The sequence below is a fragment of the Natrinema sp. CBA1119 genome (assembly GCF_002572525.1).
Taxonomy (GTDB): Archaea; Halobacteriota; Halobacteria; order Halobacteriales; family Natrialbaceae; genus Natrinema.
The window spans coordinates 2,534,230-2,589,638 of the sequence record NZ_PDBS01000001.1 but is presented as its reverse complement, the minus strand read 5'-3'; the positions used below and the strand labels follow the sequence as shown (position 1 = coordinate 2,589,638).

Annotated in this window: 57 protein-coding genes and 1 pseudogene (2 of these 58 only partly in view); 39 read left to right on the top strand and 19 right to left on the bottom strand. The window is 64.8% G+C overall.

Features of this window, described 5'->3' with window-relative positions; translation table 11 throughout:
• The 3 genes from CP556_RS12815 to CP556_RS12805 all read left to right on the top strand — a co-directional run.
• Positions 1-562, top strand: the 3' portion of a protein-coding gene (locus CP556_RS12815; RefSeq protein ID WP_176548185.1) for a cytochrome P450. Its footprint begins 302 nt before the window's first position; the window shows 562 of its 864 coding nt (coding positions 303-864); its start codon lies off the left edge, out of view; its stop codon occupies positions 560-562.
• Between the two features lie 8 nt (positions 563-570).
• Entirely contained in the window at positions 571-879 is a 309-nt protein-coding gene (locus tag CP556_RS12810; protein ID WP_098725981.1) for a putative quinol monooxygenase, read from the top strand.
• 196 nt (positions 880-1,075) lie between these two features.
• Positions 1,076-1,765 carry an HAD-IIB family hydrolase gene (locus CP556_RS12805; protein WP_098725980.1) on the top strand — a complete coding sequence of 230 codons (690 nt, stop codon included), beginning with the start codon at positions 1,076-1,078 and terminating at the stop codon, positions 1,763-1,765.
• 13 nt (positions 1,766-1,778) lie between these two features.
• Here the strand turns inward: CP556_RS12805 and CP556_RS12800 are convergent, their stop codons facing one another.
• Together CP556_RS12800 and CP556_RS12795 are read right to left on the bottom strand one after the other, a co-directional pair.
• Entirely contained in the window at positions 1,779-2,780 is a 1,002-nt protein-coding gene (locus tag CP556_RS12800; protein WP_098725979.1) for a hypothetical protein, read from the bottom strand.
• Between the two features lie 164 nt (positions 2,781-2,944).
• Positions 2,945-3,307, bottom strand: a complete 363-nt coding sequence (locus tag CP556_RS12795; protein WP_098725978.1) for a hypothetical protein — start codon at positions 3,305-3,307, stop codon at positions 2,945-2,947.
• Between the two features lie 307 nt (positions 3,308-3,614).
• Here CP556_RS12795 and CP556_RS12790 point away from each other — a divergent pair, with 307 nt between their 5' ends.
• Positions 3,615-4,610 carry a phosphate signaling complex PhoU family protein gene (locus tag CP556_RS12790; protein WP_098725977.1) on the top strand — a complete coding sequence of 332 codons (996 nt, stop codon included), beginning with the start codon at positions 3,615-3,617 and terminating at the stop codon, positions 4,608-4,610.
• Positions 4,611-4,761: 151 nt separating this feature from the next.
• Complete coding sequence (locus CP556_RS12785; protein WP_098725976.1) at positions 4,762-6,159, top strand: arylsulfotransferase family protein; 1,398 nt, start codon at positions 4,762-4,764, stop codon at positions 6,157-6,159.
• 72 nt (positions 6,160-6,231) lie between these two features.
• Here CP556_RS12785 and CP556_RS12780 read toward each other — a convergent pair whose 3' ends face one another.
• The gene (locus tag CP556_RS12780; protein WP_098725975.1) at positions 6,232-6,570 is read right to left on the bottom strand and encodes a hypothetical protein; all 339 of its coding nucleotides are present in this window, start codon (positions 6,568-6,570) and stop codon (positions 6,232-6,234) included.
• Between the two features lie 218 nt (positions 6,571-6,788).
• Here CP556_RS12780 and CP556_RS12770 point away from each other — a divergent pair, with 218 nt between their 5' ends.
• From CP556_RS12770 to CP556_RS12755, 4 genes are all read left to right on the top strand, one after another.
• Positions 6,789-8,063, top strand: a complete 1,275-nt coding sequence (locus CP556_RS12770) for a Single-stranded DNA binding protein (protein ID WP_098725973.1) — start codon at positions 6,789-6,791, stop codon at positions 8,061-8,063.
• Positions 8,060-9,898, top strand: coding sequence for a hypothetical protein (locus tag CP556_RS12765; protein ID WP_098725972.1), 1,839 nt, complete (start codon positions 8,060-8,062; stop codon positions 9,896-9,898). The genes CP556_RS12770 and CP556_RS12765 overlap by 4 nt, the downstream gene beginning before the upstream one ends.
• Before the next feature lie 9 nt (positions 9,899-9,907).
• Positions 9,908-10,747: a metallophosphoesterase gene (locus CP556_RS12760; protein WP_098725971.1), complete on the top strand. Its 840-nt coding sequence runs from the start codon at positions 9,908-9,910 to the stop codon at positions 10,745-10,747.
• Between the two features lie 191 nt (positions 10,748-10,938).
• Positions 10,939-11,760, top strand: coding sequence for a hypothetical protein (locus CP556_RS12755; protein ID WP_098725970.1), 822 nt, complete (start codon positions 10,939-10,941; stop codon positions 11,758-11,760).
• Positions 11,761-11,894: 134 nt separating this feature from the next.
• On the opposite strand, the gene CP556_RS12750 is transcribed toward CP556_RS12755, so the two are convergent.
• Positions 11,895-12,209 carry a hypothetical protein gene (locus CP556_RS12750; protein ID WP_098725969.1) on the bottom strand — a complete coding sequence of 105 codons (315 nt, stop codon included), beginning with the start codon at positions 12,207-12,209 and terminating at the stop codon, positions 11,895-11,897.
• A 168-nt stretch (positions 12,210-12,377) separates the two neighbouring features.
• On the opposite strand from CP556_RS12750, the gene CP556_RS12745 reads away from it, so the two are divergent.
• On the top strand, positions 12,378-12,611 hold the full coding sequence (locus CP556_RS12745; protein WP_098725968.1) for a MarR family transcriptional regulator: 234 nt from the start codon (positions 12,378-12,380) through the stop codon (positions 12,609-12,611).
• A 123-nt stretch (positions 12,612-12,734) separates the two neighbouring features.
• Here the strand turns inward: CP556_RS12745 and glnA are convergent, their stop codons facing one another.
• A complete protein-coding gene (gene glnA, locus CP556_RS12740) occupies positions 12,735-14,087 on the bottom strand; it encodes a type I glutamate--ammonia ligase (RefSeq protein WP_098725967.1) in 1,353 nt (450 codons plus the stop codon).
• 418 nt (positions 14,088-14,505) lie between these two features.
• Positions 14,506-14,856 carry a DUF8106 domain-containing protein gene (locus CP556_RS12735; RefSeq protein WP_098725966.1) on the bottom strand — a complete coding sequence of 117 codons (351 nt, stop codon included), beginning with the start codon at positions 14,854-14,856 and terminating at the stop codon, positions 14,506-14,508.
• 207 nt (positions 14,857-15,063) lie between these two features.
• Between CP556_RS12735 and CP556_RS12730 the strand changes: the two genes are divergently transcribed.
• From CP556_RS12730 to CP556_RS12715, 3 genes are all read left to right on the top strand, one after another.
• On the top strand, positions 15,064-15,414 hold the full coding sequence (locus tag CP556_RS12730) for a thioredoxin family protein (protein ID WP_098727394.1): 351 nt from the start codon (positions 15,064-15,066) through the stop codon (positions 15,412-15,414).
• Positions 15,415-16,004: 590 nt separating this feature from the next.
• A complete protein-coding gene (locus CP556_RS12720) occupies positions 16,005-17,525 on the top strand; it encodes a ribonuclease H-like domain-containing protein (RefSeq protein ID WP_098725964.1) in 1,521 nt (506 codons plus the stop codon).
• Positions 17,526-17,527: 2 nt separating this feature from the next.
• Positions 17,528-20,059 carry a DEAD/DEAH box helicase gene (locus CP556_RS12715; protein ID WP_098725963.1) on the top strand — a complete coding sequence of 844 codons (2,532 nt, stop codon included), beginning with the start codon at positions 17,528-17,530 and terminating at the stop codon, positions 20,057-20,059.
• Positions 20,060-20,123: 64 nt separating this feature from the next.
• On the opposite strand, the gene CP556_RS12710 is transcribed toward CP556_RS12715, so the two are convergent.
• The 4 genes from CP556_RS12710 to CP556_RS12695 all read right to left on the bottom strand — a co-directional run bounded on the left by CP556_RS12710 (position 20,124) and on the right by CP556_RS12695 (position 22,977).
• Positions 20,124-20,507 (bottom strand): hypothetical protein, encoded by a 384-nt coding sequence (locus CP556_RS12710; RefSeq protein ID WP_098725962.1) that lies wholly within the window; start codon positions 20,505-20,507, stop codon positions 20,124-20,126.
• 156 nt (positions 20,508-20,663) lie between these two features.
• A complete protein-coding gene (locus CP556_RS12705) occupies positions 20,664-21,092 on the bottom strand; it encodes a hypothetical protein (RefSeq protein WP_098725961.1) in 429 nt (142 codons plus the stop codon).
• A gap of 255 nt (positions 21,093-21,347) precedes the next feature.
• Positions 21,348-21,572: a DUF8149 family protein gene (locus CP556_RS12700; protein WP_098725960.1), complete on the bottom strand. Its 225-nt coding sequence runs from the start codon at positions 21,570-21,572 to the stop codon at positions 21,348-21,350.
• A gap of 451 nt (positions 21,573-22,023) precedes the next feature.
• Complete coding sequence (locus tag CP556_RS12695) at positions 22,024-22,977, bottom strand: PGF-CTERM sorting domain-containing protein (protein ID WP_098725959.1); 954 nt, start codon at positions 22,975-22,977, stop codon at positions 22,024-22,026.
• 399 nt (positions 22,978-23,376) lie between these two features.
• Between CP556_RS12695 and CP556_RS12690 the strand changes: the two genes are divergently transcribed.
• Positions 23,377-24,774, top strand: coding sequence for an APC family permease (locus CP556_RS12690; RefSeq protein WP_098725958.1), 1,398 nt, complete (start codon positions 23,377-23,379; stop codon positions 24,772-24,774).
• A 12-nt stretch (positions 24,775-24,786) separates the two neighbouring features.
• Here CP556_RS12690 and CP556_RS12685 read toward each other — a convergent pair whose 3' ends face one another.
• Complete coding sequence (locus CP556_RS12685) at positions 24,787-25,278, bottom strand: Lrp/AsnC family transcriptional regulator (RefSeq protein ID WP_098725957.1); 492 nt, start codon at positions 25,276-25,278, stop codon at positions 24,787-24,789.
• Positions 25,279-25,487: 209 nt separating this feature from the next.
• Here CP556_RS12685 and CP556_RS12680 point away from each other — a divergent pair, with 209 nt between their 5' ends.
• Positions 25,488-26,822: an aspartate aminotransferase family protein gene (locus tag CP556_RS12680; RefSeq protein WP_098725956.1), complete on the top strand. Its 1,335-nt coding sequence runs from the start codon at positions 25,488-25,490 to the stop codon at positions 26,820-26,822.
• Positions 26,823-26,926: 104 nt separating this feature from the next.
• Here the strand turns inward: CP556_RS12680 and CP556_RS12675 are convergent, their stop codons facing one another.
• Positions 26,927-27,121 (bottom strand): hypothetical protein, encoded by a 195-nt coding sequence (locus tag CP556_RS12675; RefSeq protein WP_098725955.1) that lies wholly within the window; start codon positions 27,119-27,121, stop codon positions 26,927-26,929.
• Between the two features lie 363 nt (positions 27,122-27,484).
• Between CP556_RS12675 and CP556_RS12665 the strand changes: the two genes are divergently transcribed.
• On the top strand, positions 27,485-29,071 hold the full coding sequence (locus CP556_RS12665) for an AMP-binding protein (RefSeq protein ID WP_098725953.1): 1,587 nt from the start codon (positions 27,485-27,487) through the stop codon (positions 29,069-29,071).
• A gap of 30 nt (positions 29,072-29,101) precedes the next feature.
• On the opposite strand, the gene CP556_RS12660 is transcribed toward CP556_RS12665, so the two are convergent.
• Genes CP556_RS12660 through CP556_RS12640 form a run of 5 tightly spaced genes read right to left on the bottom strand, consistent with a single transcriptional unit; the run spans position 29,102 to position 34,619 of the window.
• Positions 29,102-30,487: an aminotransferase family protein gene (locus CP556_RS12660; RefSeq protein ID WP_098725952.1), complete on the bottom strand. Its 1,386-nt coding sequence runs from the start codon at positions 30,485-30,487 to the stop codon at positions 29,102-29,104.
• 27 nt (positions 30,488-30,514) lie between these two features.
• On the bottom strand, positions 30,515-31,465 hold the full coding sequence (locus CP556_RS12655; RefSeq protein ID WP_098725951.1) for a CoA-transferase subunit beta: 951 nt from the start codon (positions 31,463-31,465) through the stop codon (positions 30,515-30,517).
• Positions 31,458-32,441 (bottom strand): CoA transferase subunit A, encoded by a 984-nt coding sequence (locus CP556_RS12650; protein ID WP_098725950.1) that lies wholly within the window; start codon positions 32,439-32,441, stop codon positions 31,458-31,460. The genes CP556_RS12655 and CP556_RS12650 overlap by 8 nt, the downstream gene beginning before the upstream one ends.
• On the bottom strand, positions 32,438-33,319 hold the full coding sequence (locus tag CP556_RS12645; RefSeq protein WP_098725949.1) for a creatininase family protein: 882 nt from the start codon (positions 33,317-33,319) through the stop codon (positions 32,438-32,440). Before CP556_RS12645 ends, CP556_RS12650 begins: the two co-directional genes overlap by 4 nt.
• Positions 33,309-34,619 carry an ArgE/DapE family deacylase gene (locus CP556_RS12640; protein ID WP_098725948.1) on the bottom strand — a complete coding sequence of 437 codons (1,311 nt, stop codon included), beginning with the start codon at positions 34,617-34,619 and terminating at the stop codon, positions 33,309-33,311. Before CP556_RS12640 ends, CP556_RS12645 begins: the two co-directional genes overlap by 11 nt.
• 199 nt (positions 34,620-34,818) lie before the next feature.
• On the opposite strand from CP556_RS12640, the gene CP556_RS12635 reads away from it, so the two are divergent.
• The 5 genes from CP556_RS12635 to CP556_RS12615 are packed head-to-tail and all read left to right on the top strand — an operon-like array spanning position 34,819 to position 40,058.
• Positions 34,819-35,952 carry an ABC transporter substrate-binding protein gene (locus CP556_RS12635; RefSeq protein ID WP_098725947.1) on the top strand — a complete coding sequence of 378 codons (1,134 nt, stop codon included), beginning with the start codon at positions 34,819-34,821 and terminating at the stop codon, positions 35,950-35,952.
• A 37-nt stretch (positions 35,953-35,989) separates the two neighbouring features.
• Positions 35,990-37,102: an ABC transporter ATP-binding protein gene (locus CP556_RS12630; protein ID WP_098725946.1), complete on the top strand. Its 1,113-nt coding sequence runs from the start codon at positions 35,990-35,992 to the stop codon at positions 37,100-37,102.
• Complete coding sequence (locus CP556_RS12625) at positions 37,099-38,298, top strand: M24 family metallopeptidase (protein WP_098725945.1); 1,200 nt, start codon at positions 37,099-37,101, stop codon at positions 38,296-38,298. Before CP556_RS12630 ends, CP556_RS12625 begins: the two co-directional genes overlap by 4 nt.
• A 9-nt stretch (positions 38,299-38,307) precedes the next feature.
• Entirely contained in the window at positions 38,308-39,240 is a 933-nt protein-coding gene (locus CP556_RS12620; protein ID WP_098725944.1) for an ABC transporter permease, read from the top strand.
• Positions 39,237-40,058 carry an ABC transporter permease gene (locus CP556_RS12615; protein ID WP_098725943.1) on the top strand — a complete coding sequence of 274 codons (822 nt, stop codon included), beginning with the start codon at positions 39,237-39,239 and terminating at the stop codon, positions 40,056-40,058. Before CP556_RS12620 ends, CP556_RS12615 begins: the two co-directional genes overlap by 4 nt.
• 6 nt (positions 40,059-40,064) lie before the next feature.
• Here CP556_RS12615 and CP556_RS12610 read toward each other — a convergent pair whose 3' ends face one another.
• On the bottom strand, positions 40,065-40,589 hold the full coding sequence (locus tag CP556_RS12610) for a winged helix-turn-helix domain-containing protein (RefSeq protein ID WP_098725942.1): 525 nt from the start codon (positions 40,587-40,589) through the stop codon (positions 40,065-40,067).
• Positions 40,590-40,906: 317 nt separating this feature from the next.
• Here CP556_RS12610 and CP556_RS12605 point away from each other — a divergent pair, with 317 nt between their 5' ends.
• The 14 genes from CP556_RS12605 to CP556_RS12540 all read left to right on the top strand — a co-directional run bounded on the left by CP556_RS12605 (position 40,907) and on the right by CP556_RS12540 (position 51,649).
• Positions 40,907-41,263, top strand: coding sequence for a DUF5789 family protein (locus tag CP556_RS12605; protein ID WP_098725941.1), 357 nt, complete (start codon positions 40,907-40,909; stop codon positions 41,261-41,263).
• A gap of 297 nt (positions 41,264-41,560) precedes the next feature.
• Positions 41,561-42,172: a translation initiation factor IF-2 subunit beta gene (locus CP556_RS12600; protein WP_098725940.1), complete on the top strand. Its 612-nt coding sequence runs from the start codon at positions 41,561-41,563 to the stop codon at positions 42,170-42,172.
• A 191-nt stretch (positions 42,173-42,363) separates the two neighbouring features.
• Complete coding sequence (locus CP556_RS12595; protein ID WP_098725939.1) at positions 42,364-43,005, top strand: HAD family hydrolase; 642 nt, start codon at positions 42,364-42,366, stop codon at positions 43,003-43,005.
• Between the two features lie 39 nt (positions 43,006-43,044).
• The gene (gene cbiB, locus CP556_RS12590) at positions 43,045-44,121 is read left to right on the top strand and encodes an adenosylcobinamide-phosphate synthase CbiB (protein WP_098725938.1); all 1,077 of its coding nucleotides are present in this window, start codon (positions 43,045-43,047) and stop codon (positions 44,119-44,121) included.
• A complete protein-coding gene (gene cobS / locus CP556_RS12585) occupies positions 44,112-44,891 on the top strand; it encodes an adenosylcobinamide-GDP ribazoletransferase (RefSeq protein WP_098725937.1) in 780 nt (259 codons plus the stop codon). Before cbiB ends, cobS begins: the two co-directional genes overlap by 10 nt.
• Positions 44,891-45,478, top strand: a complete 588-nt coding sequence (locus CP556_RS12580) for an NTP transferase domain-containing protein (protein ID WP_098727393.1) — start codon at positions 44,891-44,893, stop codon at positions 45,476-45,478. Before cobS ends, CP556_RS12580 begins: the two co-directional genes overlap by 1 nt.
• A 2-nt stretch (positions 45,479-45,480) precedes the next feature.
• Positions 45,481-46,536 (top strand): nicotinate mononucleotide-dependent phosphoribosyltransferase CobT, encoded by a 1,056-nt coding sequence (cobT, locus tag CP556_RS12575; RefSeq protein WP_098725936.1) that lies wholly within the window; start codon positions 45,481-45,483, stop codon positions 46,534-46,536.
• Positions 46,526-47,584, top strand: a complete 1,059-nt coding sequence (locus CP556_RS12570; RefSeq protein ID WP_098725935.1) for a pyridoxal phosphate-dependent aminotransferase — start codon at positions 46,526-46,528, stop codon at positions 47,582-47,584. Before cobT ends, CP556_RS12570 begins: the two co-directional genes overlap by 11 nt.
• Complete coding sequence (locus tag CP556_RS12565) at positions 47,581-48,402, top strand: adenosylcobinamide amidohydrolase (protein WP_098725934.1); 822 nt, start codon at positions 47,581-47,583, stop codon at positions 48,400-48,402. The genes CP556_RS12570 and CP556_RS12565 overlap by 4 nt, the downstream gene beginning before the upstream one ends.
• 424 nt (positions 48,403-48,826) lie before the next feature.
• Positions 48,827-49,303 carry a DUF8009 family protein gene (locus CP556_RS12560; protein WP_098725933.1) on the top strand — a complete coding sequence of 159 codons (477 nt, stop codon included), beginning with the start codon at positions 48,827-48,829 and terminating at the stop codon, positions 49,301-49,303.
• 142 nt (positions 49,304-49,445) lie between these two features.
• Complete coding sequence (locus CP556_RS12555; RefSeq protein WP_098725932.1) at positions 49,446-49,682, top strand: hypothetical protein; 237 nt, start codon at positions 49,446-49,448, stop codon at positions 49,680-49,682.
• A gap of 123 nt (positions 49,683-49,805) precedes the next feature.
• Positions 49,806-50,549, top strand: coding sequence for a fumarylacetoacetate hydrolase family protein (locus tag CP556_RS12550; RefSeq protein ID WP_098725931.1), 744 nt, complete (start codon positions 49,806-49,808; stop codon positions 50,547-50,549).
• A gap of 160 nt (positions 50,550-50,709) precedes the next feature.
• Positions 50,710-51,222, top strand: coding sequence for a YkgJ family cysteine cluster protein (locus tag CP556_RS12545; RefSeq protein WP_098725930.1), 513 nt, complete (start codon positions 50,710-50,712; stop codon positions 51,220-51,222).
• Positions 51,223-51,364: 142 nt separating this feature from the next.
• Entirely contained in the window at positions 51,365-51,649 is a 285-nt protein-coding gene (locus CP556_RS12540) for a translation initiation factor eIF-1A (RefSeq protein WP_098725929.1), read from the top strand.
• Positions 51,650-51,845: 196 nt separating this feature from the next.
• Here CP556_RS12540 and CP556_RS12535 read toward each other — a convergent pair whose 3' ends face one another.
• Positions 51,846-52,037 carry a hypothetical protein gene (locus CP556_RS12535; RefSeq protein ID WP_098725928.1) on the bottom strand — a complete coding sequence of 64 codons (192 nt, stop codon included), beginning with the start codon at positions 52,035-52,037 and terminating at the stop codon, positions 51,846-51,848.
• A 149-nt stretch (positions 52,038-52,186) separates the two neighbouring features.
• Between CP556_RS12535 and CP556_RS12530 the strand changes: the two are divergent.
• The 4 genes and pseudogenes from CP556_RS12530 to cruF all read left to right on the top strand — a co-directional run.
• Positions 52,187-52,438 (top strand): annotated as a pseudogene (locus CP556_RS12530) (hypothetical protein); the annotation flags it as partial.
• Between the two features lie 153 nt (positions 52,439-52,591).
• The gene (locus CP556_RS12525; protein ID WP_098725927.1) at positions 52,592-54,073 is read left to right on the top strand and encodes a phytoene desaturase family protein; all 1,482 of its coding nucleotides are present in this window, start codon (positions 52,592-52,594) and stop codon (positions 54,071-54,073) included.
• A gap of 40 nt (positions 54,074-54,113) precedes the next feature.
• Positions 54,114-54,986 carry a prenyltransferase gene (locus CP556_RS12520; RefSeq protein WP_098725926.1) on the top strand — a complete coding sequence of 291 codons (873 nt, stop codon included), beginning with the start codon at positions 54,114-54,116 and terminating at the stop codon, positions 54,984-54,986.
• A gap of 145 nt (positions 54,987-55,131) precedes the next feature.
• Positions 55,132-55,409, top strand: partial view of a bisanhydrobacterioruberin hydratase gene (cruF, locus tag CP556_RS12515; protein ID WP_098727392.1) — the 5' portion only. It continues 565 nt past the right edge of the window; only the first 278 of its 843 coding nucleotides appear in the window; its start codon is at positions 55,132-55,134; its stop codon lies off the right edge, out of view.

Here is a 55,409-nt window from a genome sequence, read left to right as displayed (position 1 = left end):
GGACGATCTCATCTCCCGTCTCGTCGTGGAATCCGAATTGAGTGATGCGGAGATCGGCGCGAATTGTTTCGACTTCATCATGGCGGGACAGGGAACGATGTCCGAGTTTCTCTCAAACGCCCTCTCTCTCTTCGACCGTCACGGCCTGTTCGAACAGCTTATCCAGTACGAGATGGAGGTCGTGCTTGAGGAGGTGTTGCGGTACAGGAGTCCGTTGCAATCTCGGGTTCGCGAGACTACCGAATCCGTGACACTACACGGGATGGAGATCCCGGACGGCGAATCCGTCGTCCTCTGGATTGGCGCGGCGAACCGAGACCCGCAAAAGTATGACGATCCCGATACGTTCGTGCCTGACAGAGATCCCGACCATCTAGCGTTCGGCAGCGGGACACACGTCTGTATCGGCGCTCCGCTCGCGCGTCTTGAAGGACCGATAGTACTGCGTACAGTCGTCGACCGTGTCGATGATATTGAGATCCGTCACGACGAAGCGACACCGAAGCCCAAGGCGTCGAAACTCGGTTTTGAACGATTGCCCGTCTCTGTGACTCCGACGTGACTGAAATCATGCTAGTTGCCCACTCCGAAGTTCCGGTGAAACCGGCATCTCGAGAGACTGCGATGGAACTGCTCGAAACGATGGCGGTCAGGTCGCGTGCGGAAGCCGGTGTGATCGACTACCGAGTCACAGTTGACCTCGAGGATCCCAATACGTTCAGGATCATAGAACAGTACGAGGACGAAGCTGCCTTCGAATCACATGAATCGAGCACCCACCTCGACCGGTTTCAGTCAGAGATCACTCCCTGCCTCGCTGAAGAGGCGGAACTCACTCGCTTCACTGTCACGTCAGAGACGGCGTTACCTGGCCCCTGAGGCTTCTGACTGTTGCTATCAACCGTCTGCTTAGCCCAACGTCTTCCACGGAGAAACGGTTCGAAGAAGCGACCGTCGAGCGGACCTGCAGCGCAGACTCCAACCGGATGACCGAAGGTCGTCATTGATTGACCCGTCAGCCTCGAGGCACGCCCGAACCGACTCTTTTAGGGCACACAGCCCTCGAGTGACGCATATGACCGCCGATCCGCCGCTCGTCCTCGACATCGACGGCACCCTGACCCGCCCCGAAGGCTGGGGGATCGATCCCCGCGTCTTCGATCCGCTCCGCGGGTGGGACGCGCCCGTCGTGATCGCGACCGGGAAGGCCTTCCCCTACCCCGTCGCACTCTGTCACTTCGTCGGGATCCCCGAGCTCGTCGTCGCCGAAAACGGCGGCGTCGTCTACACCGGCGATGACGTTTTCTTCACCGCCGATCGCGAGGCCGCTCGAGCCGTCACCGAGGAGTACAGAGCCGCCGGCTACGAGCTCGGCTGGGGCGCGGAAGACACCGTCAACCGCTGGCGGGAGACCGAGATCGCCGTCAATCTCGAGCAGCCGATCGACCCCTTGCGCGAGATCGCCGCGAAACACGGCCTCGAGGTGATCGACACCGGCTACGCCTACCACGTCAAGGACACCGATCCGAACAAGGGCGATGGACTCGAGCGGATCGCCGCCCACGTCGGGATCGACCTCGCGGACTGCGTCGCCATCGGCGACTCGATCAACGACGTCTCGACGTTCGAAGCGGTCGGCCGGAGTTTCGCCGTCGGAAACGCCGACGAACTCGCGAAAGCGGCCGCCGACGAGGTGCTCGACGAGGTGCACGCTGACGGGACGCTCGCGGTGCTCGAGCGGGTACGTGCGGACGGACGGCCCTGATTCGAATCCGTCGCTACTCGCCGTCCTCGAGCACGTCGTCGATCCACTGCTCCGGGACGACTCGTATCTGACTGTCGACCTGCAGGGAATCGGCGGTGACGAACACGATTTCATCGCCGCCGGCGACGGCCATTCCACCGCCCGCGACGGAATCCCAGTGATTCAGGACGGTGTCGGGGATCGTCAGGGTTCGCTCGCCGTCGATTTCGGTGCTGGCGACGTAACGGATTCCGCCAGCGTCCTGAATCGGATCGAATTCCTGTGAGACGAAGACGGCGTCGTCCTCCCGAATCCCCCAGAACGCTTCGGAGCTGAGTGACAGGATGTTCTGATCGAACGCGCGTTGGGGAACCGGGATTTCGTTGCTGTGTTCGTCGAACGCTGCTGCGCCAAGTCGCTCGTACGATTCGCGTTCGCCGCTGTCGGGACTGGCGGATTCGCTCGCGGTCTCCGACTCGCTCTCAGCGGCGGTGGACTCGTTCGCCACGTCCGCGAGTCGGTCCTCATCGGTGCCGGTCTCGACGACGTCCAACTGATCGATCTTACTCGCGTCCACGTCGCTCTCGAGGTCGGGACTCGAGTCCACGTCCTCGATGTCGATGCTGGTCCCGGCGACGCGCCGGGCCTCGTCACCGGTGTGCCGGCCGCCGACGGCGTCTCGGTCCTCGAGGTCGTCGATCTCGGGCGCGGTGCTGACGACGTCCGTCTGATCGATGTCGGCTCGAGTCTCGTCGCGCCTCCCGTCCGCCCGCCGCTGGGCGATCGCGACCGCGACGAGCACGCCACCCAGAACGAGTTGGCCGACGCCGTGCTCGCGCTCGCCCCGGCGGAGCGCTCGGACGCCGCGGAGGAGACTCACGCCGCCGCCGATACCCGCCGGGAGGCCCGATTCGATGCCCCCTCGGACGGACTGGAGCGCCCTCGAGACGGACTCGCGGCTGCGTTTCGATTCGCTGTGCTCGGATTCGGTCGCGGGACTGTCACCGGTTTCGGTGGTGGGATCTCGCTTGCTCATGTTCGAGTTGGCTGTTTCGATCCGTCACAGGCGCCCTCTCGAGTAGTGAGAACGCGGTGCGGCACGGAACGCGTCTGGTCGGTGTGGCTATTTGGTCGCTGGCTGCTGGTGGCTGGTGGCTGATAGCTGATACCCGTCTCGAGACGGGCGAGCCAGTTCCCGGTTCAGCTCTCGGCGCTCGAGTCGCCGTCTCCCGTGTTGTCGGCGAACTCGTCGGTCTCTTCTTCGGCCGACGACTGCACGTCGTCCATGTCAACGGCGGAGCCGACTTCCTCCTCGTTGATCGCCCGCTCGAGGGTCCCCGTATCGGTCACCGCGCTCAGCCCCTTCTCCTCGACCGCGGACTGGATCTCCCCGGCGTCGATCGCCGAGTCGACGTTCCCGCCGTTCGTCGACGATTTCAGCGCTCGGCGAACGATCAGGTAACCCGCGAGCGCCGCGCCGCCGGTCGCGATGGCTCCTGGGATTCCGTAGCGTTTGTAGCCGAACTGAACCGCTTTCTTGCCGATCGTGTAGGCGCCAATCATGAACGAAGATTGCACTGGAACGCGGAAGAGGGCGAGGCTTTCGTAGGGAAGTTGCGATCCTCGAACGAGGCGATTCTCGAACAGGCGGGTCCTCGAACGAGATGATCGATCATTCGGACTGCGACGCGCAGAAAGCGGCTCGAGTAGATCTATATAGATGTCGCTTCTCACAAGTTTCACGACGTTCTACGCGGACGAATTTCGAGTATAATTGCGAGAATACCAGCTGTATCGGGTGTTATTAGTCTTCCAGCGAGCCTCTATAGATGCGCCCATATTTATATTCTAGCGGACTACATCCGGCCACATGGAGACGCGAAAGGTCCAGGTGACGGGCGGATCGACGTACACGGTCTCGCTGCCGAAAACGTGGGCGAACGATAACGACGTCAGCGCCGGCACAACCGTCGAGTTCTATCCCGAAGACAGCGCGCTATTGCTGACGCCCCAGAGCGAAACGGAGCGCCAGGAGGGGACCCTCGACATCTCGAGCATCGAGGGCGAACGACTGACCCGCGCCGTGATGACGATGTACGTCAGCGGCTTCGACATCATCAGACTCGAGGCAGGGCGCATCACGACCGAGCAGCGTCGCGCGATCCGAAGTGCGACCCAGGGGCTGGTCGGCGTCGAAGTCCTCGAGGAGACCACCGACAGCGTGGTCATTCAGGACCTCCTCGATTCCTCGGAGCTGTCGATCGTCAACGCCGTCACGCGGATGCGCCTGATCGCCCAGTCGATGCTCGAGGACGCGGTGACTGCACTGATCGAAAACGACGACGACATCGCTCGCGACGTGATCGAGCGCGACGACGACGTCGACCGGCTCTGGCTCGTCGTCTCGCGGATCTTCCGCGCCACCCTGCGGTCGCCCCGCGCCGCCGAGGAACTCGGCGTCCCGCGCGAGGACTGCTTCGACTTCCACTCGAGCGCCCGCCAGCTCGAGCGCGTCGCCGACCACGCCGCCAAGATCAGCAACATCGCACTCAAGCTCGAGGAGATCCCCGAGCCGGTCGCCGAGGCGCTCGAGGAACTGCATACGGACGCCTCCACCGTCCTCGAGAAGTCGATGGACGCGCTGTTCGCCGACGAAACCGGGGAGGCGAACCGGCTCGGCCACGACGCCCGGGAGGCCGTCCTCGAGATCGACGAGCACACCCGCCAGATCGACGATATGCTCCGGGATCTCGACCCGGTGCAGGCCCAGTCACTGGGGCTGATCGTCGACTCGCTGTCACGGAGCGCCGATTACGGCGGCAACATCGCCGAGACGGCGCTACAGAAAGCTGCACCGCGGCCCTGACACGTTCGATCGGACCGCACCGATCAGCGTCTCACTCGGCCCGATCCGCGGTCGCGTTGCGAACGAGCGGGAAAACTACTACTACCTCTCCCTGAAATCGACGACTGATGGCTCCCCGAGCGGCTCCGTTTCGGGTCGCGGAGGTAATACCGTGACGACCCGCCCGCGTTCGTCGCTCGCTCGAGTCCGATCGGCGCTCACGCGCACCCGAATTCGGGTCGGCCTTGGCGTCGTCGTGCTGCTCTCGACCGCCGTCGTCGCCGCCGCGGCGTCGGGCGGCCTCTCGACGGCGTCGAAAGAAGCCGTCCCGGAGGCACCGCCGACCGAGAATCACACCGTCGTGACCGAATCGGGTCGAGCGGGGACGATTACGGCCTACCAACCTAACGGGGAGGTCCGCTACTACAACAACTCGCGAACGAAGTACTTTGACGTCGATCCGGTCGAGGGCGATCCGCTGACCGTCGAGTACACCGCGACCGACACGATCCACACGGAAGGGGCCAACTGCGGCGATCCGCCGTGCGCCAGGAACGTCATCGAGCGCGTCGACCTCGAGACCGGCGCGGTCGAGGTCGTCTACGAACGCTACGATCACAAGGAGACCGCCGCCGAGTGGCACGACATGGACCGCATCGACGAGCGCCACGTTCTCGTCGCCGACATCGTCGCGGATCAGGTCTTCATCGTCGACACGGAGACCGAGATCGTCGAGTGGCTCTGGGACGCCCAGAGCGAGTTCCCGCTGGAGAGCGGCCACTCGTTCCCGAACGACTGGACGCACATCAACGACGTCGAGTATATCGAGGACGGCCGGATGGAAGGCCGGATCATGGTCAGTGTTCGAAACCAGAATCGGGTCGTCTTCCTCGACCGAGAGGAGGGCCTGCTCGAGAACTGGACCCTCGGCGGCGAGAACGATGCCGACGTTCTGAACGAACAGCACAACCCCGACTTCATCCCCGAGAGTCGAGGCGGACCGGCCGTCCTCGTCGCCGACTCCGAGAACGGCCGGATCAAGGAGTTCCAGCGCGAGGACGGCGAGTGGAACCGAAGCTGGCTGTGGGAAGACGATCGGATCCAGTGGCCCCGCGACGCGGACCGGCTTCCGAACGGGAACACCTTGATCACCGACACCCACGGCAACCGCGTCATCGAGGTCGACGAGTCCGGCGACATCGTCTGGACGGTCGAGTCGACCCTCCCCTACGACGCCGAGCGCCTCGAGACCGGTGCCGAGAGCGAAAGCGGGCAGAGCGCCCGGGAACTCGGCCTCGAGTCTCGGACGGTAACCGAAGACGACGGCGGAACCGACGGCTCCGGGATCGACGCGTTCGCGTTCCTCGGCGGCGTCGTCGAGTCGATCCTCCCCCATCGAGTCTATAACGCGCTCATCTTCGTCGCGCCGGTCTGGGTCGGCGAAACTGCAGCCGCCGCGATCGCCGTCGGACTCCTGTCGGGGCTGACCTGGGCGGGGCTCGAGATCAGATGGAAGCTCCGCGATGCCGGTATCAGGTTCCGCCTCCCCGTCTCCCGCGAACGGGAGTAGCGCGGTCGGTGGCCTCCGTTGCTCCGCGGGTGATACCCGCCTCCGTCCCGTCGGCGAGGGAGAGCGGACCGGTCAAGCGTCCTTCCGTCCGACCGTCAGCGATCGAGTGCGGCTCGAGGGGGAGAACCGCGACCGTACGGCGTGTCCGCCGACGGCGACGAACGAGGTGAGAACCAGGAACGAGCAGAAGTACCACGGCTTGGACTGTATCACTGTGAGACCCCTCGTGGAAGCGGGCACGATACCGAGCGCCAGCAGATAGAACGCGGTGCAAAGCGCGAGCGACGACCGGCGGTAGCCGTGCCAGTAGATGATTCCGATGAGAATACCGGAGAGAAGCCCGAGCTGGCCCGAATGAAGTTCGGGAACGGTGCTAAAAATTGACGAAAGGACGGTCTCGACGGTAGCCATTCGTCTCGTTCTCCAACGGGACCGTTCTATGCTTCGGCCTGCAAATCGACAGCTACTATGACGGGTCCGCCGCGACGCTGCGGGTGGTCCGCCGTGGCGCTACGGGTCCTGATCGGTGCCGAGACACCGACGACTTCGTCGACGTCGACGTCGGTCGATCCGTTCACTTCCACCCTCCTCCGGGAACGCTTTTTACACCCCAACTCCAAAGGCAAGTGATGGAACTCGACGATCATGCCGAGGATCTCGCCTCCGACCTCGGTGTTGACAAAGAGGAGGTCACAGACGACCTGCAGAACTTGGTGGAGTACAGCGTCCCGATCGACGAGGCGAAACAGAGCCTCCGGCGGAAGTACGGCGGCGGCTCCAGCGGCGGTGGCGGCGCGCCGTCGGCGAAGGATATCGCCGAAATCACGACCGACGACGGCAACGTCACCGTCACGGGCGTCGTCCTGACCGCGGGCGAGCGATCGATCCGCTATCAGGGCTCCGATCACGTCATCGTCGAAGGCCGACTGGCCGACGACACCGGCGTCATCGACTACACCGCGTGGGAGGACTTCGGCCTCTCGGCGGGCGACACGATCACCGCGGGCAACGCGGGCGTCCGCGAGTGGGACGGCGAACCCGAACTCAACCTCGGCGAGAGCACCTCGCTGTCCTTCCAGGAGGAGTCCCTCGAGGTGCCCTACGAGAGCGGCGGCGACGCGCAACTGGCCGAGCTGCGGACCGGCGACCGCGCGGTCACCATCGAGGTCAGCGTCCTCGAGTGCGAGCGAAAGACGATCGATGGCCGCGACGGCGAGACGGACATCCTGAGCGGCGTCTTCGGCGACGAGAGCGGGCGGCTCCCCTTCACGAACTGGGATCCGGCCCCCGAAATCGAAGACGGCGGAACGGTCCGCATCGAGAACGCCTACGTACAGGAGTTCCGCGGGGTGCCCGAGGTCAACGTCTCGGAATTCTCTCGAGTCACCGAACTCGACCGCGAGATCGACGTCGGAACCGACACGTCGACGATGGACGTCGGCGACGCCGTCGCCACCGGCGGCATCTACGACGTCGAAGTCGTGGGGAACCTGCTCGCGGTCCGCGACGGCTCCGGGCTCATTCAGCGCTGTCCGGAGTGTTATCGGGTCATCCAGAAGGGACAGTGCCGAACCCACGGCGACGTTGACGGGATCGACGACCTGCGCGTCAAGGCGATCCTCGACGACGGCACCGGGACCGTCACCGTCGTCCTCGACGACGACCTTACCGAGCGAGTCTACGACGGGACCCTCGAAGACGCCCTCGAGCAGGCCCGCGAGGCGATGGACCAGGAGGTCGTGGCGGATCGGATCCGCGAACGCATCGTCGGTCGCGAGTACCGCGTCCGAGGGCACCTCTCGGTCGACGAGTACGGCGCGAATCTCGACGCCGAGACCTTCGAGGAGAGCGACGACGATCCGGCGACCCGTGCGAGTGCCTTCCTCGAGGAGGTGGACGCATGAGCGCGAACGGCGACGGCGACGACGAGATTCCGGGGCGGGAACTCGCCTACCGGCTCTTCGCTGCCGAGTACGACGACGCCTCGTTCTCCTACGCGGAGAGCGACGAGGAACGCGCGCCGAACTACGTGATCACGCCGACCGGCGCGCGACTCAACCGCGTCTTCGCCGTCGGAACGCTGACCGAAGTCACATCGGTCAACGACGAGATGGTTCGGGCCCGCGTCGTCGATCCGACCGGCGCGTTCGTCGTCTACGCCGGCCAGTACCAGCCCGACGAACTGGCCTTCCTCGAGCAGGCCGAACCGCCCGCGTTCGTCGCGGTGACGGGAAAGGCCCGGACCTTCCAGCCCGACGATTCGGATCAGGTCTACACCTCGATCCGACCGGAGACCATCGCGACGGTCGACGCCGACACCCGGGACCGCTGGGTCGTCAGCGCGGCCGAGCAGACCCTCGATCGCATCGGAACCTACGCCGGAGCCGCCGAGTTCAAGGGAAGTGCGGAGCCACGCTCCGCGGATAGCGAGGAACTGACCGACGCGCTGCTCGAGGCCGGCGTCGAATCCGGCCTCGCGGCGGGGATTCCGCTCGCACGGGAGCACTACGGGACGACGCCGTCGTACCTCGCGGCGCTGCGAGCGTGCGCCCTCGAGGCGGTCGAAGTCGTCGCGGGCGAGCGCGATCAGGTGAGCGGACTCGCTCTCGCACCCGACGCGACGAGCCCCGAGTACGACGCGACGTTTGCCTCGCTCGCCGACCTCGACGGCGTCGATACCGACGCGCTCGAGGCACGTTTCGAATCCGAACCCGAAACGGCGGAGCCGGTCGCGGCGACGACCGACGGGAGCGGTACGGCCGCGGCCGACCCCGAAGACACGCATTCCGGCTCCGCGGCCGGAACGGCGACGAGTGAGGGACACGAGAGTACCGACATCGATGCGGATCTCGAGACTGCGGACGCCGCGGTAGAGCCCGATGCCGATGTGGACGATACCGACGAATCCGACGGTTCCGACGAATTGAGCGATGCCGACGAACCGGCCGTCGAGTCGGACGACACTGACGAATCTGACGTCGAGGTCGATACGGGCGAGACGGCAGCCGATACCCTCGAGGCCGAGGACGACGGTGACGAGACGGCACGCAGTGACGAGGCGATGAGCGAGGTCGACGACGAGACTACCGTCGTCGCGGCGTCGGAACCCGACGACAACGATGACCAAGCCGACGACGAACTCGGCGACTTCGACGCCGGCGACGTCGACGACGGCATGTACGAGATGGACGAGTCGGAACGCGAAGAGCTCGAGGAGGAGTTCGGCACGGAGTTCACCGCCGGCTCCGAGGTCGACGAGCCCGGGGAAGCGGGAATCGACGTTCCCGAACCCGAAGACGCCGCGGCCGACGAGCTCGAGGGGGAATCGGAACCGGACGACGCCGAATCCGACGACGGCGACGCGATCACCGGTGGGGAATCCGACGAGTCCGACGACGATATCGGAACACCGCCCGAATCCGGACTCGAAGACGCGGAATCGGACGAAGCCGCCGAGTCAGAACCTGCAGCCGACGTGGAATCCGAACCCGATGGCACCGAACCGGATGACGAGTCGGTCGCGAACGACGAACCGGCCGAAGACGTCGATCTCGAGGCCGCCGTCGTCGAGACGATGAACGACCTCGACGACGGCGACGGTGCCGATCGGACGGAGCTGATCGAGACGGTCGCCGCCGACACAGGGGCGTCCGCCGACGACGTGGAGGACGCCATCCAAGACGCGCTGATGGGCGGCCAGTGTTACGAGCCCGACGACGAGACGCTGAAAGCTATCTGAGCGGCCGCGATGCGAGACGATTCTGACCGGCCTCCGGCCGAGACCCCGTCGCCGCCCGCTCGCGTCGAACCGGTTCCCGGCGAACCGGCCGCGACCGCGGCGATCGAGGGCGAGAGCGCGTTGCTCGTCGCCGACTATCACGCCGGCTACGAGGCCGGCTTGCGCTCCGAGCGCGGCGTCGACGTTCCGAGCCGCGCGCCCGACCGCCGCGAGCGACTGCTGGCGCTGCTCGAGCGAACCGATCCCGATCGGCTGGTCGTCCTCGGCGACCTCATGCACTCGATCGGCGATCCGGGCGGGGCCGAACGCGGCGAACTCGAGGTGCTGTTCGAGTCTTTTTCGGACGATCTCGAGGTCACTGTCGTCAAGGGCAACCACGACGGGAGAATCGAAACCTGGCTCGCGGACGGCAACGATATCGGGGCGACGGTTACCGTGGTCCCCGGCGAGGGAATCGCGCTCGGCGATATCGGCGTCTGTCACGGGCACACGTGGCCCTCCCGAGCGGTCCTCGAGAGCGAGGTGGTCTGTCTGGGTCACGAACACCCCTGCGTGCGACTCGAGGACGAGGTCGGCGGGAGTCGCGTCGAGCGCGCGTGGCTCCGCGGTCGGCTCGATCCCGGCCCGTTTCGCGACCGGCCCGAGTACGAGGAAGTATCGTGGCTCGAGGCTGCGGACGAAACCCCTCCGCGCGCGGTTGTCGTACCGGCGTTCAACGACCTCGTCGGCGGGACGTGGATTAACGTGAGCGGACAGTCGTTTCTCTCGCCGTTTCTTCCGGCGGGGCTGGCTTCGGGGGAGGCGTACCTGCTGGACGGCACGCGACTCGGACCCTACGAGTCGATATAACGAAACGGAGAGGGTTCAGCGGGCAGGAAAGCAGTCCGAGACGTTTCCTCACGGGAGAGATTCGATCGTTTCGCGGATTGCAACGCGACTATCGCCGGAGAGCAACTGTCTGGAGTGCTACTATCTCGAGGGGATCGAACGTAAACGTGTTATTCGGAAGACGTTTCACCCCCGAAATAATAGTCGCGGGCATGCCGTTTCGCCGTCCGTCGGCCACGTTCTTCTCGGTCGCTACCGGCTGGTACGTCGGTCTGTTCGGCCTCGGCGTGACGGGCCTTGCGCTGGGCGTTGGATACGTGACGCCGTGGCCGCTGACTATCGGTGCGTGTGTCGGCCTCCTCGCGGCTGCCGGCAGTTATACCCGCGCCGACCTCGCGACGAGACTCGTCCGGACGTGCCTGCCGCATCTGCTGGCCGGAGTCCCGTTCGTCCTCGTTTTCAGCGGGGCGTTGTCCCCCGTAATCGATATCCCGAAGTACGAAAGCTGGCTGACGACGTGGCTCTCCGAACTGCTCGTGATCACCGTTGCAGGCTTCGTGTTCTATCTCGTTTCGATAAATCGTCACGTCGCAATCCGCTATGAACAGGACTCGGTGGTGGTCGACTGGATCGCGGAGCCGGACGCCCGATATCGTCGACTCGTTCGAGCGGCCAGTGTCGGTGTCGGTTTCGGGTGTCTGGTCCTCGGGTTCGTCGTCGATCCGATCGTCAACCCATTTCCCGGCATTGGCGGTGTATTGCTGGTCCAGGCGTTCTTTTCCGGTCGACGTCGTGAGTACGTGCTCTTCGAAAGCGGACTGTGCATCCACCGACCGGGCACGATCAATTACCAGTTCGTTCCTCGCAAGCAGTTACGGTCGGTCGACCTCACGGACGATCGGCTCGCGATCCGACGCGGATTCCCGTGGCCGTTTCCGATTCGATGTGCCACCGCAACGATCAGACGACCGAGGCAGGTCGCGGACGCACTTACACGGGTACTCACGTCCACGCCGGTTGACGACCGCAACTGACCGTTCGCGAACGTTCACCTGAGCACGGGATCGTTAGTTATCGATACTCCTACGGTTCGAAAAAGGATCGGACTCCGTCGGCTGTCAGTTTGGTCCGATCACGATCGGTTGGACGTTGTAGTTCCCGCTGCCGTCTACCGCCGGACGGTTTCCGATCGGATCTCGTCGCCCTCGCGCCACTGATAGTAGTCGTACTCGGTCCCGGCGATTTCCGTCACCGAGACGGTCGCCCGTTCCGGGACGCCATCGGGGTAGGATTCGGAATCACCCTCGTCCGATGCGGATTCGTCGGCTGGCCCCTCACGGCGCTCCCGCCACGCCGCCACCTCCTTGAGATAGGCGCTCACTTCGCGAAGCGTCGCTGCGTCTCGTTTCGCGAGTTCCGCGAGCGCCTCACGGTCCACGCGGTCCAACTCCGGCGGCGGGGTCGGTCGCTCGTCGACGGTCATGTCTTCCGGTGGGAGGTGGGCGACCGTAAAACGTCGTTGTTCCGTTCGAGACCGTCTTCCGTGTCACGATTTGCGGGGTGATGACGTGGCCTGTATTGAGTCCTAGAATTCCTTAGTACCCATCCACGTGTGGATTTATATACCAGAACGGGATCCGTACTGGTGACAATGGAATCACAGAAACACCGACCGACAGCGCGGATCGATCCGGTTCCCGACGACCTCGAGTCGGCCCAGGCGAAACTCGTGTACATCTATCTCGAAGCGGCCGACGGCGCGACGGTCGAAGAACTGGGAGAGATACTGGCGATGAAGAAGATCGACATTCTGAGCGTGCTGAACTCGCTTTCGAGTGCCGACTACGTCACCCAGACGGGCGCGACGTACGTCGTCGCGAACTGATCGGCGAGTCGCGACGACTGGGACGACGAGATCGGCGCTCGTTCTGCCGGCGTGTCGTCAGAAACTGGAAGGCAGCGTATCGGCGCTCGACGCGCCGAAACACGTCGTTTTCGGGGCGGCTGGTTAGAACGTCTCGAGGTAGCGGTCGAGTTCCCACTCGGAGACGTCGACGAGGTAGTCCTCGAACTCCTGTTCTTTGGCTTCGACGAACTTCGGTCCGACGTGCTCGCCGAGGGCGCTGTAGATGACCTCGTCCTCCTCGAGTGCCTCGACAGCCTCGCCGAGGTTCGTCGGCAGCGTGTCGATGCCGTACTCTTCGCGCTTCTGTTCGTCGAACTCGTAGATGTTCTCCCGGACCGGGTCCGGACAGTCGAGATCCTTTTCCACTCCGTCGAGGCCGGCGTGGATGAGCGCCGCGAGCGCGAGGTACGGGTTACAGGACGGGTCGGGGAAGCGCGCTTCGATGCGCGAAGCCGCCGGGACGCGGGCCGCCGGTTTACGGATCAGCGCCGAGCGGTTGCGATCGGACCAGGCGACGTAGACCGGTGCCTCGTAGCCCGGCACCAGTCGCTTGTAACTGTTCACGGTGGGGTTCGAGACGGCCGTGATCGCCGGCGCGTGCTCGAGGATCCCTGCGATGAAGGAGTGTGCCGTTTCGGAGAGATCGAACTCGTCGTCCTCGTCGTGGAAGGCGTTCTCGCCGTCCTCGAACAGCGAGAGGTGCGTGTGCATGCCCGAGCCGTTGATGCGCGGGATCGGTTTCGGCATGAACGTCGCGTGCAAGTCATGCTGTGCGGCGATGGCGCGGACGACGGTGCGGAAGGTACCGACGTTGTCCGCCGTCGAGAGCGCGTCGTCGTACTCGAAGTTGATCTCGTGTTGGCCCCTGGCGACCTCGTGGTGGCTCGCTTCGATCTCGAAGCCCATGTCCTCAAGGCCGTAGATGATGTCACGTCGAACGTCGCTCGCGAGGTCTTTCGGCGCGAGGTCGAAGTAGCCGCCGTGGTCGCCCGTCTTCGTCGTCGCGCGCCCCTCCTCGTCTTCCTCGAAGAGGAAGAACTCCGGTTCGGGCGCGGCGTTGACCGTGTATCCAAGGTCGTCGGCGCGCTCGAGGGCGTTCTTGAGGACGCGGCGCGGGTCGCCCTCGAAGGGCTCACCGGTCGAGGTGTCGATGACGTCGCAGATCATTCGGGCCGATGCGCCGTCCTCACGGTTTTGCCACGGGAGGATCGCGAACGTGTCGGGATCGGGCTTGAGCCGCATGTCCGATTCCTGAATGCGCACGAATCCCTCGATCGAGGAGCCGTCGAAGTAGATCCCTTCGGTGAACGCCTTCTCGGCCTGCCGGGCGGGCACGGAGACGTTCTTGACGGTCCCCAGAATGTCGGTGAACTGCAGCCGAAGGAAGTCGATGTCTTCCTCCTCGATTTCGTCCAGTACCTCTTCTTCCGAAGCGGTGAGATTTCCGTTCGTCATCTTCTACTCGCGTAAGCCAACGAATCCCACTATTAAAATTCTATTGTTGTGGGCGAATATACGCAAATCCCCTCTCAGATGGACGGTTGTAGTTTATAATATGATATGCTCGGTATGTGGCTGACATCGGCTGAAAAAATACCGGTAGAAATGAATAATCGTGTAGTAGTCGCTCGAGGCGCCGGTTCGTCGGACACTCATCGACCCTCGAGGCGCCGGTTCGTCGGACACTCATCGACCCTCGAGGCGCCGGTTCGTCGGACACTCATCGACCCTCGAGGCGCCGGTTCGTCGGACACTCATCGACCCTCGAGGCGCCGGTTCGTCGGACACTCATCGACCCTCGAGTCGCGTTCCAGGTCTCGTCTCGAGTCACGCCTCGATCGCGTCGAACTCGTCGATCTCGCGGATCGAGTCGCTACGCCGAAGCGGCCTGCACACTTGGGACGTGCCCGGCTCCGGTCAGTATCGTCAGGCTCGAGAGGCCAATCTCGACGGTCGCCCGCCAGACGGTCGCGGAGGTGCGGATCGCTCGCTGCCACGCCGCGATCGAGACGATCGGCGCTCGTTCGCGTGCCGGCTCGGTCGGTCGCGGCCGCTTCGTCAGCGTCGTCTCGCAGTTCGGACAGACGTACGCGACGTACCGGTCGTTCGATTCCAACACCCAGTCGCCGTCGACCGGGCTCGAGTGGTCGCACTCCCAGCAGAACAGCGTCGCTTTCCGTTGCGTCGGCACACCGTCACCGCGGGCGGATGCTGGCTGGGTCATCGGGCGTGGGTACAGGCCCCAGCTATAAAATCACCTTCCGTACTCGATTCACACAATACGATCGATCGGTGAATCTCCGCTGCGACACCGTCACCCGATCCGAGAAATGCGGTGTGTTCACGAGAGTCAGACCGGCGGGACGACCCGACCGTCGACTCGCCCCGCTCCGGCGTCACGGATTTCCGCACCGGTCACGTACCCGTCGCCATGGCCGCGACCAGTAAACCGCGCCGACTCGAGACCGGCGACGAACTCGACGACTTCGTAGACGCCCGCGACGTGGCGCTCGTGGAGTTTTACACCAGCGGCTGTGCGATGTGCCAGGCCATGGAACCCGTCCTGGGAAACGTCGCTCGCGCCACGGACGTCGCGATCGGGATGGTCAACCCCGGCGACGACATCGAACTCGTCGACCGGTTCGATATCCGATCGGTGCCGACGCTGATCCTCTTCGAGGACGGAGCGGAAACCGCGCGGCTGGCGGAGGGGTTCCAAGGCGGCGACGCCGTCACTGAGTTCCTGGCCGAGCACGTTCCGACCGCCGTCGACGCCGACTGACAGAATCTGGTTCGTCACTGCAGCGCGCCGAAACAATCGTATGCTTCGCCAGTGAACCGTGTCATGTATACACTAATCACTGGTCGTGCCGGAGTTCCTCAACCGGGCGCAGACCCACTATGGCGACGTCGACCAGTTCCCGATTACTGTCGCAATAACAGACCCAAGGAGAGCGCAAACGAGTACAAATCCGTATACAAAATATGCCATCAACATTTCTGGGATAACGAAACTCAGTACTACCATCCCGAAAACATAGGCGAGAACGCCACCGATAGCGAATTCGGAAAGACGAATACTACTTGCTGTCGTTATCCCGAAACCGATCAGTCCAATCACGATCGTGATTACCGCAAAGACTCCAATGTCTCCCCTTGTGGGAAGCAGTGAAATCCACCGCCACACGTCACCCAGCGGGAAGGTTACGTACCCGACGACGGAAAGTACTACTGCGCTCACAATAATTCTGATTCGGTTCGTTTTTTCTCCCATACTTCTCATATTGAGTTATTTTACTACCAGACAGTATAAAAAGTGCTGGTGTGCTACGTCCGCGAACGCTTATCATCGCTCGCTCGTATTCCCCTTCTATGTCCGACGAGGACGGTGCCGACCTGCTGGCGCTGCGCTGTGACGCCGTCGCCGATCTGGACGACACAGCGCTGCGTGACGCGCTCGAGTACTTCGATCCGGACCTCGTCTACGTCGTTCGCGAGTCGTCGGACGTCCGCGTCGTCAGCCGCCTCCATCGCGCGTTTGACGGGCCGGTCGTCTCCGCCGGCGGCCCCGCCGACGTTCGGACGGAGACGGTCGCCGGTATCACGTTCGTCTTCGCGGGGTCGGCGTCGCTGCTCGAGGACCGTCCCGAAGACGACGGGACGCCGGTCGCAGACTACGTCGTCTGCGACGATATCGAGCCGACGACCGACGCCGTCATGCTGGAGGCGACCCTCGCCGGCCGCGAGCCGCTCGCCCGCTACCAATCGCGAGCGAGCGGGACGGCGACCGTGCTGACCGGGGCACTCGAGGCGAGTTACGATCACGTCTGGGAGCCGACCGTCGACGGGGAGCAAGTCGAGATACCGGTTCGGGGAGTCGCCCCGCTGCGTCGCTCCGGCGCGGCCGAGATCGCCTGTCTCACCTGCGACCGACGCGGTTCGGTGGCCGTCTCGTCGGCCCCGGCCGACCGGTTCGGGCTGCGAGCGCTTGCCAACGTCGGGCCCACGACCGCCGATCGGCTCCGAACGAACGGGTACGAGACGCGCGCGGCCGTCGCCGAGACCACCGAGGCGGACCTCCGCTCGATCGACGGGATCGGCGCGTCGACGGCTCGAGCGATCCGCCACAGCGCGCGCTCGCTCGCGGAGTCACGTGTCGTGCGCCGCACCGACGAGCCGGTCCCGCCGGCGGCCGAGACCGCGACGCCGCTGTTCGTCGACATCGAAACCGACGGGCTACAGCCGACGATCATCTGGTTGATCGGGGTCTACGATCCCCAACGCGACGCGTACGTGGACTTCGTCGACACCGATCCGTCCCGCGACGAGCCGGGCGCGACGACCCGCGAGTTCGTCTCGTGGCTGGCCGCCGAGTACGACGCGCCGTCGCTCGTCGCGTGGAACGGCCACGCGTTCGACTACAAACACCTCGAGCGGTTCATCGCCCGCGACGTGCCCGAGTTCCGCGACTACTGGCGGGAAGACGTTTTCACGTACGATCTCTACGACTGGGCGGTGCGACGCGAACACGCCGTGTTGCCCGGCCGAACGAACCGACTCGAGGACGTGGCCGAGGCGCTGGGCTGTGACCGGTCGGGAGCCGCGGCAGCCCTCGACGGGAAGAGCCTCGCGGAGCGGATTCGACGGCTGCTCGAGAGCGAACGGCCCTCGGGTGCCGGCTCCGAGGACCGCGCGGCCGCGACGGCGGCCTCGACTGGAACCGCTATCGACTGGGCGGCCGCCCGAGAGTACTGCGAGGCGGACGTCCGGGAACTGGCCGCGGTCGCCGAGGCGATCGCGGCGGCCCCGCTCGAGACGGGCGAAACGCAGACAGAAACGGGACGTGGACGATCGGCCGACGACTCGACGCAGACCGGCCTCGCCGACTTTTAACTATGCCAACCGACGACATAGACGATCTGACCGACGGGCAGGACAGTACCGGAGCGGACGGCCTCGCGCTGACCGGCGCGGAGCTACGGGACACCTTTCCGTCGCGTCGCTACCACGGACAGCTTCACGAACGGTTCACGTTGCCGGCCGAGCCGGCCAGTCACGTCCCGGCCCGCGAGGTGTTGCCCGCAGACCTCGCGGCGACGCTCGAGGTCGATCCCTGGAGCCACCAGGCCGCGGCGCTCGAGGCGCTGGCCGACGGCGAGAACGTCTGCGTCGCGACCTCGACGTCCTCCGGGAAGACCTACGTCTACGGATTACACGTCGCGCGACGCTTCCGGGAGAATCCGAACGTGCGCGCGTTGCTCGTCTATCCGACGAAGGCGCTCAGCCGCGACCAGGAGCGGGAGCTCAACGATCTCTTCGATTCGCTCGGGCTGGACGTCACCGTCGGCGTCTACGACGGCGACACGAACCGCGAGGCGAAGGCCCGCATCCGCGAGGAGGCGAACGTCGTCATCACGAATTTTGCCGGACTGAACCAGTACCTCGAGGGACACCACCGCTGGGCCGGGTTCCACGCGGAGTGCGAACTGATCGTGATCGACGAGGCGCACTCGTGGACGGGAATCAGCGGGATGCACGCCGCCTGGATCCTCCGGCGGACCCGACGGCTGATCGACTGGTACGGCGGCGACCCGCAGTACGTGCTGACGACCGCGACGATCGGCAACCCGGCCGAACACGCCCGCGCGCTGACCGGGGAGCCGGCGACGGTGATCGACGAGGACGGCTCGCCCAGCGGTCGCCGCCACCTCGCGTTCTGGGACCCGCCGACGGACGGCGGTGGGAGCGGGTACGAAGACGGGAGCGGTGATAGTGATACTGAGTGGTCGCCGAGCAAACGTCCAGCAACCGTCGAGGCCCCCGAGGTCTGGGCGCACTGCTGCTATCACGGCGTCCCCTCGCTGTTGTTCTGTGACTCCCGCAAACAGACCGAATTGGCTGTCGGGCGCGCGCGGGAGTACCTCGAGAACCCCACCTTGCCCTACCGGGGCACCGCCGACCTCGCGGCGTACAACGCGGGTCACGGAAAGCGGTCCCGGCGGGGGACCGAGAACCGACTCAAAAGCGGGGAGCTCGACGGCGTCGCGACGACCAGCGCACTCGAGGTCGGCATCGACGTCGGCGGGATCGACGGCACGATCCTCATGGGGTATCCCGGCTCCCGACAGTCGTTCTGGCAGCGCCTCGGCCGCTCGGGACGCGACGAGCGCGAGGCGCTCTCCGTGTTCGTCCCCAGCCACGCGACGCTGGACCAGTACATCCTGCGCCATCCGGAGTACCTCCTCGAGGAGGAACCCGAGAGCGCGGTCGTCGACCTCGGGAACAACCCGGTCTACCTCCAGCATCTGCGCTGTGCCGCCCAGGAACTGCCGTTGCGCCGCGAGGACGCGGACCGCTTCGGCGGGATCGAGCGACTGGAACGAGCCGTCGAGTACGGCCGACGGACGGGGAATTTCGAGGGATCGCTCGCGGGCGGCGTTACGTACGCCCACCGCGACCGACCGCAGAGCGAGATCAATCTGTACGCCTCCGGCGGAAACGCCTTCGAGGTCCGGCTGGCCGGCGAGGAGACGTTCGACCACCAGGCCATCGGCAAAGCGCGCGCGTATCGGGACTACCACGAGGGCGCGACGGTGCTGTATCGGGGCGACCAGTACGAGGTCGTCGAACTGCGGGAGGATCGACCCCAGCCATCCGTCACGCTCGAGCCGGTCGATGTGGACTACTACACCCAGTCCCAGCGCCGGACGACGATCTACGACACCGAGGTCCGCGAGTCCCGCGACGTCGGGCCCTTCCGGCTCAACTGGGGGTACGGCACCGTCACGGTCCACCACGATATCTACACGAAACGGGAGATCGGGACCGGCGACGTTCTCGCGGTGGGGCTCGAGACCGGCGTCCCACCGCTCGAGATGCGAACGCAACTGTGCTGGGCCGAAGTGCCCGACGACGTCGAACGGGCGGTGACGGCGGCTCACAGCGACTATCACAACGACGAGTGCGAGGAGCTGCCGCCGCGACTCCACGGCTACCTCGGCGGCATCCACGCCATCGAGCACGCGATGATCGCCGTCGCCCCACTCGAGTTGACCGTAGACGCTGCGGATCTCGGCGGGCTCGCGACCAATCGTCTCCCCGATGGGACCGACGCGAGCGGCTGGTTCATCTACGACGGGGTCGAGGGCGGCTTGGGCTTTTCCCGGCGCATCTACGAGGAGTACGAGGCGGTCGCCCGCCGGGCGCGAAACCTGATGGCTGACTGCCCGTGCGGGCGCGACGAGGGCTGTCCCGCCTGTCTCATGGACGATCGCTGTGGCAACGACAACCGGCCGCTGTACGCGCCCGCGGCGACGGACGTGATCGACGCGCTGCTCGGCGAGGTCGATCCGGCCGCGTTGCGCTCGAGCGCGAACGCCGACCCCGACGACGGCACCGAACGTCGCCCACCAGCATCAGTTTCGTAGCCACGGCGAGCGGCGGGAAAACACGACCGAGAACGGATTCGGGACGGGCGTGTCGGTCCAACTCCTACTTGTCGGCCTCGAGCTCGCTCGGATCGAGCGTCCCCTCGAGATACCGTTCGCCCAGTTCGGACACCTCGTAGACGCCGGGCATGTGTTTCGTCAGGAGGCCGCGCTTGGTCATCTCGCGGCATCGATAGGCCGCGTATTTCGCCGGGGCGATCCCCTCGTCGTCGATCTGGTTCGGCTCGAAGGCGTCTTCGGACTGGAGGAACTCGAGGATCGGTTTATCCGCGGGTTCCATCCACTCGGCGTCCGTTTCCGCTTCCGTTTCCGTTTCCGTTTCGCTCACGGACGCGTCGGCACTGGTTTCGGAGTCGTCGGTACCAGTCTCGGGGCCGTCGGCAGCGTCCGATGACTCCGCCGGATCGTCCGTCGTCGAATCGTCCATGAATTGCAAGACTCCCTCCGCGGAGGAATGTGTTTCCCAATCGCTCGAGGCCCGTCACGGATCGGCGGCTTCGTTACCGGGACGGAACACCCGTGAACGACTCGGCCCCGTCGAGTGAGAGGGGCGAACGTGGGCGGCCGGCCTCGCCGCTGGTCATTACTGCTCCGGGACAGCGTAATCGACGTGTACGTTCGGAATCGTGGCTGGTTCGTGCCCCGTGATTCCGCGATCGACGAACGTGACGTCAGTCAAGTCGCCGGTGAATCGGAACGTCACCGTTCCGCTCTCGATCGTCCCTTCGACGGTAGTGCCCGAGAGGACGGTCACGTTCGCTTCCCGTTCCTCGTCGGCCAGCTCGATCGCGCCGTCGACGGTGAGTTCGAAACTCGAGGGCGTCCCCTGCCCGATGATCGTCAGCACGTTCGGCCGGTCACCGTTTGCGTCGGTCGCATTCGACGTCGATCTCGTCGCCGCGATGGTCGCTGTCGCCGGCGTCTCGGTCTGGATCGGTGTACTGCCACGGTCCGTCAGTTCCACGGTAACACGGCTGTCGTCACGATTTCCAGTTGCGTTCTCGGGTTCCATATGGTGGACAGAGTCGAGTATGACCGTATAAACCTTCTCACTGAAATAACGGTAAGAACTGGCGATATATAACCACACAAGCCGGATCTCGGCGTAATTTTGCGCGTTCGTATCGGGGTTTTATATCGTCTCTCTGATCGATGATTCCTCGGCGACAGCCGGCGTGAGACGCGAGGCCGATTCGAGACACTCGAGGTGGGCGAGTGACGGCTTCTCTCGCCCGTTCGACCCCACTCGAGTCGGAGGAATCCGTGGTCAGTCGTCCTCGAGGAGTCCGAGATCGGTCGCGGCCAGATTCGCGATCTGATCGGCGATGTCGGGATCGACTGCGGCGACATCGTCTCCGTCGTGGAGCTGCTCGTTGTGTCGGTCGATGGCATCGGCGAGCTCCGACAGGGGGACGCGGGAGGTCGTTTCGCAGTCAGGACAGACGACCGGGACGCGCGGGGCGTCTTCGTCCGACTCGCTTGTGTTCGTCATTTGTCGTGTATCTCGTGCCGATCATCAAAGCCCCATTGGTTCGCTTCCCGTCCGACGCAGTCGTGTATCAACTCATTCCATCGGTGACAGCTCGTCGATAGGAGCCTTTTCCCTGTCATGGTATACCAACACAAATATCACGGCTAAGCCGGTCTATCGGTTCGTTTTCGTCGCTTCCCGGCGTCGTTGGCCAGCAGTATTATACTAATTGCGGCGAACAATCTGATAGACGGGGGTACGACAGTCTGTCAGCGGGTCATCCCGCTCGGTTTGGTCACCCCGTCACGACGTGCGAGGAACTCCATGGTTCCCGGCTACACCCGTAGCCGTTCCCTGTCTTTCTCTGAACCATCGTTTCTGTCATTGAGAGGGAGGGCTGTCCGCTGTCTCTCTTCGCGGTGAACGTGTCGGGATCGAACCCAATTGATTCGGATGTGTTGCCGATACACCCTTACCCTCGATGTCGAGCGAGGGCGGCGACCGACAGCGCGACGACGGCCGCGAGCGCGCCGAATCCGGGCATCTCGTCGCCTCCTCCGTCCCCGTCGGACTGCGTGTTGGCTCTCTGTTGGGAGTTATTCGAGTCGTTTTTCGGCGGATCGGTGCTGTTCGACCCGCCGGGCTCGAGCCGTTCGTCGGCCGGTGCGTCGAGTTGCAGGACGACGACGACCTGTCCGTGTGAGGCATCGGTTTCGTAGGTCCAGCCGCCGCCGGCGTCCGCGTACGGTTCCGCGGCCGCGACCGGGTCGATGTCCGTGTCCCAGCCGTCCCCTTCGGGAACCTGCTGGATGTAGCCGGCCACGTCGATCCTATCGGCGTGTTCGCCGGTGATCTGCGCTTCGCCGTATTCGACGGTCGCGTCCTCCGGGAGGCCGTGCAGCTCGATGCAGTGAGAGTCCATGTAGCCGTCGCCCTGCGCGACGTCCGGGCTCGTTCCGAACTGATCGGCGTCGAGCGGCCGCTCGTAGTTGTCCGTCATGGGGAAGTCGACGGTCATCGGATCGGCGTCGGAGTGCCAGCTCGTCACGTCGTTCGTCGGAATCGTCACGGACGTGTTCGGTACCGACTCGCCGACCACCGGGTCACCGTTTTCGTTGACCAGCGTAACGCAGACCTTCCCGGAGCCGTCCCCGAGGTACGGACTACGGTACTCGTCGCGCGGGTTCTCGTAACTGACCCAGCTCCCGTCGCTCGCCGCCGCCTCGAAGTAGGGATCGCCCGGCTCCGGCGCGGGCTCGACGTACGCTTCCTCGGAGACGTTCCCGTTCGAATCCTGGGTGATGGCGCCCGTGCCCGCTGCACCCGTTGCGACGAGACTGGCGATCACGACCAGTCCGAGGCCGAGAGCGAGAAGTCCGCGTCGCCCGCCTGGGATCGAGCCTCGAGACCCCCATAGTCCGGACATGCTTATACCCCGTCACCGAGTTCGATTGCCGAGTCATCGATTTTGTGACTGTTCTGCAGCGACGACTGTCGTCCAGCGGTAGTGGTCATCGAACTGGGGTACCGGGTTCCCCGTTCTATATATGAGCAGCGTACTCCCGAGGTAGCTGGTCGCTACCTCTGGTAGGCAGTCGTTTGGATCCCTGTACCGTGCATAAAGCACCTGCTACTGGGTGATCGTGGATTCGTTCGTTCGGAGCGGTTCTCGCTCGGCGTCATCGCAGTTGCGCAGCTGTGTCGTTCCGAATCAGCGACCACGACGGGGATTGGATATAGTTCAGTGAAATCGAGATAAAGTGTACATCGTCCGGAAGATTGGGACTTAGTTAAGTTTAACACCCACTATATAGCAGCATGTGGTATGGGAGAAGATACCAGAAAATTTGAGCGGATCCTGACGAAAAAGGACCTCTTCGTGCTCGCGTTCGGTGCAATGATCGGCTGGGGATGGATCATCCAGACGGGGTTCTGGATCGACGAAGCCGGCGTGGCCGGCTCGGTTCTTGGGTTCGTCGTCGGGGCGATCATGGTCTGTATCGTCGGCCTGATTTACGGCGAACTCGCCTCGGCGTTACCGTTCGTCGGCGGAGAGCACGTGTACAGCCTTCGGGCGCTCGGCCCGGTCGGATCGTTCGTGTGTACGTGGTCGCTCGTTCTCGGGTACGTCGGCGTTGTCGTGTTCGAAGTCATCGCACTGCCGTCCGCGATGGCGTACATCGTCCCGGGATTTAACGTCCTCGAGCTCTGGTCGGTGGCCGGAGAACCGGTGTACGCGTCCTGGATCCTGGTCGGTGGTATCGGTGCGATCGTGATGACGGCGCTTAACTATCGCGGCGTGAAACCCGCGGCGCAGTTCCAGACGATACTGACGCTCGTTATCGCGCTGGCCGGAATCATGCTCGCCGTCGGGGCCGTCCTGAACGGTCAATCGCAGGCGAATCCGCCGCTGTCCGATGTCGGTGCGACGGGGGTAGCCACGGTCGCGATCATGACGCCGTTCATGTTCGTCGGATTCGACGTCATTCCCCAATCCGCGGAGGAGGCGGACGTACCGCCCCGTCTCATCGGTCTTCTCATCCCGGCCTCCGTCACGCTGGCCGCCCTATTTTATATCGGCGTCATCTGGGCGTCCGGACAGGCGATGCCCGGCTCCGCACTCGTCGAGAGCCCGCTGCCCGCCGCCGCGGCGATGGAAACGATCTTCGACAGCCAATTTATCGGCCGCATTATGGCCCTGGCGGGAATTGCGGGCGTCCTTACGAGTTGGAACTCGTTCTTGCTCGGTGCCAGTCGCGCGGTCTTCGCACTCGCAGACTCCGGGATGATTCCGAAGCAAATCAGCACGATTCACCCCGAATACAACACGCCGTCGACGGCCGTCGTCCTCATCGGTGGCCTCTCTATCTTCGCTCCGCTGTTCGGCGAGCAGATGCTGGTCTGGATCGTCAACGCGAGCGGGCTCGGGCTCGTCGTCGCGTGGTTCTTCGTCGTCGTTTCCTTCTTCGTGCTTCGGCGCAACGAACCCGACCTGGATCGACCGCTCAAACTCCCGTTCGGCTACGCGTTCGGCGCCGCCGCACTCGTCTTGACGCTCGGCTTCATCGGTCTCTACTTGCCCGGGGGCCCGTCGGCGCTCCTGTGGCCCTACGAGTGGCTGATCGTTCTCTGCTGGGCGCTCCTGGGCGTCGTCCTGTACAGCGTCTCGTCGACCGACTCGGCGGTCGACGTGGCGGACCTGGAGACGGAGAAACTCGAGTAGCCCCTCGATCGATCAGTCGGAGTCCGTTGTGGCCGCTACCAACGTCTCTAATTCGAAGTCGTTCAGTGGATGGGGTTCGTCTTTGACGGTTTCGACGACGAACTGCGAACTCGTTCGGACGATCTCATCGATCATCTCGTAGTCGCTGATGAGCCGCTGAACCATCTTGCGATCCGAGAGGTGTGCGATAACGACGAAATCCGTATCCCCCATCGTGAAGTACACCTGATTGACCCCCTCGACGGCGGCGAGTTTCTCCCCGACTTCGTCGTGATACTGCTCCTCATATTCCGCGATGACTTCCGAGATAACCGTAATCTCGAGGCCCAGTTTCTCGAGATCGACATCGAACAGGTCGTCTGTTACGATCCCGTCTTCTTTGAGCTTCGTCAGTCGATAGTGGACGGTCGACTTCGGAATATCGGTGTACTCGGAGATTTCGTCCGGACTGCCGGTCCCCAGATCTGCAACGGCCTGCAGAATGCGGATATTTCGCTCGTCCATATCTCGCCGAAGGGAACCCGACAATAAACAACATTCGAATACGAAGCCTGTACTCGGCCCAAAGTTGGATTCAGTTCGATAGCTCGTCGATCGCGAGGATCCATGTGACTCGATCAACTATCATCGCCCCCTATTTGAATAACGCGGCCAAGACTGCCATCTATCCGAAGAAGTATGGTTTAATAGGACATGGTATAGATATAGCGACTATGTCCGAACAACAATCAGGATCCGCGGACGGGGCGCAGTCGAATTCGGCCGTCGTGTCGGCGTACGACGAGCATCTGATGCCGATCTGGAAATCGCTCGATGTACCGGTGAAACGGGCCTCGGGGTGTACGCTCGAAGACTTCGAGGGCAACGAGTACCTCGACGTCTTCTCGGGCATCTCGGTGACGAACGTCGGCCACGGTAACGACGCCGTCGTCGACGCCGCGACGGAACAACTCGAGGAGTTCGTCCACGGCTGCTCGTACGTCCACCCGAACGAGCCGGTCGCCGACCTCGCCGAGCGGATCGCCGACGTGACGCCGGGCGACCTCCAGAAGAGCTTCTTCTGTAACTCCGGGACGGAAGCCGTCGAGGGGGCCGTCAAACTCGCGCGGAAGTACACCGGCTCGAAGGAGGTCATCGCCCTCGAGATGGGCTTTCACGGCCGCACTCTCGGTAGTCTGGCGCTGACGGGGAACAAGGCCTACAAGCAGGGAATGGCCCCGACGCTCAACGACGTCGCCCACACCGCGCCGCCGTACGGCTACCGCTGTCCGCGCTGTGACGGCGACCAGTGCGACGCCAGCTGTGCCGAGGAACTCGAGCGGATCATCGGCTCGCACACCAGCGGCGACCTCGCGGCGGTCGTCGTCGAGCCCGTCATGGGCGAGGCCGGAATCATCGTTCCACCGGCGGGGTGGCTCGAGCGAGTCCAGGAGATCGCCCACGACCACGGCGCGCTACTCATCGCCGACGAGGTCCAGACCGGCTACGGTCGAACCGGAGAGCTGTTCGCGAGTAGCCACTTCGATGTCGAGCCCGACATCCTGACGCAGGCGAAGGGGATCGCGAACGGGCTGCCACTGGGCGCGTTCACCGCCTCCGCAGAAATCGCGGACGCCTTCGAGTCCGGCGACCACCTCTCGACGTTCGGTGGCAACCCCGTCGCCTGCGCCGCCGCGCTGGCGACGATCGACGAACTGCAGGACGGCATCGTCGACAACGCCCGCGAGCAGGGACAGTGGCTCGAGTCCGAGCTCGCGACCCTCGAGGACGAGTACGACGTCGTCGGGCAGGCGCGAGGCCTCGGACTGATGCGCGGTATCGAGCTCGTAGAACCGGGAACGGCAGGGCCACAGAACGTTGCCCCGCGACCGGACAGCGATCTCGCATCGGCCGTGAGCGAGCACCTCCGCGAGGAGTCGAACGTCGTGATCGGCGTCGGCGGCTACTACAAGAACGTCATGCGGTTCCAGCCGCCGCTAACTATCTCGCGCGAGCAACTCGAGTACGCCGTCGACGAGCTTCGGACGGCGCTCGAGACGACCGCCTGAGGAGATGGTTGCTTCGGGCGGTGATCGTCCGAGAGGTCGGCTACGACCGTCTCGAAAGCACCATTGGTGACCGCCGTTTCCTGCCGGTTGTACCGTTGCGGTCCTTATTCGTCGCTCTCCTCGAGCGAGAGATCCGGGAGCGAATCGTCGACAGCGGTGAAATCAGTTCCGCCACACCGACAGCCGTCCCGGCGACCGATCGGGCGAATCTTGTCTTCGGACAGCTCGAGTGCCGCGTAGAGCGACCCGCACTGTTCGCACGCGGCGATCGTTCGTCGATTGTCGTCGCTATCGTCCATATCGTCACTGTCACGTCGTGATACGGATCACAAGTATCCGCCGTGAGGACTCGAGCGACATCGTCGTCGTTACTTCGATCGAAACAACACCGATCGGGAACTCGAGTGGCTGTTCGCCACGCACACCAGCGGACAGCGTGGTACTACTGATTTCACGGAACCGGCTCACGGACACCGTGGTACTATTGCCCTCACGGAACCGGCTCACGGACACCGTGGTACTATTGCCCTCACGGAACCGGCTCACGGACACCATTGATGGACTCCGTGTGGCCCTCGAGAAACTCGAAGAAGTCGCGAAAATACGGACACAACCGCTAGTTTGAGTATGTGTGACGGAATACACCTTGACAGAGACCAATTGTGATCTCAGGTACTCGGACGAACGGACAAACACTCCCATCACTTCTCACCGCAGCGTTCTCCCGGCGTCCCGAGCGGATCGCACTGCGGGATGAAACCGGATCGCTCACGTACGGCGAACTGGATCGGCGCTCGAACGCGCTTGCTAACGCCTTGCTCGAGTTCGGACTCGAACCCGAAGGGCGCGTGGCGACGATACTCCCCAACCGGCTCGAGGCACCGGTCGTCGACATCGCGACGTACAAGGCGGGTGCGGCGCGGCTCCCGATCAATCCAGAGCTCTCCACGACGGCGATCGAGTACATCCTCTCGGACGCCGAACCGGCCGTCGTCGTCTGTGACTCGGCCCGTCTCGACGACGTTGCGGACCTCGTCGACGGCCTTCCGATGCGACCAGAGTGTGTCGCCGTCGAATCGGCGGATCCGCCGGCAGGCTGGCGTTCCGCGGCGCGGCTCGAGGACGGAGCGGCCGCGGATAGCCCGTCCGTGTCGGTCGAACCGGACGCGATCGCCGGCCACTTCTACACCGGCGGGACGACGGGCGACCCGAAAGGCGTCTGCTACACGCAATCGTGTCTCACGACGAATCTGCTCGCACACCACGCCGATCTCGGCTTCTCGAGTACCGACACCGGACTCGTCGCGACGCCGATCTCGCACTCCGCGGGAACGTTCTTGCTCTCGGCGTTACTCGCGGGCGGGACGGTCGTCCTCCGGCGCGGGTTCGACGAGACCGACTTCTGTACGGCCGTCGAGACCCACGGCGTGACGTGGACCTTTCTCGTCCCGACGATGCTCTACAGGCTGCTGGACGGGCCGCTCGCGGTCCACGACGTGTCCTCGCTCGAGAACGTGATCTACGGGGCTGCACCGATCCGTCCCGACCGGTTGCGGGAAGCGCTCGACCGACTCGGACCGGTTCTGACCCAGTTTTACGGACAGACCGAGGTCCCCAACCTCATCACTACGCTCGACCGGCGCGATCACGCCCGCGTGCTCGAGGACGGCGACGACCGACTGTTGCGGTCCGCCGGGCAACCATGTCTGCTCTCGGAGGTGAAGGTCGTCGATCCCGACACCGGCGAGGAACGCGGACCCGACGAGCCGGGCGAACTGCTCGTGCGGGCACCGTACACCTTCGACGGCTACTTCGGACTGCCGGAGGCGACCGACGAGACGCTCGTCGACGGCTGGGTGCGGACCGGTGACGTCGGCCGGGTCGACGACGAAGGCTACCTCTATCTGCTCGACCGACGCAACGATGTCGTCGTCACCGGCGGGATGAACGTCTACACCAGCGAGGTCGAGCGCGCGCTCGGCGAGCACCGGGCCGTCGGCGACGTTGCCGTCATCGGCGTCCCAGACGAAGAGTGGGGTGAGGCCGTCCACGCGGTCGTCGTCCCGACCGAGGGACAGGAGATCGATGTCGATGACCTCCTCGGGTTCGCCGGCGAGCGGCTGGCGGGCTACAAGCGGCCCAAGTCAGTCGACGTATTCGACGCCCTTCCAACGACGCCGTACGGAAAAATCGACAGAGAAGCGTTGCGCGATCGATACTGGAGCGACGAGGATCGACGGATCAACTGATAGCGGACCGGTCCGGTTCCGGGGCTGCGGTCACCATCCGAGCGCCGATTCCACGTCCGCGAAGGTCGCGTGCATCCGGTCGACGACCTCGTCGGCGAGTTCGTTGTCGATCGTCAGCGGCGGCGTGATCAGCACGTGATCGCCGTCCTGTCCGTCGACGTGGCCGCCGCCGGGGTAGGTAACGATTCCGTTGTCCAGTCCCGCCTCGAAGAGGAGCGACTGGAACGCCGTGCCGGTCTCCGCGAGCGGTTCCTTCGTCTCGCGATCGCCGACGAACTCCACGCCGATCATCAGTCCCTTGCCGCGGACGTCGCCGACGAAGTCGTACTCGTCGAACTCCTCGCACCGTTCACGGAGATGCGCGCCGACCTCGCGGGCGTTGGCCACGAGGTCGTGCTCGTCCATGTACTCGAGGACGGCCGTGCCGATCGCGGCCGACGCCGGGTTGAAACAGAAGGTGTGGCCGTGCTGGAATCCGTCCTCGATAGTTTCGAAGACCTCCGCGACGCGGCGATGGGGCATCGTACCGCCGATGGGCGAGTAGCCGCCGCTCATCCCCTTCGCGCCGGTGATGATGTCGGGCGTGACGTCCCAGTGTTCGATCGCGAAGTTCTCGCCGGTCCGTCCGAACCCGGCCATGACCTCGTCGACGATGAACAACACGTCGTACTCGTCGCAGATCTCGCGGATCCGCTCGAAGTAGCCATCGTGTGGAGACGCGCCGGCGTTGGCGGCACCGGTGACCGGCTCCGTGATGAACGCCGAGACCGTCTCCGGCCCCTCGTCCTGGATGAGCCGCTCGAGGTCGTTCGCGCACTCGACGCCGCAGGCGTGCCCGCCGTCCCCGTCGCAGCGCTCACAGCGGTACGGCGTCGCGCTCGGCGCTTTCGGAAAGTTCGCGAACAGCGGCTCCATCTTCGTCTTCCGTGCCGGAAATCCCGATACCGCCATCGCGCCGGCGGTGTTGCCATGGTAGCTGCGACGGCGCGAAATTACCTTGTACTTGCCCTCGTTCCCCCGCTCGTAGTGGTACTGGCGGGCCATCTTGATCGCGCTCTCGTTGGCCTCTGAGCCGCTCGAGACGAGCCACGTCTTCTCGAACCCGTCGGGCGTGAACTCGGCGATCTTCTCGGTGTACTCCATCGCGGGTTCGTTCGCGAACAGCATGCTCGAGGCGTACTCGAGGCGCTCGAGCTGTTCTTTCGCGGCCGCTGCGACCTCCTCACGGCCGTGGCCGATGTTGACGTTCTGGTTTCCGGAGACGGCGTCGAGGTACCGGTTCCCGTCCGCGTCCCAGACCCACGGCCCGTCGCCGCGGACGATGGTAACGTACTCGTCGGCGAACGCGCGGGGGAACATTCCCCCGAGGTCGGTGCCCGCTCTCGTCTGTCGTTGGGGTGTGTCGTGTGTCGTCATTATCTGTGTCGCAGTCGTCTGTCTCGTTCAGTCGTCGGTTTCGTTCTGAACCGTTCGCAGTTGCTCCCAGTGGTCGAGGACGGTGTTGCTCCACTCCTCGAAGCCCACTTCGTAGACGTAGTCGGTCCCTCGAAGGACGACGTCCGCGGGGTCGATGGCGCGTAACATCGCGACCTCGCCCCGCGTCGGCTCCGGCGTCGTCCGGACGTCGTCTGCGACGCGGAGGTCCCACTGGACTTCGTCGCGAACGTCGTCGACGCTGACACCGGGATGTATCGTCTCGAGGAGCATCTCGCCGTCGTCGTCGAAACCGAACACCGCCATGTCGGTGACGACGGCGGCCGGACCGCCGCCGACGAAGCCGAGTTCCTCGCGCCGGCCAGAGCGATCGAGGTGACCCGGCGCGGTCACGTAGTCGACTTCGGTCGTGAACGCGCGGCGCTGCTGGCGCATCATGACGACGGTCCGGCCACAGGAGGTCATGATATCGTTGCTCCCGCCGGAGCCGGGCAGGCGAACTTTCGGCCGATCGTACGTCGCGTCGCCGATAACTGCCGTCGAGTTCGTGTTCCCGCGGCTGTCGATCTGTCCCGCGCCGATGATGCCGACGTCGAACGCACCGCGCTGGTTGTCGATGAAGATCTCACACTGATCGGTCGCGACGAGCGCGTCGACTCCGAGGATGGTATCGGAGATCGACTGGACCACGCCCGGAGGGACGGAGCCGATGTAGCCCGACTCGGTCACGAGCTGACAGTCCGGCGCGTGGGTGTGCTTGGCGAGAATACCGGACATCAGCGACATGCCGACGCCGATAAACGCGGTCTCCCCGTCATCGATCTCGCGTGCGGCGGCGACGGCGAGGAGTTCGGTCGTCGTGTAGTCGTCTGCCGTCTCGTCCGGCCGATCGACGCGAACCGGGTTCACCGATTCCGTGGATGGCTCGGCGGCCTCGCCCGCCGTCGAGCGCTCACTCATCGGCACCCTCCGCGGAGCCGGCACCGTTGATCGTCCGTTCCATGTGCTCGAGCGTTTCCAGTCGGTCGGCGCCGACCTTCTCGATGTACTCGTCGTGGGGACGGATCCACTCCTCGAGCCACTCGAGAAACTCCTCGCGGTCTTGCGACCGGAGGCCGTACTCCCGGTAGAACGGGAGGTCGGCGTAGTACCGCCCGTAACAGTGCCACGGGTGGGAGCCGAAGGGGACCTCGGCGACCGCGTCGACCGTGTAGAACGGGATGCGGGTGAATTCGGGCTGTCGCCGGATCTCATCGGTCGAGACGAGTTCCTCACAGGTGACGATGGTGTGTTCGGCGGCCCGAGCCTTGAGGTGATCGTTGACGACGTTGCCCTCGATCTGTGCATTTCCCATCGGATCGCACCGCTGCACGTGGATGATCGCGACATCGGGTCGCGCCGGGGGGACCAGCACGAGCGGATCCCCCGACCCGAGCGGGTCCTCGATCACCTCGAGGTCGTCGTTGTACTCTGGAATGTCCGTCTCGAGCATCGACCGCGTCGGCACGAACGGAAGGTCCATCGCCCCCGCGAGAAACATCAGCGAGGAGCCGAAGTTCGAGACGTCGCGCATCTCGAGGTGGTGGGGGACGCCGTTCTCGACGGCGTTTCGGATGTTGTGTCCCTGCGAGATGAGGCTCGTCCCCACCCAGGAGCCGACGTACTCGTCGACGCAGCCCGCACCGACCATGATATCGAGCAAGGTCGTCCGGGCGTCGTCGAGGACGGTCAGTCCCGTCGTTCCCTGGCGGACGATTTCGCGGGCGGCCGCCTCGGGATCGCGCCCACCCATTCCGCCGAAGGCGATGCTCGAGCCGTCCGTAACGTACGCTTCGATTGCGGAGACGAGGTCCGTGACCTTCTCCCGATCGGTTGTTTCGTCGCCGATTCCGGCCCGTCTATCGGGGGTCTCTCTGGCGTCTATGGCGTGTGTCATCGTGGTCTGAAAGCGTCGTATTCGCGATCGGTTACGGTCCGTGCGTGGTGGTCGTCGATCGGTCGGATTGGGTACGTGGCGAACTCCTCGAGGACGGAGCCGAGCCCCTCGACCGCGGCCTCGAGAAGCAACTCACCGGTCTCGGGGGTCGCGACGGTCGCGTCGCCCAAGACGCCGGTCTCGGAGATCGTCGACCACCACCCGAGCATCGTCACGGGCGTCGAGTCTTCGGGGCGAGTCTGGCCCGCGAGATCGAGGTTGTTGAAGTGCCGGCTCTCCGGGTAGTCGACGTCTCGGGGAGCGGCGTCCATATCGACGCGCTCGGGGTAGAGATGCATGTAAATCGATGTCTCCATCTCGCCCGCGTGGGCCGACCCCTGCGGGCCGGCCTCGCGAACCGCGCTCGCGGTCTCGCGAACCTCGTCGATCTCCCACCACGAGAGCATCGCGCAGTGGATGTCGGGATACTGCAGCATGACCTGCCGGCTGGCCAGTTCGAGGAGGTGGTGGTTCGACCCGTGGCCGTTGACGAGCAGGATCCGCTCGAACCCGTGGTGGGCGAGCGAGACGCAGACGTCGATGACGTAGTCGACGAACGTGCGCCAGTCGATCGTGATCCCGCCCGGAAAATCCATGTGGTGGGGGAGGTAGCCGTGATCGATCGTCGGGAACAGCAACGCGTCGTCACTGGCGGCGACGGCCGGTTCGCAGACCGCCTCGACGATCCGACGGTCGACGTCGAGCGGGAGGTGGGGACCGTGGTCTTCGGTCGCACCGACGGGGACGACGATCGTCGCGCCGTCCTCGGCGGCCTCGTCGATTTCGGGCGACGTGAGTTCGTCGTAGCGACGGGGTGCCGAGCCGTCGTTACGACTCATCCGGCGTCACCCTGTAGCCACACCACGACATGGCAGTCAACGCGAGCGCGAGCGTGAGTTCCTCGAGTTCCGCGACCGGGAGGTACTCGTCGGTGCCGTGGATGTTGTACGCGCCCGGCCCGAAGCAGACGGCCGGCGTCCCGGTCTCGTTGACGAAGAATCGGGAGTCAATTCCCCCGGGGAACCCTTTGGCGTGACTCTCCCGGTCCAGCGTCGTTTCGGCGACGGCCTCAACGGTCCGAACGATCGGCTCGTCGGGGTCGATCTTCGCCGATCGCCCGCGCCAGCCGAACCACTCGATTTCGGGCGGGTGCTCCTGGAGCCACGGATCGCCCTCGGCAGCCCGCTCGACCGTCCGCTCGACCGTCTCGCGGAGACCTTCGCGCGTCTCCTCGGGCGCGTGCGAGATCCGCGCCTCGAGAACCGCTTCGTCGGGAACGCTCGAAACCCACTCGCCGCCGCGCAGCGTGCCGAGGTTCAGCGAGACCGTGTGCTCGTGCCACTCCTCGAATAACTCGTCGTGCACTGTCGTCTTGCGCTCGTCGTGGAGACCCTCGAGCGCGTGATAGATCGGCAACAGCTTCGAGATGGCGTTCACGCCGGCGTCGGTCTCCGCTGCGTGGGCGCCTTTCCCCTCGACGGTCACCCGAAAGTAAGAGACGCCGTCGTTCGCGATCCACGAGTCGAAGCCCGTCGGTTCTGGGATCACGACCGCGTCCGCGTCGACGCCCGCCAGGACGCTCGCGAGCGTCCCGCCCGAGCCGCCGTACTCCTCCTCGATGACGGTGTTGAACGACAGGTCGCCGAGGAGCTCGATTCCCGCTCGATCGAGGGCCTCGAGCGCGTAGATCATCGCGGCGACGCCGCCTTTCATGTCCGACGCGCCCCGCCCGAGGAGTCGTCCGTCCTCGACGGTTCCGGCGAACGGGTCGAACGACCACGCGTCGCGGTCGCCCTCGGGGACGACATCGACGTGTCCGTTGAACAGCAGCGACGGACCGTCATCCGCACCCTCGCGCGTCGCGAGGAGGTTCGGCCGATCCTCGTAAGACAGGTCGCGTTCGACGTACTCGTCGTGGTCCTCGATGCCAGGGACCTCGTCTGCGCGGATCTCCTCGACCTCGAGATCGAGCGCCTCGAGGCGCTCTCGGACGAGTTCCTGGGCCGGTTCTTCGTGGTTCAGAACGCTTCGGACTCGAACGAGATCGCTCGCGAATCCGACGAGGTCGTCGCTGATTTGGTCGACGGCATCCTCGACGCGCTCGCTCGCGGCGGCCGCGACGCGCTCATGCGGTTCCATGTTCAGCCTCCAGCAGTGGACGTTCAGGTGAATCGTACGGTGCCATCGGACATCAATTATCCCAAATGCTGTTAAGCTTTGCGCCCTGTTTCTCTTATCCTGATTTAGAATAGAGTAGTTAACACCATCGCCATTTCCCTATATCTGGTAATCAGGTAGCAAGATTTATTATGAGGTTGTTCCATGCTAGTCCCGTACAATGAGTGAATCCTACACTGGTTCGGCCTCCGACATCGGCAGTCGTTCAGAGAGCCGAAGCCGGCGGCGAGTACTACAATCGATCAGCGGCGTCGGCGCCGCCGGTGTCGTTGGACTGTCAGGTTGTCTCGGCGGCGGCTCGAGCGATCCGTTCGTCGTTCAGGTTACCGGCGGAAACTACATCGACTCCTACGAGAGCGAGGTGTTCTCTGCGTTCGAAGAGGAACAGGACGTCGACGTCGCAGTTAACCAGATAAGCGACCAGTTCGACGGATACAACCAGATTCAGTCCGGGCAGTCGGACGCGCACGTGACGATTACCTCCGCGAACACGCTGTACATGGGCGCGACTAATGACGTCTGGGAACCGATCAACACCGATGAGCTGGATAACTACGACAGCCTCGGTGACACCTTCAAGAACCCGGTTTACGACGCCGGAGACGACGTCCATGGCATTCCAACCGTATACGGGACCATCGGGATGGCGTACAACCGCGACGAACTCGGCGAACTCGACTCCTGGGAAGCGTGCTGGGACCAGGCGAACGCCGGCAACGTCACCATGCAGGGGACCGACTTCGTGCGCGTCTTCACGACCGCCCTCTACCTCGGAATGGATCCCAACGAGATCGGAGCCGACAGCTCCTACGAGGATGGCATCGGACGGATCTGGGATTCGGTCCGCGAGCAGAAGGATCTGATCTCCAGCTACTGGTCGACGGGCGACGAGCACGTCCGAATGTATGCACAAAACGAGGCCTACGTCGGCGAAGCGTGGGGCGGCCGAATCAAGGCCGCCGTCGACGACGGTCACGACCACCTCGACTACGTCATTCCGAAGGAGGGCGCGTACGGCTGGTCTGACAACTGGGCGATGGTGTCCGGAATCGACGACGACAAGCGAAGCACCGCGATGGATTTCTTCGACTTCCTGCTTGAGGAGGACGTACTGGTCCCGCTCGCGGAGGCGCTCGGCTACCCGCCGGCGACCGGCGCGACCTCCGACGTGATCGAAACCCTCGGCGACTACGATCCGACGGGCGGTGAGCGACTCACGTTCCTCAATCCCGGCTACCAGGAGGAGCACTCCGACGAGTGGTCCCAGGAGTGGGAGAGCATCCAATCGTCGTAGTTATCCCGCTGACTAACGACATACATACAATTACCACATGGCATTTCTCGATATTGACAACCTTCGAAAGGAGTTCGGAGAAACCGTCGCCGTCGACGGAATCTCCGTTTCCGTCGAGGAGGGGGAGTTCGTCACCGTCGTCGGTCCGAGCGGCTGTGGGAAGACGACGACGCTCCTCAACATCGCCGGTCTCCAGACGCCAACGTCCGGATCGATCCGGCTGCAGGGAACCGACCTCACGAACCTCCCGCCGTACGAACGCGACATCGGCGTCGTCTTCCAGGACTACGCGCTCTTTCCGCACAAGACCGTCGCGGAGAACATCGCCTTCGGATTGAAGATGCGCGGTGCCGACGAACGCGAGCGCGAGGCGAAAGTCTCCGAGATGCTCTCGATGATCAATCTCGAGGGCTACGAAGACGAGTATCCCCACGAGTGCAGCGGGGGACAGCAACAGCGGGTCGCCGTCGCTCGAGCGCTCGCCTTCGATCCCGACCTCGTGTTGATGGACGAACCGCTGTCCAACCTCGATAAGAAGCTTCGGGGAGAGATGCGAACCGAACTCAAACGCATCCAGCGCGAAACCGGTATCACGACGGTCTACGTCACCCACAACCAGACGGAGGCGCTCTCGATGGGCGACCGGATCGCGGTGCTGAACGACGGCAACCTGGAACAGTACGACGAACCGAAGACGGCGTACGAACACCCGACATCGCCGTTCGTCGCGGACTTCCTCGGCACCTCGAGCAGAATCGACGGAACCCTCCGACTCGGATCGACGCCCGACGTGCAGTTTGGCGACTCGAGTATGACCGTCGAGGCCCGCGACGGGTTCGACGACGGCGACACCGTCGCCGTCTTCGTCCGGACCGAACTCGCGTCCCTCAGTACGGAGCGCCCCGCGGTCGAGAACACCTTCCGAGGAACCATCGAGAGCGTGGATTATCAGGGACAAGGTGCCGTCTACTTCGTGTCCGTCCCCGCGTTCGGGACGACGATGCAGGTGAACCACCACGCGAACGCGAGTATGCTCGAGCCCGGCAACGAGGTCTGGGTGAGTATCGATCCCTCGGACGTCATTTACACGGCATCGCAGGCGTCGGCCGAGGGCTCTGAACGTTCCGAAATCCCCGCGGAGAGTCGATGACCGGCGCACGGATCCAGCACGGCGACGCGGGCCACCGAGACTACGAGCGACAGGAGTTGTTTCGAGTGCTCGAGCCCGTCGCGCGAGAGAACCTCGAGCTGGTACAGGAACGAATGGCCGACGCGGATGTCGACGCCCTGATCATCAACCGGTCCGACAACCTCCGATATCTCGTCGGCTACGGCCCCTACGACAGCTTCTCGCTCTCGGCCGAACACGGCGCGGTCGTAACGCAGTCGGGAGAGCCGACGATCGTCGCCGCTCCCCGGCTGGCCGCGGACCTCGACGACCGTCACTGGCTCGCGGACGTCGTCCCGTTCTCGACGACGAAGGGCGAGGCCGCGGAGACGTTCGCGACGGTGCTCGAAGAGCGCGGCGTCGCGGACGGCGTCGTCGCCCTCGATCCGCACATGGAGTACCGGTTCGCCCGGAAACTCGAGGCCTCGCTCCCGGGGTGCCGGCTGTGCGACGCAGGCGACTTGCTTTTCGAGGCGCGGGCCGTCAAGACGGACGCGGAGATCGCGCTCATCGACGAAGGGCTCTCGGTGGCCGAACTCGCGATCGAGGCCGGCATCGAGGCGGTCGAGGTCGGCGTCCGCGAGTGTGAGGTCTCCGGGACGATCATGGACGCCATGATCTCGGCCGGCGCAGCCGGCGCGTACGCCCTCCCAGCGATCGTCAGCTCCGGCGTCCGTTGGTCGCGCTGCCAGGAGTATCCCTCCAGAAAGCGCATCCGTCGGGGAGAGTTCGTCCAGCTCGATGAAGGCCCGATGTGGAAGGGCTACTACAGCGAACTGGCCCGAATGGCGTTCCCCGGCACGCCGTCCGACGAACAGCGATCGATGTATCAGGCGACGTTTGCGGCCCACGAGGCGGCGATCGATGCCATCGAACCCGGTGTAACCGGTCGCGAAGTGTACGACGCTGCGCGCGACATCTTCGTCGAGTTCGGCTACGAGGAGTGGCTGACCGACGGCAACATCGGCCACGGCATCGGCGTCGTTGCCCACGAACCGCCGTACGTCGGTCCGACCGCGGACGTCACGCTCGAGGAGAACATGATCGTCATGATCGAGCCGGGCCTGTTCCGGCCAGACGTCGCCGGCGTTCGCTTCGAAGACATGGTACTCGTAACCGATCGCGGCCGCGAGGTACTCTCGCGAACCCCCCATCCCGATCATGAGAAGTTCCTCTGAGGTGACCCAATGAGCAGCGAAACCACATCGACGACGGCAGAGACGCCCGATCGAATCGAATCGATCCGACAGCGACTGATGGAGAGCGAGCGGTTCGGCTACCTGCTCTCCCCGGGATCAGGACTGCTGTGGGTGCTGTTGTTCCTGTTCCTGCCGTTGACGGTCATCGTCGCGTTCAGTTTCTTCCGGGCCGGCGAGTTCGGGACCATCATTTACGAACCGACGCTCGAGAACTACCGGCGGTTCGTCAACGGAACCGTCTATCAGCGCGTGATCGGTCGATCGCTGCTGATCGGCGTCGTGACGACGCTGATCGTGTTACCGTTCGGGTACACGCTCGGATACTTCCTGGGACGGTCCAAAAGCCGCTGGACGCCGATCCTGTTGGGACTCGTCGTCGTCCAGTTCTGGGTCCCGCTCGTGATCCGTACCTACGCGTGGATCCCGATCCTGGGCCGACAGGGGATCGTCAACGACTTCCTGCTGTGGCTCGGCGTCGTTAGCCAACCGGTCGAGATACTCTATACGACCCACGGGATGATTCTCGGCCTGTCGGTGAGCATCTTGCCGTTCATGGTACTGCCGGTGTACTCGATCGTCAGCACGATCGACGAGGAAATCATCCAGGCGGCGAAGACCCTGGGTGCAAGCGATGCTCGGGCGTTCCGGGAGGTGACGTTTCCCCTCTCCTGGCCCGGCATCGTCTCGGGCATCCTGTTCACGTTCATCCTCTCGGCGGGATCGTATCTGGCACCCCAGCTTCTCGGCGGGACCGGCGACCGACTGATCGCACCCGTCATCGAGACCGTGTTCAGCCAGGACTTCAACTGGCCGTTCGCGGCGACGCTGTCGCTCGTCTACGTGGCACTGATCGTGGGTATACTCTACCTGTTCAGTAGAAAAGCGGATATCGAGGAAGCACTCGAGGGAACCCAGCTATGAGCATTCGCGAGTACGTCTCCGACGTTGAAACGAACTGGAACTGGCACGGGATCAAACTCGTCTCGGCGCTGGTCTACCTCAGCATGATCCTCCCGCTCGTCGTCGTCGTCGTCAACTCCTTCAGCGCGCAACGGATCGCGACCTTCCCGCCGGAGGGGCTGACGCTGGAGTGGTACGTCGAGTTCTTCAGAGACGAGATGTTCCTGAGCGCCGTCTGGGTGAGCACGCAGGTCGGAATCGCCGCCGCGATACTGGCGGGCGCGATCGGCACGCTCACTGCCATGGGATTCGTCCGGAAGCCGTTTCCCATGAAAAAGGCGCTTTCGATCGCGCTCCTGACCCCGATGATCGTCCCGCCCGTGATCGTCGGCGTCGCGGCGACGAGCTTCTTCACCGAGATCGGACTGGATCGGAGCATCTGGTGGCTGATCGTCATGCACACGCTGCTCGCGTTGCCCTACGCGTTCCTGATCGTCCGCAGTCGCCTCTATCTCTTCGACGAAACGCTCGAGGACGCGGCGATGACCCTCGGCGCGGATCGGCTGGTGACGTTCCGAGAGATCACGCTTCCACAGATCGCGCCCGCGATCATCACGGCGATGGTGCTCTCGTTCGTCATCTCCTTTGGCGAGTTCACCGCCTCGCAGTTCTGGGTGCAGCGGGAAACGACCACGGTACCGGTCGTCATCTACTCGATGGTGCGAACGACGATCACGCCGAAGGTGAACGTGCTCGCGACGCTCGTGCTCGTGATCACGATGGTCGTCCCGGTCGTCGGCCTCGCGATCCAGCGCTGGCTGACCAGCGACACCAGCTGACCCCGTTCACGATTCGTCGAGCAGTTCGAAGATTTTCGGATCTGTTCTGAACTTCAACATGTTGTGTGCAACGGAGTTGCGAACGTTCAGGACGACGTCGCCGTACTCCCGGTAAAAGTCGTGGATCCACTTCGACTCCGCCTCGCGCGTTCTGAACATCATGATCGTCTTCCACTGATACTCCCCGTTCGAAATGAAGTACATCATGGTGTGTTCGTCATCGATGATGTACTCCATCGCCTCTTTCCAGTTGTCGCTGAATCCCCACGGGAAGAATTTGAACTCGAACAGCGCGAAATTGTAAAACTCCTCGTTCGGGAGGATGGCTTCGTGAAAGATCCGCGACTCCCGCATCTTCCGGATCGTTTCACTCACCGTGACGTTCGAGATATCGATATCGTATTTCTCCTCGAGGAGGTCCGCGAGCTCGCGACTCGTGATCTGCGGGTCGGACGCTAACTCTCGAAGGATCTTGATGTCCCGATCTTTGAAATCCCAGTCGATGTCGTCCGGTTGGGGCTCTCCGGGCATGGTACTGTTTCGTTCATGAAATCATATTTACGTTCCGTGTTCGGACGGTCACCGTTCGGAAGCGATCGACGCCGTAAACCCGCCGGAATCGCATGTTCTTCCGGAAGAATCACGTGCTACGGCGGGCGTCGCGTTATCTCGGCAGCCCGTCATATTTATGCGGGGTTGAGAGAACTCCCACATCGACACGGCGACGACCGCACCAACGTGTACTCTTCGGATACAGTGCGATCGAGCCGACACTGTGAGTTGATTCCCCTGACGAACCCGCGAGCGCCGGCCGGCCGCTTTTCCGACGGGTCGCGATACCTCCATCGATGAGCGACGAGAGCCCTAACCGAGACCGCGCGCAGGATCGCGCCGAACAACGCAAATCCGAACGGGCCGACCACACGGAATCGATCCTCGAGGACGTCGAACGCCATCTCGGCGAGATGGAGTATCCGGTGACCAGCGAGGAGCTCGCCTCGGAGTACGCCGACCAGCCGATCGACATGCCCAACGAGACGGAATCGCTGGGCAGCGTCTTCGACCGGTTGGCCGACGAACAGTACGACTCTCCCGAGGCGGTGCGCGAGGCGGCCTACGGCGAGCTCACCGGCGAGGCCGGGAGCCCCAACGAGGCCAACGCCGAGCGTGATCTCGACGAACTGAACGAGGAGAAACAGGGGTAGCTCAGCGAAAGCGGCGGCAGCACGTATTGAGTCAGCGAGGTCCCACCGCATCGATCCCGTCCCACTATAGTGGCCACTGAAACGATTTACATACTGATCGCAACACCGTCATGCGATCAGGTGTGCAGTGACTTTCAGTGGCTACTATACTGTAGTCACTGAAACGACTCATACCCCGATCGCAGAGCCGACGTGCGATCGGGTGTGCAATGACTTTCAGTAGTTACGATATCGCCGAACCGCCGGGCGGATCGTGATAGCAGAACGGATTTACGTTCCCAACACCTGTTCTCGCGTATGGATTACGAAGCGAGTCTCGACCGAGCGATGGAGGAAGTCCCCGATATCGGGGGCGACGAAGAGCGGCTACAGATCCCCGATCCGCAGCCCCAGAAGGACGGTGCGTTCACGCGCGTCACGAATCTCGACGAGATAGCCGACGTGCTCTCGCGGGACACGGAGCATCTCCACCGGTTCATCCAGCGGGAACTGGGGACCAGCGGCAAACTCGAGAACGGCCGCGGCCGGTACAACGGCACATTCTCGCAGACGGACCTCAGCGCGGCGATCGACGCCTACGTCGACGAGTACGTCCTCTGTTCGGAGTGTGGCCTGCCGGATACGCGCCTCGTCCGCGAGGACCGAACGCCGATGTTGCGCTGTGACGCCTGCGGTGCGTTCCGACCGGTCACCAAGCGCTCGACCAGCAGCCAGCAGCAACAACAGCAAGACGCCGTCGAGGAGGGCCAAACCTACACGGTCGAAATCACCGGGACGGGCCGCAAGGGCGACGGCGTCGCGGAGAAGGGGAGCTACACGATCTTCGTCCCCGGTGCCGAAGAGGGCGACGTCGTGGAGATCTACATCAAGAACATCTCCGGCAACCTCGCATTCGCCCGACTCGACTGATACGGTCTGCTGTAACGATTTACCGGTGTGACCGCGATACGGCCTGCGGTCGCACCGGAACTGACTGACAGCAGTCCGTATGAAACGGACTCGAGTCCGCGCTCGTTCGGCTCGAGCGGTCTACTGTGCGACGGGCCGACCCGCACCGCCGGATCGAGGAATTGAAGTCAGCTTGTTCTAGTCACAGTTCTATGGGAGTATCGTTCGACCTTTTCGGGACGCTCGTGACCGCCGACCGGCCAGACGATCCGGCCACAGCCGTGGCGACCGAACTCGCCAAGCGGGACGTGACGGTGCCCGACGACTGGGCCGACGCCTATGCGGAACCACACGTCGATGCGCCAGACGGTGCGGAGGTACCGCTGCCGGCCCACGTCTCCCGCGCGCTCGCGAGTTGCGGCGTCGACTACGAGCACAACGCCGCCCGACGAGCCGTCGTCGCGGCGTTCGATCCGACCGTCGAGACCAAACCAGGAGCGCTCGAGGCGGTCGACGCCGCCCGCGAGCGGGGGTCGGTGGCGATCTGTTCGAACTGCAGCGTCCCGGAGTTGGTCGGGCGGACGCTCGTCAGGTCCGACTTCGAGCGCGACGATTTCGACGCGATCGTGACGAGCGTCGGCTGTGGCTGGCGCAAGCCCGCCCCGGAAATCTTCGAACTGACGGCCGACGAACTCGGCGTCGCCCCCGCGGATCTGATCCACGTCGGCGACGATCCGGAGGCCGACGGCGGGATCGAGGCCGTCGGCGGAACGGCGCTGGTGCTCGAGGGGCGATCGCTCGCGGACGTGCCGGCGCGACTGGCGACGGTCGCCGAATGCAGCAGTCATGACTGAGCGGTCACATTCCCCTGGCAGCATGGAAGGGACCGCGACGTGCTGACGACGCTTTCGGTCATCGGGCTGGCGTTCAGCCTCGATCTCCTGCTCGGCGAGCCGCCGACCGCCGCCCATCCGGTGGCCTGGTTCGGCCGGCTCGTGGATGCGCTCGACCGGGAGTGGAGCGAGACCGAGCGCGGCCAGCGGCTGGCCGGCGTCGCAATCGCCGTTCTCGCTCCGCTCGTCCCCGCCGGTATCGCCGGCGGTATCGTCCTCGCTGCGACAACGTTCCATCCAACGGCCGGCGGGGTCGCCGCCGCGCTCGTCCTCTTCCTGACGACCAGCCTGCGCTCGCTGCTCGAGCTCACCGCGAACGTCGTTGCGGCGACCGAGAGCGACCTCGAGACGGCTCGCCAGCGGGTTAGGGGACTGGTCGGCCGGGACACGTCGACCCTCTCGGCCGGCGAGCTTCGCAGTGCGGCCGTCGAGAGCGCGGCCGAGAACCTCGCTGACGGGCTCGTCGCGAGCCTCCTCCCCTTCGCGGTACTCGCGCCGGTGTCGCTGCCGGCCGCCGCGGCGGTCGCCGCGTGGGTCAAGGGCGTCAACACGCTGGATTCGATGCTCGGCTACCCCTCGAAGCCGATCGGCACCGGCAGCGCGCGGCTCGACGACCTCGTGATGTCCCTGCCCGCCCGGATCGCGGCCGTCACGATCGCCGTCGCCGCGGCCGACCCGCTCGCGATCGGTCGCGCTCGACGGTGGGCGCGCGTCCCACCATCGCCGAACTCCGGCTGGCCGATGGCGACGCTGGCCTGCGCGCTCTCCGTTCGACTCGAGAAGCCGGGCGTCTACGCGCTCAACCCCGACGCCGACCTCCCGACGCTAGCGGACGGCGAACGAGCCGTTGCAGTCGTCGGGCGGGCTGCCGTCGTCTCCGTCGTCGTCGCCGTGGCGCTCGCAGTGCTCGTCTCGGAGTCGGGCCAGGGACTCGAGTTCGCTCGCGGAGCGGCCGTCGGGCTCCCGTTCGCACCGATCGGTGCATCGGCCGCCCGGTTCCCGCTCGTGTCGCTCGAGGGTTCGGACCGTGAATCAGTCGGCGGTCGGATCACGGCGGTGAGCGCGAAATGGCGGTGACCGGCCGCTGGATCGGCGCCGTTCGCGGCGCGCTCGGGTTTCTGACGCGGCTCCCGATCGGCTACCGCGACGGCGACTGGGACGCGTTCCGGGCGACGCCGGCGGCGTTTCCGATCGCCGGTCTCGTGGCGGGTGGGCTGACGGCGATCCCGCTACTTGCTGCGGGCACACTCGCAGCGCCGACCGTCGCGCTGGGATACCTGCTGTCGGTGTACGCCGTGACGGGGATCCACCATCTCGACGGTATCGCCGATCTGGGCGACGCGCTGGTCGTCCACGGCGACGCGGAGCGGCGGCGAGGGGTGCTGAAGGACACGACGACGGGCGTCGGCGCGATACTGGCAGTGGCGATCACCGTCGCCGCGCTGGCGCTCGCTGGGCTCGGACTGGCTGGTCTCTCCATCCGCGCGGCGATCGGCGTCGCGATCGGCGCGGAAGTCGGAACGAAACTCGGGATGGCCGCGATGGCCTGTTTCGGCCGCGCGGCGACCGACGGGATGGGCAAACGGTTCACCGACGCGGCCGCGCCCGTATCGTTCCTGCTGCCCGTAGCGGTCGCCCTCGCAGCGGCCGCCAGTATCGGGGCCGCTCTGGGCCGGCCGCTCCCCGTCGCGGTCGCGCTCACCGGTGCCGTCGCCGGGATCGCGCTCCCCTGGTACTGGGCCGACCGGCATCTCGGAGGGATCAACGGCGATATCTTCGGCGCGGCCAACGAGATCGGTCGCGTCGCCGGCGTCCACCTGGGGGTGATCGCGTGGACGCTGTCGTGATGTGTGGCGGGAAGGGCACCCGCCTCGAGAGTCCCCACGAGAAGCCGTTGCACCCGATCGACGGAACGGCGATGGTCGATCGCATGCTGGCCGGACTCCGGGAGAGCGAGGTCGAGACGATCTACGCCGCCGTCTCGCCGAAGGCACCGGAGACGCGGACTCACCTCGAGGACCGCGACAGTGTCGCGACGATCGAGACGGCCGGCGACGGCTACGTGACTGACCTGATAGCCCTCCTCGAGCGGTCCGAACTCGCGCCGCCGATTCTGACCGTCGCCGCGGACCTACCGCTGCTCGAGGGACCGGTCGTCGACCGGGTGCTCGCGGCGCACGGCGACAGCGACGCCTCGCGGACCGTCTGCGTTCCCGCGGCGCTCAAACGGCGCCTCGGGGTCAGTATCGACGCACGACTCGAGCCCGATGACCACCTCGCGCCGACCGGGGTCAACGTCGTCGGGACGACGGATGAATCCACGACTATGACAGACGTACGCTACGATCCACGACTGGCGGTGAACGTGAACCGACTCGAAGACGCCCGCGTCGCGGCCGACCGGCTGCAGCGCCGATCCGCGGAGGGACGCTAACGATGCGGCTCCTTCTCCCTGCCGGGACGACCGAGACGGCCCTGATCGACGGCATTAGCGCCGCCGGGGCCGCCCCGGAGCTGATGGAGCACACGCCCTCGGCGGACGTCGAGATCCTCGAGTACGGGGAACCGGTTATGTCGCCGGTGACGCCAGTAAGTCCGAACGGCTGTCCGACGCCCGCCGCCGTGACCCGGGCAGTTCGGGAAGTGATCGGCTTCGACGTGTCGGTGATCGACGCGGGACTCACGCAGTCGACGGCCGCGCCGACGATCGACCTCGACGTGGGCCCCGGCGACGATATCCGCGAATCGGTGGCCGTGCCGGACGCGAGAGCGACCTTCGATCGCGCGTCCAACTACGGCGCGAGCCTGCCGGACGACCGGCTCGTAATCGGCGAGACGGTCCCCGGCGGGACGACGACCGCGCTCGGGGTTCTCACCGCGCTCGGCGAACCCGCCGGCGTCTCCTCCTCGCTGCCCGAGAATCCGATCGAGCGCAAGCGTCGAGTCGTCGACGAGGCGCTGGCCGCGAGCGACCTCGAGCCGGGCGACTGCGACGGTGCGCCCCTCGAGGCGATCGAAGCCGTGGGGGATCCCGTCCAACCGACGGTGACCGGAATCGCAGCCGGCGCGCTCGAGGCCGGCACCGACGTGACGCTGGCCGGCGGGACCCAGATGGTCGCCGTCGCAGCCCTGTTGCGTCACGCCGGGATCGACGCGCCGCTATCGATCGCGACCACCTCGTTCGTGGCCGACGAACAGGGGGACCGACTGACGGACGCCTGCGAGCGCTTCGCCTGCGAGGTGACCGTCACCGATCCCGGCTTCGACGAGCGCGATCACGTCGCGATGGCGCGCTACTGCGCCGGCGAGGCCAAGGAGGGCGTCGCGATGGGCGGCGCGCTCTCGCTCATCCCCGAGGGCCGGATGGGCGAGGTCAGGGACCGGCTCGAGGCGGTCTGTGCTCGACTGGGTATCGAGAGCGAGGGCGGTGAATCGGGTGTCGAAAACGACGAAGGCAGTGACGGAGCCGAAGAGGGTACCCATGGACCCTAATTCGATCCGAACGGGGGAGCGAGTCCCTCACGGCGGCGAGACCGATCGCGACCTGCTGGATTTCTCGGCCAATACGAACCCGTGTACTCCCGACGGCGTCGCGGACGTGTACGCTGGCGCGCTCGAGGAGTCTCGTCGCTATCCGGACGACGGCTACCCGGAGTTCCGGGCCGCCGCGGCGGCGTTCATCGGCTGCGATCTGGACCGGGTGATCCCCACTCCGGGCGGACTCGCCGCGATCCGGCTGGCGATGGAAGCCACGCTCGAGCCGGGCGACGAGGCGCTGGTTCCCTATCCGAGCTTCGGCGAGTACGCCCGCGAAGTCGAGTTACAGGGAGCGACACCGCGGTTCGTTCGCTACGATGAGCTGTGCGAGATCGGGCCGACCGTACTCGAGGCGTCTGCGCTCGCGGTGCTCTGCACCCCGAACAACCCCACCGGGGACGCGATCGATTCGGACGCGCTCGAGGCGTTCGCGGCCCGCTGTGCGGACGCCGACACGACGCTCCTGGTCGACGAGGCGTTCCTCGGCTTCACCGACCGGCGGTCGGCGGCCGAACTCGAGCGGGAGAACGTCATTGTCGCCCGCTCGCTCACCAAACTGTTCGGCCTGCCGGGGCTGCGAGCCGGTTTCGCCGTCGCGAGCGGCGAGCAGCGGGACGCGCTCGCGACCGCCCGTCGCACGTGGTCGCTCGGGACGCCGGCCGCTCGAGTCGGGGCGCACTGCCTGCGGCGAAACGAGTTCGTTCGCGACACGCGCGAACGCGTCGCCGGCGAGCGCGAGCGGATGCGGGAGGCGCTCGAGCAACGGTTCGAGGTCCACGAATCGGTTGCCCCGTACCTCCTCTGTGACGTGGGAGATCGCGACGTATCGACCGTGGTCGACGACGCGCGAGCGGCCGGCGTGACGATCCGCGACGCGACGACATTCCGCGCGCTCGACTCCCACGTCCGGGTCGCGGTCAAAGACTGCGCGGCGAACGACCGACTGCTCGCGGCGCTCGGCGTTCGCGATTACAAAGACGACGACCGCGAAACCGATCGATGACTGCGACGGACACGGACTACGACACGATCCGACGAGACGGCGTCCTCCGGGTCGCCAGATCGGGGACCGAGTGGCTCTCGACCGGCTGGAACGGGGGCCGCCACACGGCGGACTGCGCGTACAACGTCTCGGTTCCGGAGGGTTGGGAGCGGACCGACCTCGGGACGTACGTCGACGAGCGCCTCGAGCGCGCGGGATTCGAGCCGACCGCCGCAGACGCAGCAACCGCCGGAGACGCGGTCGGCCCGGCCCTGCTGACCGGCGTCGACATCGCGGACGCTCGCGGCGCTCGCCGGGGTCCGGTGACGGCCTATGCGACCGCCGGAATTTCGAATCCGGCCGCGTTGCCGATGGATCCCGATCCCGTCGGCGCGACCGATCTCGACGGGGCAGCGACGGACGAATCGGCGCTCGAGCAGGGACGAGGAACCGTCAACGTCATCGTCGGGACGACGCGGGCCCTCGCACCGGGTGCGCTGGCGAATCTGATCGCGGTCGCCGCGGAAGCAAAGGCCGCGACGCTGCTCGCCGAAACAGGCTTTCCGGGCACGACGACGGACGCGGTCATCGTCGGCCACGATCCGTCGGGATCGGCGGCGGCGTTTTCGGGCAGTGGCACCGAGGTCGGCGCGGCCACGCGTGCGTGCGTTCGAGACGCGATTCGGGCGTCGCTACGCGTTCACTACACGGACAGCGATGTCTCTCTCCCGGAATCGGTCGCGGACGCGGCGTACGGCGTTTCGACGGACGATCGCGCCGAGGTCTTTCGACCGGGGCTCGAGCCGGGAGTCGACGACGATCGCGGTGCAACGGAGTGACTCGAGGCTCGGACCGCCTCACCCGACGGCTTCTATCGAACGGGTTCTACGGGTTACCACGGCTGCTCGAGATCCAGTGATCGATAGCGGGTAACCACGTTTCACTCCAAACCAGCCAACCGGCGTGCGGTGGCGCGCGCTGTCGGCGAGGCGTGACCGCAGGGAGCGCCTCGAAAGCGAACGGAGAACGAAGTGATCCGTGAGCAGACCGGCCGAACGAAAGTGAGGTCGGTCGATGACACTGCGCGAGGGATGAGCGAGTGCAACGAGCGAATCGGTTGGGGAGGACGTGGCGATTCCCTGTTGCCACGATAGCAGGACGCCTCGTCTCCGACAATCACATCAGTAACCCACCATTCCGTTCACGGACGTCACACAGTTCGAATCCCGGCAGTTAACCGGCCGCGAGTGCAATCCGTTGTCAATGGTCGACGAGGGCGATCCGTCAGTCGAAGACGACGACCCGTCAGCGATCCGTTCGATCGCGCTCTCGCCGGACGACGCCGTCGACGCCTACGCCTACAGCCGGGAGAATCCGGGCGAGGCAGTCCTCCGCGTAACGCCGCCGTTTCACGGCCGAATGCGGGCCCGAATCCACGTCTACCGCGTCGACGACACCGAACTGACCGGCGCGGTCCACCTCTCGCCCGCCGACGTCATCGCCGAGGACGTCGTCGCCGAGTATCCGGCCCTCGAGTCGACGCGCGACGCCGCCGACCCGGACGAGGAGCCAACCGACTCGGACGAGGGGACTGACTCGACGGAAGTCGACCGGATTCGCGAGCGCCACGCCGAGGCCGTCGAGGCGTGGCAGGCACGGGCCCGCGAGGCGATCGTCGAGACGGTCACGCTCGAGACCGACGACTGCTCACACCGCGTCGAACTCAAGACGCTCGGATAGCGAGCGCTCGACCGGCAAGTCAGCAGTGACTGCTGCTGTGACCTCCATCACAGTCCCGTTTCACCGACCGGGACTCCGTCCCGTACTTTCACTTTCACTCCGGACGGATCGGTTTGACGTACTATCACTCCAACTGAAACGTATGTCACTGATCATTGAAGGAGCCGACGAACGGATCGATTCCGACGAAGGGAGTGAACGACGCGACCGTCGCTCGACCGTCGACCACACGAACCGAGCGACTCAACAGCACCAACGGATCGACGTCACCGACCTGCACGCCGCAGGGATCGACGAGTACGTCCGCACGAACGTCGAGACCGACGACGTCTCGCTCGAGCACCGTGGGAGCCGAACGTACCTGCGACTCGAGGAGTGAGCGACTGGCGCTCGAGATGCTACCGACGGTCGACGGTCAGTGTCGACCTCGATCGATCCGGCTGACTCGGCCCTGTCAGGTCGAACCGGTAGCACTAATCTCTCTGGCCCGAGAGCGCCGGGCATGAAATACGCGCGGATCGCAACCGACGACGGACCGGTTGCCGGACGATACGAGGACGGCGTCGTTCACACCGACGACGGCGTCTACGAGGTCGACACGGAAGCGGCCTTCCTGCCGCCCTGCGAACCCTCGGCACTATACTGCGTCGGCCGGAACTACGCGGCGACCCTCGATCAGATGGCGTACGAGCGGCCCGACGAACCCACCTTCTTCATCAAGCCGCCCGCGTCGCTCGTCGGCCACGAGGATCCGATACCCTATCCCGGTTTCAGCGACGAAGTGACCTACGCCGGCGAGCTCGCGGCCGTCATCGACGACCCCTGTCGGAACCTCTCGGAAGACGAGGTCCCCGAGGTCGTCCGCGGCTACACGATCCTGAACGATATGGACGCGCTCGACCAGGAGAACCTACCGGCCCGGAAAGCGTTCGACGCCTCCGGTCCGCTCGGTCCGTGGATCGAAACCGCCGTCGACCCGACAGACATCGACATGCACACCGACGTGGCTGGCGAGCGTCGACAGGAAGCCAACACGGAACGGATGCTGTTCGATCCGTACGAGATTATTGCCTTCCTCTCGCGGCGGTTCACCCTCCGTCCCGGTGACGTGATTTCGTTCGGCAGCCCCGCGAATCCTGGCCTCGTCGAACCCGGCGATACCGTCGAGATTACCTACGACGGCGTCGGCACGCTCCGGAACACGGTCGCCGACTCGAGCGAGCGGGAAACGCTGCCGCTCGAGTAGGCGACGATTCGCGCGTCGAACCGAATGTGGACGTGCGACGACACTCCGACCGAACGGCTATCGGACGGGCCGTTCAGCGTCGGCGCGGTGAATCCCGGTTCCCGCGTCCGGGAGCCGATCGGTAGAAAGGCACTTCACGGCGACCGCCCACCACCGACACGTGAGCGCTGACGCTACGCGACGCGTCGAGGTGTATCCCGACCGCGAGGTCGTCGTCGAGTTCGATCCCGCCCTCACGTTCGAGTGCGTCGACGACTGCACGTGGTGTTGCCACCACGGCGTGCTCCTCTACGATCGGGACCTCCTCGAGTTAGCCCAGCGGGCGAACCTCGCCGAGACCACGACGGAGTTTCGCGGCGAGAAGTTCGTCACGCGCGAGGCGAAAGACCGCGACGATCACGTCGCCGAGGACGGCCACGCCTGCGCCTTTCTGCGGGAGGACGGCCTCTGCTCGCTACACCTCGAGGAAGACTGGAAACCCACTCGGTGTTCGGTCTTCCCGCTGGGCGTCTGGCTCGAGGATGGCGACCTCCACGTCGATATCCGGGATTCGGCCCACGAACACTGCGAGGGGTTGAACGTCAGCGACCGGAGTGTTATCGACAACCTCGAGGCCTTCTTACCGGAAGTGCTGTGGGATCTCGAGAATCCGGATTCGGACCGCGAGCTCTAGCCGGAGCGCAGACCGGGACCGCTCGAGCGGCTGAATTCGCCCATTCTTCTGGCTCGAATACGAATATATTGCCATCTATTCACACGAGATTCGCTACCATGCCTCTCCAAGTGTTTAAAAGTCTGCCGCACGTAGTCAACCTGTGTCAGAAGACTCCGGGCGACGGAACCTCCGTATGCCCAACAGCGATGAAGTATTCGCCGTCGTAACCGAACACCTCGGTGGCAATCACGTTCGCCTCCGCTGTGAGGACGGCGAAGAGCGTCTCGGCCGCATTCCCGGGCGCATGAAATACCGTACCTGGATCGAGCCAGACGACATCGTCGTCGCCGAGCCATGGGACTGGCAAGACGAGAAGGCCACGATCGAGTGGCGCTACACTGGTCAGGACGCAGATCAACTGCGTCGCGAAGGCCACATCGATTGAACCCCGGTATCGGTTCCGCTTTCAACTAGATTTCTCCGCACCGACAGTTCGTCCGTAGCGGTTGCACTCTCGTACCGAGAACCTCGGAGGCGTGAGACGCCGATCCCGACAGTATTCACTCTCGCCCGCGTCAGCGCTGTCCTGTCGCCGGAAACGTGACGCTATCGGGCCGACCGGAACGCTCTGTGAGCGATCGCTACTCTCGACGGTCGGTCCGCGCGTCGACGCGCATCTCGACGTAGCGATCCGGCCAACTCTGGCAGTGTATCCGGAGTGACTCGAGTGCAGTCGCGACGAGTTTCTCCGTCGGGGTGGGGTCGGTCGCGTCGCCGCTGTCCTCTCCCGCGGACTGCACACCCGGTTCGTGGGGCCCCTCTGAAAAACCCATTGTGTTAGCACGTACCACGGGTGGTGTGATAAATATTGAGGACGTTTCGACCGGTCGGATGACAGGCGAGGATCACCCCCTCAGTCACCGCCATTGCGCGCCTCACCCACATGAACGGTTCACAGGATGGCGATAGACGGAATACTCTTATTCTTCACTTCCAAACGCAGCGCTCACGGTTCAGTGACATCGTCTTCATCGCACCACTGCCGTTCGTCCTCAGGGTGTACTTCTTCGCACCAACGTCCGGTAGTGGCGGGACTAGCTACTGGCTGGAGTACTGGTGGCTCTGTATCCCGTTCGTCATCGGTGCGACCATCGTCAACACCGTCGGGATCAGTGGCTCCACACTGTTCGTCCCCTTCCTCATCTTCGTCTTCCCGCTGTTCGCGTACCCCCTATAGGGCCGCTCGAGTCGCAATTCGGTTAGCCGACAGTCTATGAGACGGCGACGTGTTTTCACCGTAACCGGAATTCCGCCTCGAGCGAACGGTCCCGATTCCCTACATAGGTATGATATACGTTTAACATCGGCCCCATACTCACGTCCGGATATGGAATCGCTGGCCGGTGAGTCGATCGTCGTGATCGGGGGCGGCATCGGTGGGCTCTCGACGGCCTGTTACCTCGCCGACGCGGGTGCCGACGTGCGCGTCATCGAGAAGAACGAACAGCTCGGCGGCCGCGCGAGCCGACTCGAGAAAGATGGCTTCCGATTCGATATGGGGCCCTCGTGGTATCTGATGCCGGACGTCTTCGAGCGTTTTTTCGCCGAGTTCGGCCGGACGCCCAGCGACTATTACGACCTCTCGCATCTCGACCCACATTACCGAATCTTCTTCAAGGATGGCGATCGGGTGGACGTCACGCCGGACCTCGAGCGAACGAAGGCCGTCTTCGAGGAGTACGAGGCGGGCGCGGGCGAGACCCTAGAGCGATACCTCGAGAAGTCCAAAGAGAACTACGAGGTGGGGATGGAACACTTCGTCTACGAGGACCGCGAGCGACTACGGGACTACATCGATCCCAACGTGGCTCGGCAGGCTCGCGGCCTCTCGCTTTTGGGGTCGATGCAGGGCCACGTTGAGGACTACTTCGATCATCCGAAACTTCAGCAGATCATGCAGTACACGCTGGTGTTTCTGGGCGGTTCGCCGACCAATACGCCCGCGCTGTACAACCTGATGAGCCACGTCGATTTCAACCTCGGCGTCTGGTACCCCGATGGCGGGATCGGCGCGGTCATCGACGGCGTCGCGGAACTGGGTGCCGAACTCGGCGTCGAGTACGATACCGACCGCCCCGCCACGGAGATCAAGGGCCGCACGGGCGGGTTCGAGGTCGAAACCCAAGCGGGACCGGTACAGGCGGATCTGGTCGTGAGCAACGCCGACTACGCCCACACGGAACAGGAGTTGCTCACACCCGAGCGCCGCGGCTACGACGCGGACTACTGGGACGAACGGACGTACGCCCCGTCCGCGTTCTTGCTCTATCTCGGCGTCGAAGGTGACGTCGACCAACTCGCCCATCACACGCTCGTGCTCCCGACCGACTGGGAGGACCACTTCGATCAGATCTTCGACGATCCGCAGTGGCCCGACGACCCCGCCTACTATTGCTGCGTTCCATCGGAGACCGACGACGACGTCGCGCCCGAGGGCCACAGCGCCCTGTTCGTCCTCGTCCCGATCGCGCCCGGCCTCGAGGACACGCCCGGAATCCGCGACCGGTATCGCGACACGGTCCTCGCCGACATCGCTTCGAACACGGGAACCGACCTGCGCGACCGGATCGTCCTCGAGGAACGGTTCGCGATCGACGACTTCGCGAGCCGGTACAACAGCTACGAGGGGACGGCGCTGGGGCTGGCCCACACGCTCCGCCAGACCTCCCTCTTTCGGCCGCCACACCGCTCCAAAGAGGTCGACGGCCTCTACTTCGTGGGCGGCGACACCACGCCCGGAATCGGCGTGCCGATGTGTCTCATCAGCGGCGAACTGACCGCCGAGAAAGTGCTCGAGGATCACGGATGACGGCGATGACCGAGCGCGACAAACCCTCGAGACGCCACCGATGAGTCCGGAACCGACGGCCGCGGGCGAGCGGAACGCGAGCGACCGGCTGTCGTACCTGCTGACGCTCTCGCGGCCGCGGTTCTGGCTGTATCTGGCGGGCCCGGTGCTCGTGGGGATAGCCTACGCCACAGACGCCGTCGGCGAACTGTTTGCGCCCGCGGCGATCGTGCTGTTCGCCTACTTCCTCCTGCCGGCAAACGTCTTCCTCTACGGGATCAACGACGTCTATGACCGGGAGATCGACGCGGCCAACCCGAAAAAGGAGGACCGAGAGGCACGCTATCGGGGACAGGGGTACGTTCCCCTCGCCGTCGGGCTCTGTGCGGCCCTTCCCGTGCTGTTCGTACCGCTGGTCGGGACGGCCGCGCTGCCGTGGCTGATCGCCTTTCTCGTTCTCGGCGCGGCCTACAGCGCCCCGCCGCTCAGGCTGAAGACGACCCCGCCGCTCGATTCGGTCTCGAACGGGCTCTACGTCACACCGGGGGCCGCCGCCTACGCCGCCGTCGCCGGCGCGCAACCGCCCCTCCTCGCGATCGCCGGCGGCTGGCTGTGGGCGATGGGGATGCACACGTTCTCGGCGATCCCCGACATCGAGCCCGATCGCGAGACGGGGATCCGAACGACCGCGACGGTGCTCGGCGAGCGCCGTACCTACGCGTACTGCGGCGCGTGCTGGGTTGCGAGCGCGGCAGCCTTCGGCGCGCTCGACGTGCGGCTGGGCGCGCTCATGCTCGTCTATCCCGCGCTCGTCGTCGCGATCGCGACCGCGAGCGTCGCCGTCGAGCGCGCCTACTGGTGGTTCCCGGCGATCAACACCGTCGTCGGCGCGCTTCTGACGATGGGGGGCCTCTGGAGGCTACTGTATGGGTAGCGAGGACCCGAACCGCTCGCCGTCGAACTCACAGTCGAGTTCCGGACCAGAAGGGGGTTCGGGGCCGGAGCGGAGTTCGGGTCCGGAGCCGAGCGCCAATCCCAACTCGAGGCCGCGTTCCCCCGACAGTGCCGACACCGACGGGATGACGCGAGCGTCCGTCCAGCGGCGGCTCGAGGCCCTCGTCCGCGAGAATCGGTTCACCATCGCGGTCGTCTTCCCGGTCGTCGGTGCGGTGACGCTCGTCGCGAGCGCCGAGGGGCTCCTCCCGCCGCTCCTGTCCTATAACCCCCTCCTGATCCTGTTCGGAACGCTCGTCATGCGCTCGCCGCTGGTCGTAGCCCTGCTCCCCGAAATCGACCGCCGAGCGCTCGCCCTCCTCGGCGTCCTGACGGCGTACACGTACGCGATCGAACTCGTCGG

What these genes read in the sequence shown, in the direction of transcription:
- CP556_RS12565 (WP_098725934.1), top strand. Translation starts at nt 47,581, where the DNA reads ATGACTGCGACGGACACGGACTACGACACGATCCGACGAGACGGCGTC.
- cobT (WP_098725936.1), top strand. Translation starts at nt 45,481, where the DNA reads ATGCGGCTCCTTCTCCCTGCCGGGACGACCGAGACGGCCCTGATCGAC.
- glnA (WP_098725967.1), bottom strand. Translation starts at nt 14,087, where the DNA reads ATGACGAACGGAAATCTCACCGCTTCGGAAGAAGAGGTACTGGACGAA.
- CP556_RS12520 (WP_098725926.1), top strand. Translation starts at nt 54,114, where the DNA reads ATGAGTCCGGAACCGACGGCCGCGGGCGAGCGGAACGCGAGCGACCGG.
- CP556_RS12620 (WP_098725944.1), top strand. Translation starts at nt 38,308, where the DNA reads ATGAGCAGCGAAACCACATCGACGACGGCAGAGACGCCCGATCGAATC.
- CP556_RS12770 (WP_098725973.1), top strand. Translation starts at nt 6,789, where the DNA reads ATGGAACTCGACGATCATGCCGAGGATCTCGCCTCCGACCTCGGTGTT.
- CP556_RS12730 (WP_098727394.1), top strand. Translation starts at nt 15,064, where the DNA reads ATGGCCGCGACCAGTAAACCGCGCCGACTCGAGACCGGCGACGAACTC.
- CP556_RS12705 (WP_098725961.1), bottom strand. Translation starts at nt 21,092, where the DNA reads ATGGAACCCGAGAACGCAACTGGAAATCGTGACGACAGCCGTGTTACC.
- CP556_RS12715 (WP_098725963.1), top strand. Translation starts at nt 17,528, where the DNA reads ATGCCAACCGACGACATAGACGATCTGACCGACGGGCAGGACAGTACC.
- CP556_RS12710 (WP_098725962.1), bottom strand. Translation starts at nt 20,507, where the DNA reads ATGGACGATTCGACGACGGACGATCCGGCGGAGTCATCGGACGCTGCC.
- CP556_RS12760 (WP_098725971.1), top strand. Translation starts at nt 9,908, where the DNA reads ATGCGAGACGATTCTGACCGGCCTCCGGCCGAGACCCCGTCGCCGCCC.
- CP556_RS12595 (WP_098725939.1), top strand. Translation starts at nt 42,364, where the DNA reads ATGGGAGTATCGTTCGACCTTTTCGGGACGCTCGTGACCGCCGACCGG.
- CP556_RS12690 (WP_098725958.1), top strand. Translation starts at nt 23,377, where the DNA reads ATGGGAGAAGATACCAGAAAATTTGAGCGGATCCTGACGAAAAAGGAC.
- CP556_RS12680 (WP_098725956.1), top strand. Translation starts at nt 25,488, where the DNA reads ATGTCCGAACAACAATCAGGATCCGCGGACGGGGCGCAGTCGAATTCG.
- CP556_RS12580 (WP_098727393.1), top strand. Translation starts at nt 44,891, where the DNA reads ATGTGTGGCGGGAAGGGCACCCGCCTCGAGAGTCCCCACGAGAAGCCG.
- CP556_RS12650 (WP_098725950.1), bottom strand. Translation starts at nt 32,441, where the DNA reads ATGACACACGCCATAGACGCCAGAGAGACCCCCGATAGACGGGCCGGA.
- CP556_RS12535 (WP_098725928.1), bottom strand. Translation starts at nt 52,037, where the DNA reads ATGGGTTTTTCAGAGGGGCCCCACGAACCGGGTGTGCAGTCCGCGGGA.
- CP556_RS12660 (WP_098725952.1), bottom strand. Translation starts at nt 30,487, where the DNA reads ATGACGACACACGACACACCCCAACGACAGACGAGAGCGGGCACCGAC.
- CP556_RS12560 (WP_098725933.1), top strand. Translation starts at nt 48,827, where the DNA reads ATGGTCGACGAGGGCGATCCGTCAGTCGAAGACGACGACCCGTCAGCG.
- CP556_RS12675 (WP_098725955.1), bottom strand. Translation starts at nt 27,121, where the DNA reads ATGGACGATAGCGACGACAATCGACGAACGATCGCCGCGTGCGAACAG.
- cobS (WP_098725937.1), top strand. Translation starts at nt 44,112, where the DNA reads ATGGCGGTGACCGGCCGCTGGATCGGCGCCGTTCGCGGCGCGCTCGGG.
- CP556_RS12720 (WP_098725964.1), top strand. Translation starts at nt 16,005, where the DNA reads ATGTCCGACGAGGACGGTGCCGACCTGCTGGCGCTGCGCTGTGACGCC.
- CP556_RS12810 (WP_098725981.1), top strand. Translation starts at nt 571, where the DNA reads ATGCTAGTTGCCCACTCCGAAGTTCCGGTGAAACCGGCATCTCGAGAG.
- CP556_RS12570 (WP_098725935.1), top strand. Translation starts at nt 46,526, where the DNA reads ATGGACCCTAATTCGATCCGAACGGGGGAGCGAGTCCCTCACGGCGGC.
- CP556_RS12605 (WP_098725941.1), top strand. Translation starts at nt 40,907, where the DNA reads ATGAGCGACGAGAGCCCTAACCGAGACCGCGCGCAGGATCGCGCCGAA.
- CP556_RS12735 (WP_098725966.1), bottom strand. Translation starts at nt 14,856, where the DNA reads ATGACCCAGCCAGCATCCGCCCGCGGTGACGGTGTGCCGACGCAACGG.
- CP556_RS12780 (WP_098725975.1), bottom strand. Translation starts at nt 6,570, where the DNA reads ATGGCTACCGTCGAGACCGTCCTTTCGTCAATTTTTAGCACCGTTCCC.
- CP556_RS12795 (WP_098725978.1), bottom strand. Translation starts at nt 3,307, where the DNA reads ATGATTGGCGCCTACACGATCGGCAAGAAAGCGGTTCAGTTCGGCTAC.
- CP556_RS12640 (WP_098725948.1), bottom strand. Translation starts at nt 34,619, where the DNA reads ATGGAACCGCATGAGCGCGTCGCGGCCGCCGCGAGCGAGCGCGTCGAG.
- CP556_RS12555 (WP_098725932.1), top strand. Translation starts at nt 49,446, where the DNA reads ATGTCACTGATCATTGAAGGAGCCGACGAACGGATCGATTCCGACGAA.
- CP556_RS12550 (WP_098725931.1), top strand. Translation starts at nt 49,806, where the DNA reads ATGAAATACGCGCGGATCGCAACCGACGACGGACCGGTTGCCGGACGA.
- CP556_RS12695 (WP_098725959.1), bottom strand. Translation starts at nt 22,977, where the DNA reads ATGTCCGGACTATGGGGGTCTCGAGGCTCGATCCCAGGCGGGCGACGC.
- CP556_RS12755 (WP_098725970.1), top strand. Translation starts at nt 10,939, where the DNA reads ATGCCGTTTCGCCGTCCGTCGGCCACGTTCTTCTCGGTCGCTACCGGC.
- CP556_RS12610 (WP_098725942.1), bottom strand. Translation starts at nt 40,589, where the DNA reads ATGCCCGGAGAGCCCCAACCGGACGACATCGACTGGGATTTCAAAGAT.
- CP556_RS12635 (WP_098725947.1), top strand. Translation starts at nt 34,819, where the DNA reads ATGAGTGAATCCTACACTGGTTCGGCCTCCGACATCGGCAGTCGTTCA.
- CP556_RS12685 (WP_098725957.1), bottom strand. Translation starts at nt 25,278, where the DNA reads ATGGACGAGCGAAATATCCGCATTCTGCAGGCCGTTGCAGATCTGGGG.
- CP556_RS12615 (WP_098725943.1), top strand. Translation starts at nt 39,237, where the DNA reads ATGAGCATTCGCGAGTACGTCTCCGACGTTGAAACGAACTGGAACTGG.
- CP556_RS12525 (WP_098725927.1), top strand. Translation starts at nt 52,592, where the DNA reads ATGGAATCGCTGGCCGGTGAGTCGATCGTCGTGATCGGGGGCGGCATC.
- CP556_RS12630 (WP_098725946.1), top strand. Translation starts at nt 35,990, where the DNA reads ATGGCATTTCTCGATATTGACAACCTTCGAAAGGAGTTCGGAGAAACC.
- CP556_RS12700 (WP_098725960.1), bottom strand. Translation starts at nt 21,572, where the DNA reads ATGACGAACACAAGCGAGTCGGACGAAGACGCCCCGCGCGTCCCGGTC.
- CP556_RS12800 (WP_098725979.1), bottom strand. Translation starts at nt 2,780, where the DNA reads ATGAGCAAGCGAGATCCCACCACCGAAACCGGTGACAGTCCCGCGACC.
- CP556_RS12645 (WP_098725949.1), bottom strand. Translation starts at nt 33,319, where the DNA reads ATGAGTCGTAACGACGGCTCGGCACCCCGTCGCTACGACGAACTCACG.
- CP556_RS12750 (WP_098725969.1), bottom strand. Translation starts at nt 12,209, where the DNA reads ATGACCGTCGACGAGCGACCGACCCCGCCGCCGGAGTTGGACCGCGTG.
- CP556_RS12765 (WP_098725972.1), top strand. Translation starts at nt 8,060, where the DNA reads ATGAGCGCGAACGGCGACGGCGACGACGAGATTCCGGGGCGGGAACTC.
- CP556_RS12805 (WP_098725980.1), top strand. Translation starts at nt 1,076, where the DNA reads ATGACCGCCGATCCGCCGCTCGTCCTCGACATCGACGGCACCCTGACC.
- CP556_RS12655 (WP_098725951.1), bottom strand. Translation starts at nt 31,465, where the DNA reads ATGAGTGAGCGCTCGACGGCGGGCGAGGCCGCCGAGCCATCCACGGAA.
- CP556_RS12625 (WP_098725945.1), top strand. Translation starts at nt 37,099, where the DNA reads ATGACCGGCGCACGGATCCAGCACGGCGACGCGGGCCACCGAGACTAC.
- CP556_RS12745 (WP_098725968.1), top strand. Translation starts at nt 12,378, where the DNA reads ATGGAATCACAGAAACACCGACCGACAGCGCGGATCGATCCGGTTCCC.
- CP556_RS12600 (WP_098725940.1), top strand. Translation starts at nt 41,561, where the DNA reads ATGGATTACGAAGCGAGTCTCGACCGAGCGATGGAGGAAGTCCCCGAT.
- CP556_RS12790 (WP_098725977.1), top strand. Translation starts at nt 3,615, where the DNA reads ATGGAGACGCGAAAGGTCCAGGTGACGGGCGGATCGACGTACACGGTC.